General features: G+C 62.4%; 57 protein-coding genes and 1 other RNA gene (2 of these 58 cut by a window edge). 35 read left to right on the top strand and 23 right to left on the bottom strand.

The window, feature by feature from the left end; genetic code table 11:
* Positions 1 to 106, top strand: partial view of a hypothetical protein gene (locus tag BLQ92_RS11920; RefSeq protein ID WP_090684860.1) — the end only. Its footprint begins 161 nt before the window's first position; only the last 106 of its 267 coding nucleotides appear in the window; its start codon lies beyond the left edge, outside the window; it ends in the stop codon at positions 104 to 106.
* Positions 107 to 176: 70 nt separating this feature from the next.
* Here BLQ92_RS11920 and BLQ92_RS11915 read toward each other — a convergent pair whose 3' ends face one another.
* From BLQ92_RS11915 to ompA, 9 genes are all read right to left on the bottom strand, one after another.
* The gene (locus BLQ92_RS11915) at positions 177 to 959 is read right to left on the bottom strand and encodes a substrate-binding domain-containing protein (RefSeq protein ID WP_090684558.1); all 783 of its coding nucleotides are present in this window, start codon (positions 957 to 959) and stop codon (positions 177 to 179) included.
* Positions 960 to 1,157: 198 nt separating this feature from the next.
* Positions 1,158 to 1,547: a DUF7079 family protein gene (locus BLQ92_RS41390; RefSeq protein WP_090684557.1), complete on the bottom strand. Its 390-nt coding sequence runs from the start codon at positions 1,545 to 1,547 to the stop codon at positions 1,158 to 1,160.
* Positions 1,532 to 2,329 carry a hypothetical protein gene (locus BLQ92_RS11905; RefSeq protein WP_143016562.1) on the bottom strand — a complete coding sequence of 266 codons (798 nt, stop codon included), beginning with the start codon at positions 2,327 to 2,329 and terminating at the stop codon, positions 1,532 to 1,534. The genes BLQ92_RS41390 and BLQ92_RS11905 overlap by 16 nt, the downstream gene beginning before the upstream one ends.
* Positions 2,330 to 2,332: 3 nt before the next feature.
* Positions 2,333 to 2,902 (bottom strand): PAAR domain-containing protein, encoded by a 570-nt coding sequence (locus BLQ92_RS39945; RefSeq protein WP_175772270.1) that lies wholly within the window; start codon positions 2,900 to 2,902, stop codon positions 2,333 to 2,335.
* Positions 2,874 to 3,275, bottom strand: a complete 402-nt coding sequence (locus BLQ92_RS39940; RefSeq protein ID WP_175772271.1) for a PAAR domain-containing protein — start codon at positions 3,273 to 3,275, stop codon at positions 2,874 to 2,876. Before BLQ92_RS39940 ends, BLQ92_RS39945 begins: the two co-directional genes overlap by 29 nt.
* 584 nt (positions 3,276 to 3,859) lie before the next feature.
* Positions 3,860 to 4,229, bottom strand: a transfer-messenger RNA (tmRNA) gene (gene ssrA, locus BLQ92_RS11890).
* Between the two features lie 62 nt (positions 4,230 to 4,291).
* A complete protein-coding gene (locus BLQ92_RS11885; protein ID WP_090684552.1) occupies positions 4,292 to 5,005 on the bottom strand; it encodes an HAD-IA family hydrolase in 714 nt (237 codons plus the stop codon).
* 32 nt (positions 5,006 to 5,037) lie between these two features.
* The gene (ubiG, locus tag BLQ92_RS11880; RefSeq protein ID WP_090684550.1) at positions 5,038 to 5,736 is read right to left on the bottom strand and encodes a bifunctional 2-polyprenyl-6-hydroxyphenol methylase/3-demethylubiquinol 3-O-methyltransferase UbiG; all 699 of its coding nucleotides are present in this window, start codon (positions 5,734 to 5,736) and stop codon (positions 5,038 to 5,040) included.
* A gap of 227 nt (positions 5,737 to 5,963) precedes the next feature.
* Complete coding sequence (gene ompA, locus BLQ92_RS11875; protein ID WP_090684547.1) at positions 5,964 to 6,611, bottom strand: outer membrane protein OmpA; 648 nt, start codon at positions 6,609 to 6,611, stop codon at positions 5,964 to 5,966.
* A gap of 493 nt (positions 6,612 to 7,104) precedes the next feature.
* Here ompA and gyrA point away from each other — a divergent pair, with 493 nt between their 5' ends.
* From gyrA to cysM, 17 genes are all read left to right on the top strand, one after another.
* Positions 7,105 to 9,741, top strand: a complete 2,637-nt coding sequence (gyrA, locus tag BLQ92_RS11870; RefSeq protein WP_090684545.1) for a DNA gyrase subunit A — start codon at positions 7,105 to 7,107, stop codon at positions 9,739 to 9,741.
* 118 nt (positions 9,742 to 9,859) lie between these two features.
* On the top strand, positions 9,860 to 10,468 hold the full coding sequence (locus BLQ92_RS11865) for a DUF2059 domain-containing protein (protein WP_090684542.1): 609 nt from the start codon (positions 9,860 to 9,862) through the stop codon (positions 10,466 to 10,468).
* 222 nt (positions 10,469 to 10,690) lie between these two features.
* Positions 10,691 to 11,773, top strand: a complete 1,083-nt coding sequence (gene serC, locus BLQ92_RS11860) for a 3-phosphoserine/phosphohydroxythreonine transaminase (protein ID WP_090684859.1) — start codon at positions 10,691 to 10,693, stop codon at positions 11,771 to 11,773.
* 58 nt (positions 11,774 to 11,831) lie between these two features.
* Entirely contained in the window at positions 11,832 to 12,914 is a 1,083-nt protein-coding gene (gene pheA / locus BLQ92_RS11855) for a prephenate dehydratase (RefSeq protein WP_090684540.1), read from the top strand.
* 64 nt (positions 12,915 to 12,978) lie between these two features.
* Positions 12,979 to 14,091: a histidinol-phosphate transaminase gene (hisC, locus tag BLQ92_RS11850; RefSeq protein WP_090684538.1), complete on the top strand. Its 1,113-nt coding sequence runs from the start codon at positions 12,979 to 12,981 to the stop codon at positions 14,089 to 14,091.
* Positions 14,092 to 14,171: 80 nt separating this feature from the next.
* Positions 14,172 to 15,113 carry a prephenate dehydrogenase gene (locus BLQ92_RS40635; RefSeq protein WP_175772272.1) on the top strand — a complete coding sequence of 314 codons (942 nt, stop codon included), beginning with the start codon at positions 14,172 to 14,174 and terminating at the stop codon, positions 15,111 to 15,113.
* Between the two features lie 18 nt (positions 15,114 to 15,131).
* Positions 15,132 to 16,436, top strand: coding sequence for a 3-phosphoshikimate 1-carboxyvinyltransferase (aroA, locus tag BLQ92_RS40630; RefSeq protein WP_175772273.1), 1,305 nt, complete (start codon positions 15,132 to 15,134; stop codon positions 16,434 to 16,436).
* Positions 16,437 to 16,470: 34 nt separating this feature from the next.
* Positions 16,471 to 17,157: a (d)CMP kinase gene (gene cmk / locus BLQ92_RS11840; RefSeq protein WP_090684536.1), complete on the top strand. Its 687-nt coding sequence runs from the start codon at positions 16,471 to 16,473 to the stop codon at positions 17,155 to 17,157.
* Positions 17,158 to 17,330: 173 nt separating this feature from the next.
* Positions 17,331 to 19,064, top strand: coding sequence for a 30S ribosomal protein S1 (gene rpsA, locus BLQ92_RS11835; RefSeq protein ID WP_042321879.1), 1,734 nt, complete (start codon positions 17,331 to 17,333; stop codon positions 19,062 to 19,064).
* Between the two features lie 32 nt (positions 19,065 to 19,096).
* Positions 19,097 to 19,423, top strand: a complete 327-nt coding sequence (locus tag BLQ92_RS11830; protein WP_074300394.1) for an integration host factor subunit beta — start codon at positions 19,097 to 19,099, stop codon at positions 19,421 to 19,423.
* A gap of 303 nt (positions 19,424 to 19,726) precedes the next feature.
* On the top strand, positions 19,727 to 20,020 hold the full coding sequence (locus tag BLQ92_RS11825) for a LapA family protein (RefSeq protein ID WP_090684534.1): 294 nt from the start codon (positions 19,727 to 19,729) through the stop codon (positions 20,018 to 20,020).
* A gap of 61 nt (positions 20,021 to 20,081) precedes the next feature.
* The gene (gene lapB, locus BLQ92_RS11820) at positions 20,082 to 21,257 is read left to right on the top strand and encodes a lipopolysaccharide assembly protein LapB (protein WP_090684532.1); all 1,176 of its coding nucleotides are present in this window, start codon (positions 20,082 to 20,084) and stop codon (positions 21,255 to 21,257) included.
* A 38-nt stretch (positions 21,258 to 21,295) separates the two neighbouring features.
* Complete coding sequence (locus BLQ92_RS11815; protein WP_090684529.1) at positions 21,296 to 22,699, top strand: UDP-glucose dehydrogenase family protein; 1,404 nt, start codon at positions 21,296 to 21,298, stop codon at positions 22,697 to 22,699.
* Positions 22,665 to 23,666 (top strand): D-glycero-beta-D-manno-heptose-7-phosphate kinase, encoded by a 1,002-nt coding sequence (rfaE1, locus tag BLQ92_RS11810; RefSeq protein ID WP_090684526.1) that lies wholly within the window; start codon positions 22,665 to 22,667, stop codon positions 23,664 to 23,666. Before BLQ92_RS11815 ends, rfaE1 begins: the two co-directional genes overlap by 35 nt.
* An 87-nt stretch (positions 23,667 to 23,753) precedes the next feature.
* Positions 23,754 to 24,746 (top strand): ADP-glyceromanno-heptose 6-epimerase, encoded by a 993-nt coding sequence (gene rfaD, locus BLQ92_RS11805; protein ID WP_090684524.1) that lies wholly within the window; start codon positions 23,754 to 23,756, stop codon positions 24,744 to 24,746.
* A gap of 78 nt (positions 24,747 to 24,824) precedes the next feature.
* A complete protein-coding gene (locus BLQ92_RS11800; RefSeq protein ID WP_090684522.1) occupies positions 24,825 to 25,208 on the top strand; it encodes a ComEA family DNA-binding protein in 384 nt (127 codons plus the stop codon).
* Positions 25,209 to 25,551: 343 nt separating this feature from the next.
* Positions 25,552 to 26,454: a cysteine synthase CysM gene (gene cysM, locus BLQ92_RS11795; protein ID WP_090684520.1), complete on the top strand. Its 903-nt coding sequence runs from the start codon at positions 25,552 to 25,554 to the stop codon at positions 26,452 to 26,454.
* Between the two features lie 126 nt (positions 26,455 to 26,580).
* Here the strand turns inward: cysM and mltB are convergent, their stop codons facing one another.
* Positions 26,581 to 27,936 carry a lytic murein transglycosylase B gene (gene mltB, locus BLQ92_RS11790; protein WP_090684518.1) on the bottom strand — a complete coding sequence of 452 codons (1,356 nt, stop codon included), beginning with the start codon at positions 27,934 to 27,936 and terminating at the stop codon, positions 26,581 to 26,583.
* Between the two features lie 226 nt (positions 27,937 to 28,162).
* On the opposite strand from mltB, the gene BLQ92_RS11785 reads away from it, so the two are divergent.
* On the top strand, positions 28,163 to 29,086 hold the full coding sequence (locus BLQ92_RS11785) for a histone deacetylase family protein (RefSeq protein WP_090684858.1): 924 nt from the start codon (positions 28,163 to 28,165) through the stop codon (positions 29,084 to 29,086).
* 95 nt (positions 29,087 to 29,181) lie between these two features.
* Here BLQ92_RS11785 and BLQ92_RS11780 read toward each other — a convergent pair whose 3' ends face one another.
* Complete coding sequence (locus tag BLQ92_RS11780) at positions 29,182 to 30,138, bottom strand: alpha/beta hydrolase (protein WP_090684516.1); 957 nt, start codon at positions 30,136 to 30,138, stop codon at positions 29,182 to 29,184.
* Between the two features lie 237 nt (positions 30,139 to 30,375).
* Between BLQ92_RS11780 and BLQ92_RS11775 the strand changes: the two genes are divergently transcribed.
* From BLQ92_RS11775 to BLQ92_RS11750, 6 genes are all read left to right on the top strand, one after another.
* Positions 30,376 to 31,410 carry a methionine ABC transporter ATP-binding protein gene (locus BLQ92_RS11775; RefSeq protein WP_090684513.1) on the top strand — a complete coding sequence of 345 codons (1,035 nt, stop codon included), beginning with the start codon at positions 30,376 to 30,378 and terminating at the stop codon, positions 31,408 to 31,410.
* The gene (locus tag BLQ92_RS11770; protein WP_090684511.1) at positions 31,400 to 32,053 is read left to right on the top strand and encodes a methionine ABC transporter permease; all 654 of its coding nucleotides are present in this window, start codon (positions 31,400 to 31,402) and stop codon (positions 32,051 to 32,053) included. The genes BLQ92_RS11775 and BLQ92_RS11770 overlap by 11 nt, the downstream gene beginning before the upstream one ends.
* A gap of 67 nt (positions 32,054 to 32,120) precedes the next feature.
* A complete protein-coding gene (locus tag BLQ92_RS11765; protein ID WP_090684509.1) occupies positions 32,121 to 32,921 on the top strand; it encodes a MetQ/NlpA family ABC transporter substrate-binding protein in 801 nt (266 codons plus the stop codon).
* A 241-nt stretch (positions 32,922 to 33,162) separates the two neighbouring features.
* Complete coding sequence (locus BLQ92_RS11760; protein WP_090684507.1) at positions 33,163 to 33,912, top strand: electron transfer flavoprotein subunit beta/FixA family protein; 750 nt, start codon at positions 33,163 to 33,165, stop codon at positions 33,910 to 33,912.
* Between the two features lie 78 nt (positions 33,913 to 33,990).
* Positions 33,991 to 34,926, top strand: coding sequence for an electron transfer flavoprotein subunit alpha/FixB family protein (locus BLQ92_RS11755; protein ID WP_090684857.1), 936 nt, complete (start codon positions 33,991 to 33,993; stop codon positions 34,924 to 34,926).
* Between the two features lie 108 nt (positions 34,927 to 35,034).
* Entirely contained in the window at positions 35,035 to 36,825 is a 1,791-nt protein-coding gene (locus tag BLQ92_RS11750) for an acyl-CoA dehydrogenase (protein ID WP_090684505.1), read from the top strand.
* A 13-nt stretch (positions 36,826 to 36,838) separates the two neighbouring features.
* Here the strand turns inward: BLQ92_RS11750 and BLQ92_RS11745 are convergent, their stop codons facing one another.
* The 3 genes from BLQ92_RS11745 to BLQ92_RS11735 form a co-directional block, all read right to left on the bottom strand.
* Positions 36,839 to 37,156 (bottom strand): type II toxin-antitoxin system RelE family toxin, encoded by a 318-nt coding sequence (locus tag BLQ92_RS11745; RefSeq protein WP_090684503.1) that lies wholly within the window; start codon positions 37,154 to 37,156, stop codon positions 36,839 to 36,841.
* Positions 37,156 to 37,407 (bottom strand): type II toxin-antitoxin system Phd/YefM family antitoxin, encoded by a 252-nt coding sequence (locus BLQ92_RS11740; RefSeq protein ID WP_090684502.1) that lies wholly within the window; start codon positions 37,405 to 37,407, stop codon positions 37,156 to 37,158. The genes BLQ92_RS11745 and BLQ92_RS11740 overlap by 1 nt, the downstream gene beginning before the upstream one ends.
* A gap of 128 nt (positions 37,408 to 37,535) precedes the next feature.
* Positions 37,536 to 38,822, bottom strand: a complete 1,287-nt coding sequence (locus BLQ92_RS11735) for a D-amino acid dehydrogenase (RefSeq protein ID WP_090684500.1) — start codon at positions 38,820 to 38,822, stop codon at positions 37,536 to 37,538.
* Between the two features lie 169 nt (positions 38,823 to 38,991).
* On the opposite strand from BLQ92_RS11735, the gene BLQ92_RS11730 reads away from it, so the two are divergent.
* Both BLQ92_RS11730 and BLQ92_RS11725 read left to right on the top strand, forming a co-directional pair.
* The gene (locus BLQ92_RS11730; protein ID WP_074300378.1) at positions 38,992 to 39,480 is read left to right on the top strand and encodes an Lrp/AsnC ligand binding domain-containing protein; all 489 of its coding nucleotides are present in this window, start codon (positions 38,992 to 38,994) and stop codon (positions 39,478 to 39,480) included.
* Positions 39,481 to 39,604: 124 nt separating this feature from the next.
* Entirely contained in the window at positions 39,605 to 40,729 is a 1,125-nt protein-coding gene (locus tag BLQ92_RS11725; RefSeq protein ID WP_090684856.1) for a PA0069 family radical SAM protein, read from the top strand.
* Between the two features lie 82 nt (positions 40,730 to 40,811).
* On the opposite strand, the gene BLQ92_RS11720 is transcribed toward BLQ92_RS11725, so the two are convergent.
* Positions 40,812 to 41,279 (bottom strand): TM2 domain-containing protein, encoded by a 468-nt coding sequence (locus BLQ92_RS11720; protein ID WP_090684498.1) that lies wholly within the window; start codon positions 41,277 to 41,279, stop codon positions 40,812 to 40,814.
* Between the two features lie 341 nt (positions 41,280 to 41,620).
* On the opposite strand from BLQ92_RS11720, the gene rpsP reads away from it, so the two are divergent.
* The 6 genes from rpsP to BLQ92_RS11690 all read left to right on the top strand — a co-directional run bounded on the left by rpsP (position 41,621) and on the right by BLQ92_RS11690 (position 45,891).
* On the top strand, positions 41,621 to 41,875 hold the full coding sequence (gene rpsP, locus BLQ92_RS11715) for a 30S ribosomal protein S16 (RefSeq protein ID WP_006050280.1): 255 nt from the start codon (positions 41,621 to 41,623) through the stop codon (positions 41,873 to 41,875).
* A gap of 144 nt (positions 41,876 to 42,019) precedes the next feature.
* Positions 42,020 to 42,736 (top strand): ribosome maturation factor RimM, encoded by a 717-nt coding sequence (rimM, locus tag BLQ92_RS11710; RefSeq protein ID WP_090684496.1) that lies wholly within the window; start codon positions 42,020 to 42,022, stop codon positions 42,734 to 42,736.
* A gap of 25 nt (positions 42,737 to 42,761) precedes the next feature.
* On the top strand, positions 42,762 to 43,529 hold the full coding sequence (gene trmD, locus BLQ92_RS11705) for a tRNA (guanosine(37)-N1)-methyltransferase TrmD (RefSeq protein WP_090684494.1): 768 nt from the start codon (positions 42,762 to 42,764) through the stop codon (positions 43,527 to 43,529).
* A 141-nt stretch (positions 43,530 to 43,670) separates the two neighbouring features.
* Positions 43,671 to 44,057 (top strand): 50S ribosomal protein L19, encoded by a 387-nt coding sequence (rplS, locus tag BLQ92_RS11700; RefSeq protein ID WP_020069334.1) that lies wholly within the window; start codon positions 43,671 to 43,673, stop codon positions 44,055 to 44,057.
* Positions 44,058 to 44,150: 93 nt separating this feature from the next.
* Complete coding sequence (locus BLQ92_RS11695) at positions 44,151 to 44,834, top strand: CoA pyrophosphatase (protein WP_090684492.1); 684 nt, start codon at positions 44,151 to 44,153, stop codon at positions 44,832 to 44,834.
* Between the two features lie 118 nt (positions 44,835 to 44,952).
* A complete protein-coding gene (locus BLQ92_RS11690; RefSeq protein ID WP_090684490.1) occupies positions 44,953 to 45,891 on the top strand; it encodes a CobD/CbiB family protein in 939 nt (312 codons plus the stop codon).
* 59 nt (positions 45,892 to 45,950) lie between these two features.
* Here the strand turns inward: BLQ92_RS11690 and BLQ92_RS11685 are convergent, their stop codons facing one another.
* From BLQ92_RS11685 to BLQ92_RS11675, 3 genes are all read right to left on the bottom strand, one after another.
* On the bottom strand, positions 45,951 to 46,271 hold the full coding sequence (locus BLQ92_RS11685; protein ID WP_090684855.1) for a putative signal transducing protein: 321 nt from the start codon (positions 46,269 to 46,271) through the stop codon (positions 45,951 to 45,953).
* Positions 46,272 to 46,339: 68 nt separating this feature from the next.
* Positions 46,340 to 47,275 (bottom strand): ribosome small subunit-dependent GTPase A, encoded by a 936-nt coding sequence (gene rsgA / locus BLQ92_RS11680; protein WP_090684487.1) that lies wholly within the window; start codon positions 47,273 to 47,275, stop codon positions 46,340 to 46,342.
* Positions 47,272 to 48,531, bottom strand: coding sequence for a M48 family metallopeptidase (locus BLQ92_RS11675; protein WP_090684485.1), 1,260 nt, complete (start codon positions 48,529 to 48,531; stop codon positions 47,272 to 47,274). Before BLQ92_RS11675 ends, rsgA begins: the two co-directional genes overlap by 4 nt.
* A gap of 138 nt (positions 48,532 to 48,669) precedes the next feature.
* Between BLQ92_RS11675 and orn the strand changes: the two genes are divergently transcribed.
* The gene (gene orn, locus BLQ92_RS11670) at positions 48,670 to 49,278 is read left to right on the top strand and encodes an oligoribonuclease (protein ID WP_090684854.1); all 609 of its coding nucleotides are present in this window, start codon (positions 48,670 to 48,672) and stop codon (positions 49,276 to 49,278) included.
* Between the two features lie 14 nt (positions 49,279 to 49,292).
* Here the strand turns inward: orn and mog are convergent, their stop codons facing one another.
* Positions 49,293 to 49,919, bottom strand: a complete 627-nt coding sequence (gene mog, locus BLQ92_RS11665) for a molybdopterin adenylyltransferase (RefSeq protein WP_090684483.1) — start codon at positions 49,917 to 49,919, stop codon at positions 49,293 to 49,295.
* The gene (yjgA, locus tag BLQ92_RS11660) at positions 49,900 to 50,511 is read right to left on the bottom strand and encodes a ribosome biogenesis factor YjgA (protein WP_090684481.1); all 612 of its coding nucleotides are present in this window, start codon (positions 50,509 to 50,511) and stop codon (positions 49,900 to 49,902) included. The genes mog and yjgA overlap by 20 nt, the downstream gene beginning before the upstream one ends.
* Before the next feature lie 139 nt (positions 50,512 to 50,650).
* Here yjgA and pmbA point away from each other — a divergent pair, with 139 nt between their 5' ends.
* A complete protein-coding gene (pmbA, locus tag BLQ92_RS11655) occupies positions 50,651 to 52,024 on the top strand; it encodes a metalloprotease PmbA (RefSeq protein ID WP_175772276.1) in 1,374 nt (457 codons plus the stop codon).
* 158 nt (positions 52,025 to 52,182) lie between these two features.
* On the opposite strand, the gene BLQ92_RS11650 is transcribed toward pmbA, so the two are convergent.
* The 3 genes from BLQ92_RS11650 to BLQ92_RS11640 form a co-directional block, all read right to left on the bottom strand.
* Positions 52,183 to 52,710, bottom strand: a complete 528-nt coding sequence (locus BLQ92_RS11650; RefSeq protein ID WP_090684479.1) for a dihydrofolate reductase — start codon at positions 52,708 to 52,710, stop codon at positions 52,183 to 52,185.
* 111 nt (positions 52,711 to 52,821) lie between these two features.
* A complete protein-coding gene (locus BLQ92_RS11645) occupies positions 52,822 to 54,444 on the bottom strand; it encodes a sigma-54 dependent transcriptional regulator (RefSeq protein ID WP_090684852.1) in 1,623 nt (540 codons plus the stop codon).
* A gap of 24 nt (positions 54,445 to 54,468) precedes the next feature.
* A protein-coding gene (locus BLQ92_RS11640; RefSeq protein ID WP_090684851.1) for a DNA-binding protein crosses the window boundary here: on the bottom strand, positions 54,469 to 54,640 show its 3' portion. 1,268 nt of this gene lie beyond the right edge of the window; only the last 172 of its 1,440 coding nucleotides appear in the window; its start codon lies off the right edge, out of view — the gene reads right to left on this strand; it ends in the stop codon at positions 54,469 to 54,471.

The raw sequence follows: 54,640 nt of genomic DNA, 5'->3' as shown, positions 1-54,640 counted from the left end.
GGCGCCGTCGAACAAGTATCAGTCCGACAAGAAGTCGGCGATGCGCCGCAAGGGCGACCTCGGTGATCCGGACGGCTGCAATCTGCAGTGCCCGCAAGGCCAATAGTCAGACGCGGTGCCTCGTGCCGCTGATCCTGGCCGCGCGGGCGGGCAACGCCGCTGAGCGCGATAGGCCGCTATTTCCCGGCGAGCGGATCGAGACCGGTGCTGGCCACATCCGGCGCGGCCTCGGGGGACGCCAGGAAGTCGAGGAACCGCTTGGCCTCGCGCGGATGCGCTGCGCTGACTGGAATCCCCGCCGCGAAACGAGTCACCGATTGCAGCGACTCAGGAATCTTGCCGACGAACTCGACACCGGGCACCGGTAGCAGTTCGCTCACCTGCTGGAAACCCAGTTGATAATCGCCCTTGGCCACGACGGAGGCCACCGGAATCTTGGGGATCATCGTGGCTTTCGGCTTCATCTGAGCTTCGATACCCATTTTCTCGAAGAGCTCGTTCTGAATATAGACGCCGCTGGCGCTGTCCGAATAGGCCACTGATTTCGCTTCCAGCAAGGTCTTCCTGAACGCCTCGACGCTGCCGATGTCCGGCTTGGGTTCGCCCGCCCGGACCACCATGCCGATGCGCGAGTCGGCCAACTCGACTCTCGAGCCCGGGATTACCTTGCCCTCGGCGATCAGCTTGTCGAGCGCGTAACCCACCATGATCACCACGTCCGCAGGCTCGTTACGCGCGAGGCGGTTCGGAATCGCTTCGGGCGAATTGCCCATCGACGGGCCATAGGCGATGTTCAGCGTGTCTCCTGACTTTGCCTCGTACTTCGGCGCCAGTAACTTGTAGGCGGCAGTGAAACCGCCGGAATTCATCACGTGAAGGTCGACCGCGTGGGCGCTTGGAGCGAATAACGAGACGCACAGCAAGGCGGCGCTCAGCAGTTTCGGGAAGGCTGATTTCATAAGCGATCTTGAGTGGAAGGGGGGAGCGGCCATATTCGACGATGCGCCGTGGCCGCGCAACCTTTGCGCGCAGGACATGGAAGTATGGGCAAAGCACGTCGGCAACGAGTGAAACATGCCCGAGAAACAGTAGGCGGCACCACAATTCGTTCAACGTGCCGCCTACGCCCTACATTGACAAGACTAGCGCGAAGATCATCAGCTACTCCCAGCTTGCCCCGCATGCTCTCGCTTTGTGGCATCTTCGACCTCACCCCATACATCGGCAAGTCGGAGTCGATAGTACAGGACGCTCGCCTCGTAGCTAACCCTGGAAATGAGCGATGCCTCTTTGGTTGACAGCAAAGAGTTTATTTGGCTGATAACCCAATCCGAATCGAAGCCCGCCCAGACGGGGGGGGCAGGCGTCAACATGTTGGGACCACAAACCGGGGCAACCTCTCGGAAAAATATTTCCTTTAGGAAATTTATCGGAAAGCGACTGATTTGCGCGGCTTCGCGCTCGTAGTCTATTTCGTTGTCTACGAAAAACTCCGACATGACAGCCCATATGAATTCTCGCTCAGCTTTTCCTACCGGATTCTCCATGCCTGAAATTCCCTTACCTCATCCATGTAGACGTCGTAAGCAGCGCCAGTAATCGTTGCTCCTGCCGCTGACCCGATGAGGAGCACGGCGATAGCACAGAGCGGCGCTCCAGGGCCACAAACAGAGGACACAGCCAGGCCAGCCAAAGCCCCTCCTATCATGCCACCTCCAATGACTGTTCCTTGCCTTGCTGCTTCACTGACCTTATCGTCTGCCTTCACAATTTCGTATCCTGCAAGCGCCGCCGTCACCAATATGCCGACTTTGCCTGCAACCCTCAGCCTCGCGGTTTTCGCAGTTACTTTTACGTTGTTTCGCCCGGCAGCCTCGATGACTGCATAGTGCGCTCGGTCCTTTTCAGCATCGGTCAGGTTGCGAAAGGGCTTAGAAAAGAGCCTTTCCGAGTATCTGTCTAGAAGTGTATCTAGATGAAGTCCCTCAGCCTTCTTCGCCTGTGCAAATGGCAACCCTTGAGGCGGCGTTACCTTTCGCGTCTCCACCATGATTTGATTTCGCATGGTTTGACAAAACGCGGCGCCATCTGCGGCGGACATCCTGCCTGAATCAACTTCTTCTTGGACCAATTTGCTCACCCGACGAATGCCGTCCGCATAACGGGCGCGAACATTCGCGTCGCTGATTGCGTTGCTAGAAAAATATAGTCCTGCGGATTCGAACGAATCTCTGGCAGATTGGAGAATGTTACTGTTTAGGGAGTGCTCTTGCTTTGTCTGATACGGCCCGCTGTACACCGTGTTTGAATTCGTTTGATTGTCCGGCATCGTTCACCCTTTGATTGCTGACAGAAGAGCATCGGTTACAGCGTCATCGCTCTCGGATTCGCCCCCAAGCAGCACTTCAACTCTGCTGCATGCGCTGGCGCTTATCCGATCAAAACGGACGGTGTTGTTGTAATCGAAGACTCCGTATTCAATAGAACCGTCGGCAAAGTGCGCGGCGCAACGCAAACCCTCGAAACGGGCAGGGTCACGCAATACAAACTTGATCCAGTGTCTGGAATCGCTTGCAACTGTAGAGTAACTGGCGCCAGCGCTGCTAGCACCTGCCCCCTCGTTTCTAGTGTTAAGAAAAATTCCCGGATTGCTGCCAACGATCACCCGGTTTTTCTTGCACGGGCACAGCACCTGGTCACCGTCAACAACTACAACGCGCCCCTTTTCTGACATGCCCTGACCCGTGCCGAATATCTTGAATACGCCCTTGCAGTTGCCGCAGGTTGCTTCGTCGCCACTCAGTGCAACCTTTTTTCCATCGTCGTGAATCGCGGACGAATAAGCCATGAAAAAACCGCGCGTCGTCGTCGGGTCACCGTGCCGCACCGCCGCCTTGCGCATGGGCGTTTCCTCCGTCCGTGATGGAACTCGACGGCAACATATAGACCGGATCAAACAGACCGGGGACCTCTTCGCCGTCGCGAATCGTGATTCCCCATCCTTCCTGTAACGTTTCCGTGATCGTGTCTCCGTTGCTGAGGTGGGAGCCGACGAGCGCTAGCAGCTTGTCACCCCAGACGGCGGCAAAGCCCGCGCCGTCAATGATGATGGCTACGCTACCGTCGTCGTATGTGACGATGTCGCCGACTCGGGCCAGCGCCATTCCTTGATATTCAGCGCTGGTCGATACTCGGGTGACTAGCCCGCCGCGCTCAGTGCGCGAGCCGACGGTGACAAAAAGGTACGTGGTTTCGTTGTTCTTTTGTTCCAACATGTATTGAGAAGCGTCAATCGGTCGTGCGGACGGTCCGGCTGTGCTCCAAACAAAAAGCCGACCCTTGCGAGGTCGGTTTTCATATCAGTCTGTCCTGTCCTGTCTGTCAATTTGTCGGGCGTTGCGCCGTGATACGTCTTCGCGTCGGTTCTATTTCGAATGAATTTCGGGCTCCCCTTCGTGCGTGGCTTATTTTCGTCTGTGCGAGTCGTGCTTTACGTGGCTCTTCGATGAGCGATACATGCGCATACTTCCTTTGCACGCCACGCGGAGATTCCTGCGTACAGGAAGACGACGAGCGGAGGCATCCTGGAAGCGGCAGGGAACAGCTGCACGCAATGAATTCTGTTTGACGTTGAACAACGAGGGCGGCGCGCTGGCCGTTGTCGGAGGAAACGGGGGCGCTTAGTCCGATAAGAGGAATAGCGAAAGGGGGTAACTCACCGAGTGTGCACACGACGCTCAGGCTCGAGGCTTCCCTGTCGATGGGCACAGACTATTCCGCGACGTTAGCAATAAAAAACCCCGAAAGCCTTACGCTGTCGGGGTTTCTTGTCAAACTTTACTGCCACTTGCAGGGTGTTTGGTGGAGGCGGCGGGAATCGAACCCGCGTCCAGAAGCACTCTACGACCAGTTCTACATACTTAGTTCTGTCATTTGATTTAACCGCCAGGACGCGGACGAACACGCTGCATGACGGCGATTCACTAGATTTTCGACCCGGACGTCGTGACACCGCCAAGGCTTAACTGACGTATATGACCTCTGTCGGTATTGCTACCGGTCTTGCGACACTAGCCCGTCAGTGAACTAGGCAGAGGACGGCGGCCCTTAGGCTGCCAGTGCGAACGTATCGTCGTTTGCAGTTACGTTTTTCCCATTGATTAACGAGGTGACGGGTCCTCGGTATGCCCTAGCCGCTTTGCAACCCCTGTCGAAACCAGGTCGCCCCCGCGGTTCGTTGCCCCAAAATTCTGGGCCAAGGTAGATTTTACAATAGATTGACAGCGCGCGCCTAGCTGATGTCGCGCAGCAGCTTCTGCAACTCGGCCGGCGACTGCACCACATGTTGCGCGTGCCAGTGGGTTGGCGGAATGTCGTTGCCGCAGTAGCCGTAGGCGGCGGCCACCGTCACCATGCCGGCGGCGAAACCCGCCTGAATGTCGCGCAAGTCGTCACCTACATAGACGAGCCGCTCCGGCGCCAGATCCAGTTCACGCGCCGCATGCAACAACGGCGCCGGGTGCGGCTTCGAGTGCGGCGTGGTATCGCCGCTCACCACACAGCCTGCCCGCAGATCGAGACCGAGCAGCGCAACCAGCGGATCGGTCAGGCGCGCAGCCTTATTCGTGACGATGCCCCAGCGTACACCGCGCGCATCGAGATCATCGAGCAACGCGTCGATGCCGGGAAACAGCGTCGTTTCGATGCACAGGTCCGCTTCGTAATTGGCCAGAAACTCCGCGCGCATCGCAGAGAATTCATGATGCTCGGGCCCGATGCCGAAGGCGCCGCCGATCAGTCCGCGCGCGCCGGCCGATGCCAGCGGCCGCAGGTCGTCAAGCGGCACCATCTCGAGCCCGCGCTCGTGACGCATCTTGTTGACAGCAGCGGCGAGATCAGGGGCGGTGTCGGCGAGGGTGCCGTCGAGGTCGAACAGGACCGCCTGGCACAGGCCGATCGCGGCGTCTTCGTCTTCGCGCTGAGGCAGGGGAGTAGGGTCGCTCATGTATACAGATGTTCAGTAGGAGCCGGCGCGCGTCAGGCGTCGCGGCGGCAGGCGAGCATGTAGTTGATGCTCGTGTCGTCCGACAGCGCGAAGTGCTTGCTGAGCGGGTGATAGACGATGCCCTTGATGTCGGCGGTGCGCAGCTCGGCCGCGCGAACGAAGGCGGCCAGTTCCGAGGGGCGGATAAAGCGCGCGTAGTCGTGGGTGCCCTTGGGCAGCATCCGTGCAATATATTCGGCGCCGATCACCGCGAACAGATACGACTTCACATTCCGGTTGAGCGTGGAGAAGAACACCCAGCCGCCCGGCTTGACCAGGGTCTTGCAGGCCGCGACGATGGCGGCCGGTTCGGGCACGTGTTCGAGCATTTCCATGCAGGTCACGACGTCGTAGGTGCCCGGTTCGCGGGCCGCGAGAGCCTCCGCGGCGATTTCTTCGTAACTTACGGTTACACCACTTTCAAGGCTGTGAAGATCTGCGACCCCCAAAGCCTGGTGCGAGAGGTCGATTCCCTTCACATCGGCCCCTAATCCGGCCATCGACTCAGTCAAAATGCCGCCGCCGCAGCCGATATCGAGCACCCGCTTGCCGGCAAGATGCGCGTGAGCGTCGATCCAGCTCAGCCGGACCGGATTCAGTTCGTGCAGCGGTTTGAATTCGGCGTTCGGGTCCCACCAGCGATGGGCGAGATCGCTGAATTTCTGCAGTTCGTGGGGATCGGCATTAGTCATGGCGGATGCGGCCTTGAGGAGAGCGGGTGAGCGGGTGTCGAGGATAAACCCTGAGTATATAGGCCGGTGGACAGGGCGGCAAAATGCCACGGTCTGCGCGGCCTGCCTGCAGCGTGTCTGCGGGCACGCCGCTACAGTGTGCCTGCCGGTCGGGTGTGGGGAAACCCATCCAGGACATAAAAAAAGCCCCGCCGAAGCGGGGCTTTGATACTGCGGTAATTTCGAGCTTACTGCTTCGAAGTACCCACAACTTCGACTTCCACGCGACGATCCGGTGCGAGGCAGGCGATAAGTTGCTTGCGGTTCTTCTGGTTGCAACCGGTCGTGACCGGGTTGCGCTTGCCCTTGCCTTCCGTGTAGATACGGTTGGCTTCGATGCCCTTGCTGACCAGGTATGCCTTGACAGCTTGTGCACGACGCAGCGACAGACGGTCGTTGTACTTGTCCGAACCGATGCGGTCCGTGTAACCCGTAGCAACCACGACTTCCAGGTTCAGCGCGCCGATCTTCGATGCCAGATCGTCCAGCTTTTCCTTGCCGCCCGGCTTCAGGATAGCCTTGTCGAAGTCGAACAGAGCGTCAGCTTGATACGTAATCTTCTGGCTCGAGATAACCGGAGCCGGTGCCGGCGGTGCCGGCGGAGTCGGTGCCTGAGCAACCAGTGCACCATCGCACTTTGCGTTAGCGGTTGCCGGCGTCCAGAACGCATCGCGCCAGCAGAGTTCGTTCGTGCCGTTCATCCACACGTATTCGCCCGTACCGTTCACCCAGTTGTCGTTCGTAGCTTGTCGCGACGCCGGCACCGATTGTGCCGAAGCGGATGCAGCCATAACTGCGGTAGCTGCAATGAACGCGAGCTTTGAAAGTTTATTCATATTTCTCCTCTCGAAATTGAGATTACCGCAGGTTTACTGCGAGCTTGTTGACGATGACAAGTCATACATTGCTCGAAGTATAACATTGGTGCGGAACAAAAAACGCGCTGTGTAGACTTCGAGCAGTGTCTAACTCTTTGTGCGTTGGCATTTTGCCATATCGTTCCCTTCCCACGATAAAAAAGTTCCCGCCCTTTTCATACCCCTGTCCGATTGTGGTGCGTCCGCAACAGAAGCCTCGAGGGAGCGGTTCGCACCGCCAGTCATGGCTGAGAAGCGATTGAGGGACAGCACAAATCGGGCCTGCTCCCACTTGTTCCCGCTTATGCCAAACGGGCTCCCTGGAGCCGTTCGCCGGCTTCCCACTAATAGGTATACGTACCCCAGCCGGGGATGGATGCCTCGCGTGTTAGAATCGCGTGATGCGTTGCGCCTGCAGCGCTTACGCGAAGGCGCTGTCCGCCAACGTCTTCGCACGTAAAAGATACGGATAATGGATCAATTCGCCAAAGAGACTCTGCCAATCTCCCTAGAGGAGGAAATGCGCCGTTCGTATCTCGATTACGCGATGAGCGTGATCGTGGGGCGTGCGCTTCCCGATGTCCGCGATGGCCTGAAGCCGGTGCACCGGCGCGTGCTGTACGCGATGCACGAGCTGAACAACGACTGGAACCGAGCTTACAAGAAGTCGGCGCGTATTGTCGGCGACGTGATCGGTAAATATCACCCGCACGGCGACACGGCTGTCTACGACACGATTGTCCGGATGGCGCAAGACTTCTCCTTGCGCTATATGCTGGTGGACGGTCAGGGCAACTTCGGTTCGGTCGACGGCGACAACGCCGCGGCGATGCGGTACACCGAAATCCGCATGTCCAAGATCGGCCATGAGCTGCTCGCCGACATCGACAAGGAAACGGTCGATTTCACGCCGAACTACGACGGCAGCGAAAACGAGCCGGCTATCCTTCCGGCGCGCATTCCCAATCTGCTGATCAATGGCTCGTCCGGGATCGCGGTAGGGATGGCAACGAACATCCCGCCGCACAACCTGAACGAAATCGTCGACGCCTGTCAGCATCTTCTGAAGAATCCGGAAGCGACAGTCGATGAGCTGATCGAGATCGTCCCGGCGCCGGACTTCCCGACGGCCGGCATCATCTACGGCGTGGCCGGCGTGCGCGACGGCTATCACACCGGCCGCGGCCGCGTGGTGATGCGCGCGCTCACGCACTTCGAGGAAATCGACCGCGGCCAGCGCATGTCGATCATCGTCGACGAGCTGCCGTATCAGGTGAACAAGCGTTCGCTGCTCGAGCGCATCGCCGAACTCGTCAACGAGAAGAAGCTGGAAGGCATTTCCGATATCCGCGACGAGTCCGACAAGAGCGGCATGCGCGTGGTGATCGAGTTGAAGCGTGGCGAAGTGCCCGAGGTCATCCTCAACAATCTGTATAAGGCGACCCAGCTTCAGGATACGTTCGGCATGAACATGGTCGCGCTGGTCGACGGCCAGCCGAAGCTGCTGAACCTGAAGGAGATGTTGAGCTGCTTCCTGTCGCACCGGCGGGAAGTGCTGACGCGGCGCACTGTATACGAACTGCGCAAGGCGCGCGAACGCGGTCACGTGCTGGAAGGCCTGGCCGTTGCGCTGGCGAACATCGACGAATTCATCGCCATCATCAAGGCAGCGCCGACTCCGCCGATTGCGAAGCAGGACTTGATGTCGCGCCCGTGGGATTCGTCGCTGGTGCGCGAAATGTTGTCGCGCGCCGAGACGGAAAATTCCGCGGCTGGTGGTCGCGAGGCGTATCGCCCGGAAGGCCTGAACCCCGCGTTCGGCATGCAGTCCGACGGCCTCTACCGTCTGTCCGACACGCAGGCTCAGGAAATCTTGCAGATGCGTCTGCAACGCCTGACTGGTCTGGAGCAGGACAAGATCATCGGCGAGTACCGCGAAGTGATGGCGCAAATTGCCGACCTGCTGGACATCCTGGCTCGCCCGGAGCGTATTACGGCGATCATCGTCGACGAACTCACCTCGATCAAGGCCGAATTCGGCGACGCACGCCGCTCGAAGATCGAGCTGAACGCGACCGAGCTGAACACCGAAGACCTGATCACGCCGCAGGATATGGTCGTCACCATGTCGCATGCCGGTTATGTGAAATCGCAGCCGTTGTCCGAATATCGCGCCCAGAAGCGCGGAGGTCGCGGCAAACAGGCGACTTCCATGAAGGAAGACGACTGGATCGACACGCTCTTTATCGCCAACACGCACGACCACATCCTGTGCTTCTCGAACCGCGGCCGCGTCTACTGGGTCAAGGTCTATGAAGTGCCGCAGGGCTCGCGCAATTCGCGCGGCCGCCCGATTGTGAACATGTTCCCGCTGCTCGACGGCGAGAAGATCACGGTGGTGCTGCCGGTCAAGGAATTCTCGGCCGACAAGTTCGTGTTCATGGCCACCGCGTTAGGAACGGTAAAAAAGACGCCGCTAGAAGCCTTTAGCCGGCCGCTGCGCAAGGGTATTATTGCGGTCGGTCTGGATGATGGTGATTACCTGATTGGCGCGGCGATCACCGACGGTCAGCACGACGTCATGCTGTTCTCGGATTCGGGCAAGGCAGTTCGCTTCGACGAGAACGACGTGCGTCCGATGGGCCGGGAAGCGCGCGGTGTTCGTGGCATGCAGCTGGATGACGGGCAGCAGGTGATTGCGCTGCTGGTCGCGGGCGACGAGCAGCAGTCAGTGCTCACTGCCACGGAAAACGGCTTCGGCAAGCGCACCCCGATCACCGAGTACACCCGCCACGGACGTGGTACGAAGGGGATGATCGCGATCCAGACGTCGGAGCGCAACGGCCGTGTGGTTGCTGCAACATTGGTGGATCAAGAAGCGCAGATCATGCTGATTACCAATACGGGCGTGCTGATCCGCACGCGCGTGTCGGAAATTCGTGAAATGGGCCGCGCAACCCAAGGTGTTACACTCATCAGTCTTGATGAAGGGACGAAGCTGTCGGGTCTGCAGCAGGTTGCCGAGGCCGAAGCCGATGTAGATGTGGATGGCGACGCCGAGGGTCCCGCTGAAGGTGACGAAAGCGGTGAAGAGGGCGGAGCTGCCTGATTCGCGTCGGCAAGTCTCATATATTGGGTGAACGCTGCGTGGACGCAGACAAGCGTATCGGGCCGATACGCAGTCCGCGCGGCAAGCAGTTAGACTAAATTTCTCTTAGGGAGTAATGATGCAAAAACGATTCAAACAGTTGATGTTGCTGGCTGCTTTCGTGCCGACTTTCGCGATGGCGCAAGCACTTCAGAATCAGACGGCAGCTCCTGCTGACAGCACCGCTGCTGCAGCGCCGGTTGATCCGGCCAAGCAAGCCGCCATCAAGGATCTGCTGGACGCGATCGACGCGCAAAAGCTCGTCGGCGCAATCGGTAACAGCGCGCAAATGCAAGCCAAGCAACTGGTCCCGGCTATCCTGTCGGACGCTCTGAGCGAAAACAAGACGATGACGGACAAGCAAAAGCAAGCTTCCGTCCCGACGCTGCAGAAGAACGCTGTGCCGAAGCTGGTTGACTCGGCAGGCCAGGTCTTCGCAACGGATTCGTTCCGTCAAGACGCGATGCAAGCTCAGTACGACGCTTACGCGAAGTACTACTCGACGTCGGAAATCAAGGATCTGACGGCGTTCTACAAGAGCCCGACGGGCCGCAAGTTCATCCAGGTTCAAGACCAGGTTGGCCGCGACGTCGTGAACGGTCTGATGCAGAAGTACATGCCGCAATCGATCAAGGCTACGCGCGCTCAGGCTGACCAGGAAGTCGCTTCGGTCAAGCCGGCTAAGTAAGCAGGTCGCGGCTGCCGCCGCCGGTGCCCGCAGCACCGGTATCCAGTTAGTATCCGGCCGGTCTTGGGCGCCTCACGGCGCCGGGGTTTCGCGGCCGGGTTTGGCGGGGTAGCGGCGTCAATGCGATAATGGCCGTTTGCGCACACGCGCAGACGGCCATTTTCTTTTCAGGCGCGAATTCGCATGGCTTATTGGCCACGCGCCTGCTTCAGGGACTTCACGATGCGCGTCTTTAATTTCTCGGCCGGACCTGCGGCCATGCCCGAAGAAGTGCTGCGCCTCGCAGCCGACGAGATGCTCAACTGGCACGGCAGTGGCATGAGCGTGATGGAAATGAGCCATCGCGGTAAAGAATTCATGTCGATCCACGAGGAAGCGCTGACCGATCTGCGCGACCTGCTCGAGGTGCCTGCCAGCCACCGCATCCTGTTCCTGCAAGGCGGCGGTCTGGGCGAAAACGCCATCGTGCCGATGAACCTGTTCGGTTCGAAGCCGCGCGCCGACTTCGTGGTGACGGGCTCCTGGTCACAGAAGTCGTTCAAGGAAGCGCAGAAGTACGGTACGGTCCATCTCGCCGCTACCGGCGAGACCGCAGACGGTTTTACCCGTGCCCCGGCGCGCGCCGAGTGGCAATTGTCTGACGATCCGGCGTACGTGCATCTGTGCACGAACGAGACGATTCACGGCGTCGAAACCTTCGAAATTCCCGATCTTGGCGACATCCCGCTAGTCGCGGATGCGTCCTCGCATATCCTCTCGCGTCCCATGGACATCGCCAAATATGGCGTACTGTACGGTGGAGCGCAGAAGAATATCGGCATGGCGGGCGTTACCGTGGTGATCGTGCGCGAAGACATGCTGGACCGCGCGATGACCGTTTGTCCGTCGGCTTTCGAATGGAAAACGGTCGCCGCCAACAATTCCATGTACAACACGCCGCCCACGTATGCGATCTATATCGCCGGGCTGGTGTTCAAGTGGCTGAAAAAGCAGGGCGGCCTCGTCGCCATGGAAGCGCGCAACATCGAGAAGTCGAAGCTCCTCTACGACACCATCGATGCAAGCAGCTTCTATCTGAACAAGATTGAACGCGCTTCGCGCTCGCGGATGAACGTACCGTTCTTTCTCGCGGACGAAACGCGCAACGAAGATTTCCTGGCCGGCGCGAAAGCGCGCGGACTGGTGCAGCTGAAGGGCCACAAGTCCGTCGGCGGCATGCGGGCGTCGATTTACAACGCGGTGCCGCTCGAAGGCGTTAAAGCGCTAGTCGAGTACATGAAGGAATTCGAACAGCGCAGCGCTTAAGCGTGGCTTCAGGCGCGCGCATCCCTTCACGCAGTTTCCCGGCAGAGCCGTTTTACGCATGGACGACGAACTTAATACCCGACTCAAACCGCTGCGCGAACGCATTGATGTGATCGACGCGCAACTGATCGCCCTGCTCAACCAGCGGGCCGCGATCGCGCTCGAAGTCGGCGAGGTCAAGAAGCATTTCAACGCGCCGGTGTTCCGGCCGGAGCGCGAACAGCAGGTGATCGCGCGTCTGCAGGACATGAGCGACGGGCCGCTTGCCAGCGACCACATCAGCGCGATCTGGCGCGAAATCATGGCGGCGAGCCGTGCGCTCGAAAAGACCATCAAGGCCGCCTATCTCGGCCCGGTGGGCACCTATAGCGAACAGGCGATGCACGAGTACTTCGGGCAGTCGATCGAAGGCTTGCCGTGCCCGTCGATCGACGAAGTGTTCCGTTCGGTCGAAGCCGGCGCCGCCGAATTTGGCGTCGTGCCGGTGGAGAATTCGACCGAAGGCGCCGTGTCGCGCACGCTCGATCTGCTGTTGCAAACGCAACTGCTGATCGGCGGCGAACTCGCTTTGCCGATCCATCACAATCTTCTGACCCTGAACGGCGACCTGGCCGGCGTGACGCGCGTGTGCGCGCATCCGCAGGCGCTTGCGCAATGCCAGGGCTGGCTCGCGTCGAACGCGCCGCATCTGGAGCGTCAGGCGGTGTCGAGCAACGCCGAGGGCGCGCGGCTTGCCGCCAGCGATCCAACCGTGGCGGCGATTGCCGGCGATCGCGCCGCAGCCCATTACGGTCTGCAGGTCGCGCATGCACTGATCCAGGACGATCCGCACAACCGCACGCGCTTCGTGATGATCGGCAAGGAGCCGGCCGGCGTGAGCGGTAACGACCAGACCTCGTTGATCGTGTCGGTCGCCAACCAGCCGGGCGCAGTGTTCAAGCTGCTCGAACCGCTGGCGCGCCACAGTGTGTCGATGACGCGCTTCGAGTCGCGGCCGGCACGGGTCGGCACGTGGGAGTACTACTTCTATATTGATGTCGAAGGCCATCGGGACGATGCCCCGGTCGCGGCGGCGCTGGCCGAGCTCGCCGAAAAGGCGGAGTTTATGAAGATTCTCGGCTCTTACCCGCGGGCGCGCTGACACCCAGGCCCTGTCCTTTGCCGAACCTCATCCATTACTTCAATTAGTCGATCCGGAGATATTCATGACAACGCCTTTCGGTCCTTCCTATGTGCGCGCGATCGCGCCTTATATCGCTGGCAAGCCGATTTCAGAAGTGGCCCGCGAATTTGGCCTCGATGAGGCGAACATCGTGAAGCTCGCGTCGAACGAGAATCCGCTGGGTATGCCGGAGTCGGCGCAGCGCGCCATGGCAAAGGCCGCCAGCGAACTGGGCCGCTATCCGGACGCGAACGCGTTTGAACTGAAGGCAGCGTTGAGCAGCCGCTACGATGTCCCGGCTGACTGGATCACGCTCGGCAACGGCAGCAACGACATCCTCGAAATCGCCGCGCACGCGCTGGTGGAGAAGGGCCAGTCGATCGTCTATGCGCAGTACTCGTTCGCGGTGTACGCGCTCGCCACCCAGGGTCTGGGCGCGCGCGCCATCGTGGTGCCGGCGGTCAAGCACGGCCACGACCTCGACGCGATGCTGGCCGCGATCACCGACGACACCCGCCTGATCTTCGTCGCCAATCCGAACAACCCGACCGGCACGTTCATCGAAGGCCCGGCGCTCGAAGCGTTCCTCGCCAAGGTGCCGAGCAACGTCGTCGTGGTGCTCGACGAGGCCTACACGGAATATCTGGCGCCGGAAAAGCGCTACGACTCGATCGCCTGGGTGCGCCGTTTTCCGAACCTGCTGGTCTCGCGCACATTCTCGAAGGCATACGGCCTGGCGGGCCTGCGCGTCGGCTTCGCGATTGCGCAGCCGGCCCTGACCGATCTGCTGAACCGTCTGCGCCAGCCGTTCAACGTCAACACGCTGGCTCAGGCTGCGGCAATCGCGGCCTTGAACGACGCGGCGTTCCTCGAAAAGAGCGCGGCGCTGAATGCGCAAGGCTATCACCGTCTGACTGAAGCGTTCGACAAGCTCGGTCTCGAGTATGTGCCGTCGTCCGGTAACTTCGTTCTGGTGCGCGTCGGCAATGACGATGACGCCGGCAACCGCGTCAACCTTGCGTTGCTCAAGCAGGGCGTGATCGTGCGTCCGGTCGGCAATTACGGCTTGCCGCAGTGGCTGCGTGTCACGATCGGCCTGCCGGAAGAAAACGAAGCGTTCCTCGTTGCGCTCGAAAAGACGCTCGCACCGGCCTGATTGGCCGAGCCGGGCGTTCGAACCGAGCGCCAGATTTTGACCCGCGCGCCAGCGTTTCTTGCGATGGCGCGCTTTTCTCTGTGACCGACGTGGCCGGGTTTTCTTTTAACAAGTTGGTGATTTTCGGTGTCGGCCTGATCGGCGGCTCGCTCGCACGCGCGCTGCGCGAGCGCGGCGCCACCTCCGGGGCACGCACGGTGATCGGGGTGGGCCGCTCGCCGGCTTCGACGGCGCGCGCGCTCGAACTGGGCGTGATCGACGCCAGCGCCGCGCTCACGGACGACGAAGCGCTGCGCGCTGCGCTGTCCGGCGCGGATTTCGTGCTGCTGGCAGCTCCTGTGGCGCAGACCCAGCCGCTGCTCGAGCGGATCGCACCGTTTCTCGACCCGGACACCATCGTCACCGACGCGGGCAGCACCAAGTCCGACGTCGTCGCAGCAGCGCGGGCCGCGCTGGGCGAACGGGTTGGCCAATTCGTACCGGGCCATCCAATTGCCGGGCGGGAATCGAGCGGGGTGGATGCCGCGTTGCCGGACCTGTACGTCGGCCGCAACGTTGTGCTGTGTGCCTTGCCCGAGAATCCGCCGGCAGCCGTTGAGCGCGTCGCCGCGCTGTGGCGTGCCACCGGCGCAGCGGTGCATGAGATGAGCCCCGAACAGCACGATCGCGTGTTTGCGTCGGTGAGCCATTTGCCGCATCTGCTGTCGTTTGCGCTGGTCGAACAGATTCTCAATTCGCCCGACGCAGCACTGAAATTTTCCTTCGCCGCAGGTGGCTTCCGCGATTTCACGCGGATCGCCGCATCGAGCCCCGAAATGTGGCGCGATGTCTGCGTGGCGAACCGCGCGGCGCTGCTCGACGAACTGGATGCCTATACGGCGGTGCTGACGCGCTTGCGCGCCGCCATCGAGGCAGCGGACGGCGCCGCGCTCGAAACCGTCTTCGCCCGCTCGCGCGTGGCGCGTACCGAATGGCAGGAACAGCGCGCGGCGCTTGCCGCCGCGGCTGACCCCGCGAAATAACCGGAACTGGAACCAATCATGGAATACCTCGATCTCGGACCGTTTGCCCGTGCCTCAGGCACGATTCGCTTGCCAGGCTCGAAGAGCATTTCGAACCGCGTGCTGCTGCTCGCAGCGCTGGCCGAGGGCGAAACCACGATTACCAATCTGCTCGATTCCGACGACACGCGCGTGATGCTCGACGCGCTCGAAAAGCTCGGCGTGAAACTCAAGCGCGAAGGCGACGAGTGCGTCGTGACCGGCACACGTGGCGCGTTCACCGCCAAGACCGCCGACCTCTTCCTTGGCAATGCCGGCACGGCGGTGCGCCCGCTGACGGCGGCGCTGGCGGTCAACGGCGGCGACTATCGCGTGTATGGCGTGCCGCGTATGCACGAGCGGCCGATCGGCGACCTCGTCGACGGGCTGCGGCAGATCGGCGCGCGCATCGACTACGAGGAGAACGAAGGCTATCCGCCGCTGCGCATTCGCGCGGGCCAGATCGCCGTCGAGGCGCCGATCCGCGTGAAAGGCGACGTGTCGAGTCAGTTTCTCACCGCGTTGCTGATGACGCTGCCGCTGCTGCGCACCGAGAGCGGTGCGACGGTGGTGCAGGTAGAAGGCGAGCTGATTTCCAAGCCCTATATCGAGATCACGATCAAATTGATGGCGCGCTTCGGCATCCAGGTCGAGCGCCATGGCTGGCACCAGTTCACCGTGCCGTCCGGCCAGCGCTATCAGTCGCCGGGCAAGATCATGGTGGAGGGCGATGCGTCGTCCGCCTCGTATTTTCTCGCGGCGGGCGCCCTTGGTGGCGGTCCGTTGCGCGTGGAAGGGGTGGGCCGAGCCAGCATCCAGGGCGACGTCGGCTTTGCCGATGCGCTGATCCGCATGGGCGCGAACGTATCGATGGGCGACGACTGGATCGAGGTGCGCGGCGTCGGCCACGATCACGGCAAGCTGGAACCGATCGACATGGATTGCAACCTGATTCCGGACGCGGCCATGACGATTGCAGTCGCCGCGCTGTTCGCGGACGGCACGACCACGCTGCGCAATATCGCGAGCTGGCGCGTCAAGGAAACCGACCGGCTGGCGGCGATGGCGACCGAACTGCGCAAGGTCGGCGCCAAGGTGGTGGAGGGCGAGGACTACATTGCCGTGACGCCGCCAGAGAGCCTGACGCCGAACGCCGCCATCGACACCTACGACGACCACCGCATGGCGATGTGTTTCTCGCTCGTGAGCCTCGGCGGGGTGCCGGTGCGGATCAACGACCCGAAGTGCGTCGCCAAGACCTTCCCTGACTATTTCGAGCGCTTCATCGCGCTGGCCCAACCTTGATTCGACCGAATCGACCTGACGTGCGACTTTTTCGATGAAACCGACCCGTCCCTTTCACCAGACGCCCGTCATTACGATCGACGGCCCGACCGCCTCCGGCAAAGGCACCGTGGCCGCGCTGGTTGCCGCCAATCTCGGCTTCCACCTGCTGGATAGCGGCGCCCTGTACCGGCTCGCTGCGCTGGCCAGCATCCGTTACAACATTGCGCCGGACGATGCCGACGCCCTTGCCAAACTGATCGACGATCTCCATATCACCTTCCGCGAGGGGCTCGCGCAGCTCGACGGCGTCGACGTGTCGAGCGAGATCCGCGCCGAGGAAATCGGCAAGCGGGCTTCGTCGATCGCCGTCCACGCACCTGTGCGAGCCGCGCTGGTGGCCCGTCAGCGGGCTTTTCGCAAGGAGCCGGGGCTGGTCGCGGACGGCCGCGACATGGGCACGGTGATCTTCCAGGACGCCGCGCTCAAGGTGTTTTTGACGGCCAGCGCCGAGGCGCGCGCCGCCCGGCGGCATAAGCAATTGATCCAAAAAGGTTTTTCTGCTAATATAGATGACTTGCTCCGGGATTTGCGTGAACGCGACGAGCGCGACAGTCAGCGCACAGCCGCGCCACTCAAGCCTGCAGCGGATGCAAAGTTGCTGGATACCTCCGCATTGTCGGTCGACCAGGCGGTCGATCAGGTCGTGCAGTGGTACCAGGCGCTTCTCCCCGCCGTGTGAAATGCAGTGATGCAGTGTAAATGCGGAAGGGAAATTAGCTTTAAAAGCAGTATGTTGTCGTGTAGGTGCTCCGCGTAGGTGCGTGGAGCGTGTTTTAACCCCTTAACCCCGCTTGGCATTCGCACTCCAGCCGTCATTGCTGGCCATCCGGTCAGCCGGGCACCGCGAAAACCATGCAAATTTTGATTTTTATGTCCGACCTGCAAACCTCTACCCCGAATACCGAATCTTTTGCGGCTCTGTTCGAAGAGTCGCTGACCAAGCAAGACATGCGCGCTGGCGAGGTTATCTCCGCCGAAGTCGTGCGTGTTGACCACAACTTCGTGGTTGTCAACGCTGGTCTCAAGTCCGAAGCCTACATCCCGCTCGAAGAGTTCCTGAACGACGCGGGCGAGGTAGAAGTGCAGGCGGGCGACTTCGTTTCCGTCGCGATCGACGCGCTGGAAAACGGCTATGGCGACACCATCCTGTCGCGCGACAAGGCGAAGCGCCTGGCTTCGTGGCTGTCGCTGGAAAAGGCTCTCGACAACAACGAACTCGTGACCGGCACGATCACGGGCAAGGTCAAGGGCGGCATGACCGTCATGGTCAACGGCATCCGCGCATTCCTGCCGGGTTCGCTGGTCGACACGCGTCCGGTCAAGGACACGACCCCGTACGAAGGCAAGACGCTGGAATTCCGCGTCATCAAGCTCGACCGCAAGCGTAACAACGTCGTGCTGTCGCGCCGTGCCGTGATCGAAGCAACCCAAGGCGAAGAGCGCGCAAAGCTGCTCGAAACGCTGAAGGAAGGCGCGATCGTGGAAGGCGTGGTGAAGAACATCACCGATTACGGCGCATTCGTGGACCTCGGCGGTATCGACGGCCTGCTGCACATCACCGACATCGCATGGCGTCGTGTGCGTCACCCGAGCGAAGTGCTGTCGGTTGGCCAGGAAGTCACTGCGAAGATCCTCAAGTTCGACCAAGAGAAGAACCGCGTTTCGCTCGGCATCAAGCAACTGGGCGACGATCCGTGGGAAGGCATTTCCCGCCGTTACCCGTCGGGCACGCGCCTGTTCGGTAAGGTCACCAACATCACCGACTACGGCGCATTCGTCGAAGTGGAATCGGGCATCGAAGGCCTCGTCCACGTGTCGGAAATGGACTGGACGAACAAGAACGTTGCACCGTCGAAGGTTGTGCAACTGGGCGACGAAGTCGAAGTCATGGTTCTGGAAATCGACGAAGACCGCCGCCGTATCAGCCTCGGCATGAAGCAATGCAAGCCGAACCCGTGGGATGACTTCAGCCGCAACTTCAAGAAGGGCGACAAGCTGCAAGGCGCAATCAAGTCGATTACCGATTTCGGCGTCTTCATCGGTCTGCCGGGCGGCATCGACGGTCTGGTTCACCTGTCGGACCTGTCGTGGAGCGAAACGGGCGAAGAAGCAGTTCGCAAGTACAAGAAGGGCGACGAGGTGGAAGCGATCGTTCTCGGCATCGACGTCGAGAAGGAACGCATTTCGCTGGGCATCAAGCAGCTCGAAGGCGACCCGTTCAGCAACTTCGTTGCAATGAACGACAAGGGTTCGATCGTCGACGGCGTGGTCAAGACGGTAGACGCGAAGGGTGCAGTGGTTCAGCTGTCGGCGGAAGTCGAAGGCTACCTGCGTGCTTCGGAAATCGCACAAGACCGCGTGGAAGATGCTCGCAACGTGCTGAAGGAAGGCGACAAGGTCAACGCGATGATCATCAACATCGATCGCAAGTCGCGTGGCATCAACCTGTCGATCAAGGCCAAGGACTCGGCTGAGCAACAGGAAGCGATCCGCGGCCTGGCTTCGTCGGATTCGAGCTCGGCTGCTACCGGCACGACGAACCTCGGCGCGCTGCTGAAGGCCAAGCTTGACGGCCAAAACCAGTAAGCCTTGAGTTTTCTTGAGAGGTCTGCTGCAGTATGACCAAATCGGAATTGGTCGCCCAGCTGGCTACGCGATTTCCGCAACTTGTTCTTAAAGATGCGGATTTCGCGGTGAAGACGATGCTTGATGCGATGTCGGAGGCTCTGGCCAACGGCCATCGCATCGAAATTCGCGGCTTCGGCAGCTTCGGCCTCAATCGTCGCCCCTCCCGCGTCGGGCGCAATCCGAAGTCGGGTGAAAAAGTACTGGTACCTGAGAAGTACGTACCGCACTTCAAGCCGGGCAAGGAGTTGCGTGAGCGGGTAGATCGACGTTCGGGCGAGCCACTGAAGGCTGAAGAGCCGGATGACGACGACCTGTAAATGCTCCGCTGTGCGGTTGGCAGCGTGGCATTGGTAGCGTCAGCGGCCAAAGCCAGACGGCAAAAGACCAGAAAAAGCGCCTTCGGGCGCTTTTTTTTCGCCTGTGGTTTCGAGCGCTGAACAGGCGCCACGCCGCTCATGCGCCAGATAAACCGCGCGTAAGCGCAGGCAAATGGCTTGTTGCTGCCCACTGGCGGGGCCATCCATTACAATACGGGTCACTTCGGCGCGGGCGACAGCGTGGCGCGACGCGCGTCATCAAGCCGGCGTCTTACCCGCAACTGCCGTCAAGAGACCTTATTCATGAAATTTATCGTCTGGTTGATCCGCGTTCTGGTGTTCGTGCTCCTGCTGGTGCTCGCACTGTCCAACACGCAAACCGCTACGCTGAATTTCCTCGCTGGCTACGCCTGGTCCGCACCGCTGATCCTGATCGGTCTTGCGTTCTTTGTGGTCGGCCTGCTGGCCGGGCTGGTTTCAGCAGCACCGGCGGTGTTCCGGTTGCGGCTCGAGAACGGGCGCCTCAAGCGTGAGTTGCGTGTAGCGCGCGAAACCCCGGTGGTGGTCGAAACGCCGCCGCTGCCGCCGCTGATCTAGGTTTTCCCCTGCCGTGTGCCCGAGGCGCGCGGCTTTCGTTTCTGCACTCCCGATCAATCGCATGGATCTAGACTTCTGGTGGCTGCTCGTCGTACCCGTCGCTTTCGCGTTCGGCTGGATGGCCGCGCGTTACGACCTCAAGACGCTGCTGTCCGAGAGCGCCAACCTGCCGCGTTCGTATTTCCGCGGCCTCAATTTTCTGCTTAACGAACAGCCGGATCAGGCAATCGATGCGTTTATCGAGGTCGTCAAGCTCGACCCGGAAACCATCGAACTGCACTTCGCCCTCGGCAATTTGTTCCGCCGCCGCGGCGAGACCGACCGCGCGATTCGCGTGCACCAGAACCTGCTGAGCCGCGCCGATCTGCCCGTCACGGAGCGCGACCACGCCGCCTATGAACTGGGTCAGGACTTCCTGAAGGCGGGTCTGCTCGACCGCGCCGAAGAAACGTTCCGCGCGCTCGAAAGCGGCGATTACGCGCTGGGCGCCCAGCGTGCGCTGCTGACCATCTACGAAATCGAGAAAGACTGGAACAAGTCGATCGACACGGCGCGCCATCTCGAAACGATGGGGGCCGAATCTCTGGACAAGGAAATTGCCCAGTTCCATTGCGAGCTGGCACAGGAAGCGCTGCAGCAGAAGAAGCCGGACGAGGCCCGCCGCCAGTTGCATCTGGCGTTGAAGGCCAATCCGCATAGTGTCCGCGCCACCATTCTGTTCGGTGACGTGGATATGGTGGGCGGCGCGCCGGAGGCGGCGATCGCCCAATGGCTGCGGGTCGAGGAGCAGAATTCCTCGTATCTGCCGCTCGTCGCGGAAAAGCTGATGAAGGCCTACGCGGCGCTTGGCAGGCCGGAAGACGGCGCGGATCTGCTGACCACCTGGGTGGACCGCTATCCTTCGAACGATCTGCTGGATGTCGCCTACCAGCACGTCTCGGCCCTGCGGGGCCTGGACGCAGCGCATGCGCTGGCGCGCTCGCAGATGCAGAAGTCGCCCAATCTAGCCGGCATGACACGCCTGCTCGAGGCTCAGGAGGCCACCGCGGAAGAACCGCGGCGCAGCGAACTGGAGCTGATGCGCACGCTGATCAAGCAGCGCACCAAAAATCTGCCACGGTATACGTGCCAGAATTGCGGTTTCCGGGCACGCCTTTTCTACTGGCAGTGTCCGGGTTGCAGTGGGTGGGAAACCTATGCCCCGCGCCGGGTCGAGCCGATCACGGCATCGAGCTGACCCGGAAACCATTACCGGAACCCATTACCGGAACGCGTATGAAAATTACCATCATCGGCACGGGCTATGTTGGCCTGGTCACTGGCGCGTGCCTGGCCGAAATCGGTCACGACGTTTTCTGTCTGGACGTCGACCCGCGCAAGATCGAAATCCTCAACAACGGCGGCGTTCCGATTCACGAGCCGGGCTTGCAGGAAATCATTGCGCGGACCCGGGCGGCACGGCGCATCACGTTTTCGACGGATGTCGAAGCCAGCGTCGCTCACGGCGACGTGCAGTTCATCGCGGTCGGCACTCCGCCCGACGAAGACGGCTCGGCTGACCTTCAGTACGTTCTCGAAGCGGCGCGCAATATCGGCCGTACCATGACCGGCTTCAAGGTGATCGTCGACAAGTCCACGGTCCCCGTGGGCACGGCGCAGCGTGTGCGCGCGGTCGTCGAGGAGGAGCTGGCGAAGCGCGGTCTCGCCGATAGCGAACAGCATCGTTTCTCGGTCGTCTCGAACCCCGAGTTCCTGAAAGAGGGCGCGGCGGTCGACGACTTCATGCGCCCCGATCGCATTGTGCTCGGCCTTGACGAGGACGATGCGGGCCAGCGCGCTCGCGAACTGATGAAGCGCTTGTACGCGCCGTTTAACCGCAATCACGAACGCACGCTCTACATGGATGTGCGCTCGGCGGAATTCACGAAGTACGCGGCCAACGCGATGCTTGCCACGCGCATTTCCTTCATGAACGAGATGGCGAACCTGGCCGACCGCGTCGGCGCCGATATCGAATCGGTGCGCCGCGGCATTGGTTCGGATCCGCGCATTGGCTATCACTTCCTGTATGCCGGTTGTGGCTACGGCGGTTCGTGCTTCCCGAAGGACGTGCAGGCGCTGGTGCGTACCGCCAGCGAAAGCGGCCACAATCTGCGCATCCTCGAAGCCGTCGAAGCGGTGAACCACGAGCAGAAGGAAGTGCTCGTGCGCAAGATCACCGGCTCGCTCGGCGAGGATCTGAGCGGTCGCACCTTCGCCGTTTGGGGCCTCGCGTTCAAGCCGAATACCGACGACATGCGTGAAGCGCCGAGCCGGCGCATCATCGCGGAGCTTCTGGCGCGCGGCGCCAACGTCCAGGCGTACGATCCGGTTGCCATCGCCGAAGCGCGCCGTGTGTTCGCGATCGACCTGCATGACGCACCGGAGCAGATGGCGCGTCTGCACTTCACCAGCACGCAGAACGAGACCCTCACCGGTGCCGACGCCCTCGTGGTCGTCACCGAATGGAAGGAGTTCAAGAGCCCGGACTTCCTGCACCTGAAATCGGTGCTGAAGACGCCGCTCATTTTCGACGGCCGCAACCTCTACGAACCGGAAGCGATGACAGAACTGGGCATCGATTACCACTCGATTGGACGTCCCTATGCTCAACCCTCCGAACTCCCAGCCGATGCCTGAGTCCATGACCGAAGCCACGGTGTCCGCGCCCACCGCCGCCGCCGTGCCGCGCGCACGGCTCGCCGGCGCCCGTGTGCTGGTGGTGGGCGACGTGATGCTTGACCGTTACTGGTTCGGCGACGTCAATCGTATTTCGCCGGAAGCGCCGGTGCCGGTCGTGCATGTGCAAAAGCAGGAAGACCGCCTGGGCGGCGCTGCGAACGTGGCGCGCAACGCGGTGGCACTCGGCGCGCAAGCAGGCCTCCTGTGCGTGGTCGGGCACGACGAGCCCGGCGAGCGCATCATCACGTTGCTTGACGAAAGCGGCGTGGTGCCGCATCTCGAGCGCGACCCGGATCTGCTGACCACCATCAAGCTGCGCGTGCTGTCGCGTCAGCAGCAGTTGCTGCGGGTCGACTTCGAGAACACGCCTGCGCACGAGGTGCTGCTGGCGAGCCTCGCCCGCTTCGACGAACTGCTGCCCGCGCACGACGTGATCCTGATGTCGGACTATGCCAAAGGCGGCCTGACCCATGTCACGAAGATGATCGCCAAGGCGCACGCCGCTGGCAAGCCGGTACTGGTCGATCCGAAAGGCGACGATTGGGAGCGCTATCGCGGCGCCACGTTGATCACGCCGAACCGCGCCGAGTTGCGCGAGGTGGTCGGACAGTGGAAGTCGGAAGAAGACCTGACTGCCCGTGTGACCAAGCTGCGCGCCGAGCTCGAATTCAAGGCGCTGCTGTTGACGCGCTCGGAAGAGGGCATGACGCTCTTCTCCGACGATGGCATCCTGCACGCCTCGGCCGTAGCACGCGAAGTGTATGATGTCTCGGGTGCGGGCGACACCGTGATCGCCACGCTGGCCGTGATGCTCGGCGCGGGCCTGTCGCTCGTCGATGCCGTGGCGCTGGCGAACCGCGCCGCCGGCATCGTGGTCGGCAAGCTGGGCACCGCCACCGTCAACTACGACGAACTCTTTCTCTAATGCCGCACGCCGTTTTGCGCCTGCAAGCGCTCGCTTGCGGCGCGTGCGGCTGGCGCTAGTCGAACCCAATTTCGGGACAGTACGACCATGATCCTCATCGTCACCGGCGCGGCCGGTTTTATCGGCAGCAATCTCGTGAAGGCGCTCAACGAGCGCGGTGAACAACGCATCATCGCCGTTGACAATCTCACGCGCGCGGACAAGTTCAAGAACCTGGTCGATTGCGAGATCGACGATTATCTCGACAAGACCGAATTCGTTGAACGCTTTGCGCGTGGCGATTTCGGCAAGGTGCGCGCGGTATTCCATGAAGGCGCCTGTTCGGACACGATGGAACACGACGGCCGCTACATGATGGACAACAACTTCCGCTACAGCCGCGCGGTGCTCGACGCGTGCCTCGCGCAGGGCACGCAGTTTCTGTATGCGTCCTCCGCTGCGACCTATGGCGGCTCGAGCCGCTTCGTGGAAGAGCGCGAAGTGGAGCAGCCGCTCAACGTCTACGGCTATTCGAAGTTCCTGTTCGATCAGGTGATCCGCCGCGTGCTGCCCACTGCGAAAAGCCAGATCGCCGGCTTTCGCTACTTCAACGTCTACGGCCAGCGCGAGACGCACAAGGCGCGCATGGCGTCGGTGGCGTTTCACAACTTCAACCAGTTCCGCGCCGAGGGCAAGGTCAAGCTGTTCGGCGAATACAACGGCTATGCCGCCGGCGAGCAGACGCGCGATTTCGTCTCCGTCGAAGACGTGACGAAGGTCAATCTGCACTTCTTCGATCATCCGGAGAAGTCGGGCATCTTCAATCTCGGCAGCGGCCGGGCGCAGCCGTTCAACGACATCGCGACGACCGTCGTCAACACGTTGCGCGCGCTGAATAACGAAGCGCCGCTCTCGCTCGCCGAGCAGGTGCAGCGCGGGCTGATCGAGTACATTCCGTTTCCGGATGCGCTGCGCGGCAAGTATCAGTGTTTCACGCAAGCCGATCTCACGAAACTGCGCGCGGCGGGTTACGACGCGCCTTTCCTGAGCGTGCAGGAAGGCGTCGACCGCTACGTACGTTGGCTATTCGGCCAGGTGTAAATCTTTCGCAGACCTCTCTAAACTGGAATCTCCTCGCCGGTGGTCGTCACCGGTGAGGTTGTACGAGGGAGATTCCATATGTTGCGAAAAATCATGGTTACCGCGGCAATGCTCGCCGCGTTCGGTCACGCCTACGCGGCGGTCGACGTCAATACGGCTAACGAAGCAGCGCTGCGTGGCATCAAGGGCATTGGTCCCGCCAAAGCGAAAGCGATTCTCGAAGAACGCGACGCGCACGGCCCGTATAAAGATCCCACGGATCTCAGCAAGCGCGTCAAGGGCATGGGCGGGCATACCGTCGAGCGCCTGCAGGCGGAGGGTCTCGCTGTCGGTCCGGCTGGTGCTGCTGCTGGCGCACAGGTTGCAGCGCCTGCACAGGGCAAGGCCGCGACCTCTGCGGCACAGTCCGCCCCAGCGGCTGGCGCTCACAAGGGCGACGCCGCAGTGGTGGTGAAGAAATAGCCGTATGCCGTAGCCCCAGGCGAGCGGCCTATGCGTTAGGGCACGCGTGGGGCTATACGGCGGCACGGGCGCGCAATTGCACTCGCGCCGCCGTCTCGCAGGCTTTCTTTCTGGTTGGAGTCGGCACATGACACTCCTTCAGCCGTCACTCAGATGACTGGCTCCCGCGGTACTCGGCCGCGGGCTTTTTGCGTGGCACGCCGTCTTATATCGCCACGTTATATCCCCATGCCGCGCGAGCGTTGCATCCATGCCGCCAACAGGGCCGCACGGCAGGCCGGCGCATGGTGGTTTAGAATCGTTCAATTGACGACATCGCACAGCGACAGCCCCGCACTCCAATATGGCTTACAAAACGATTGAAGATACGATCGGCAATACGCCGCTCGTCCAGCTCGTCCGCCTGCCTGACGACGAGATCCGCAGCCGCAATAACGTGATTCTCGGCAAGCTCGAGGGTAACAATCCGGCAGGTTCGGTGAAGGATCGTCCGGCACTGTCGATGATCAAGAAGGCGGAAGCGCGCGGCCGCATCAAGCCGGGCGACACGCTGGTCGAAGCCACTAGCGGCAATACCGGTATCGCGCTCGCCATGGCGGCCGCTATTCGTGGCTACAAGATGGTGCTGATCATGCCGGAAGACCTGTCCGTCGAGCGCCGCCAGAGCATGGCTGCGTACGGCGCGCAGATCGTGCTGACGCCGGTTACGGGCGGCATGGAATACGCCCGTGATCTGGCCGAGCAGATGCAGCGCGAAGGCAAGGGCATCATCCTCGATCAGTTTGCGAACCCGGATAACCCGATCGCACACTACGAGACGACTGGCCCGGAAATCTGGCAGGAAACCGAAGGGCGCATCACGCACTTCGTCTCGGCCATGGGCACCACTGGCACGATCATGGGCGTGTCGCAGTATCTGAAGGAACAGAGTCCGGCTATCGAGATTATCGGTGCGCAGCCAGAAGAAGGCTCGCGCATTCCGGGCATCCGCAAGTGGCCGGAAGCGTATCTGCCGAAGATTTTCGACCGCAGCCGGGTCGATCGGGTCGAGAACGTGAGCCAGGCGGCGTCGGAAGCAATGGCGCGCAAAATGGCCGCTGTCGAAGGAATCTTCTGCGGTATTTCCTCTGCCGGCGCGTGCGAAGTGGCATTGCGAATCGCACGGCAAGTCGAGAACGCCACCATCGTGTTCGTCGTGTGCGATCGCGGCGACCGGTATCTGTCGACGGGTGTGTTCCCGGCTTGATCGATCAGGGGCGGAAGCGCGCCTCGGGACTTCGCCAAACAAAAAAAGCGCTGGCTACAAACCAGCGCTTTTTTCATGCGTTTTTCATTCAGGCAGTCCGAACGGATCGAACTGCTTGGACGGCGCTTATTGCGAGTCCTGCGCGGGAGCTGGCATCGGAGCCGGGATGCCCATCGGTGCAGGAACCGGGCTGTTCGACGGGGCGGGCACGGCCATCGGCGCAGGCGCCGTAGGCAGAGGCAGCGAAGCCGGCGGCGCTGACATAGGCGGCGCGGTGCTCGGCGCCCCGTTGCTGTCCAGATCGCCCGACGCCTCCAGTTGCGCCTTGATCTTCTCGCCCAACTGATACACCGCTAATGCGTAGAAGAAGCTGCGGTTATAGCGCGTCAGCACGTAGAAATTCTTCAGCCCCAGCTTGTACTCGGTCGGCAGTCCCGGCGAGGGCAGATCGATGATCGTCACCGGCGTGCCGGCCTCGGCCGCCATATCGAGACCCTGCTCGTTCACCACGAGACCCGCACGCAGCAGTTGGTCGAGCGGCCAGTGCGGTTCGGGCTTGCCGTCGGCGCCGGCTTGCGCGATGCCCTGGCTGCCGGCGTCCGAGCCGATGTCCCACACCACCGGCCGGCCGTTTTCCCAGCCATTCTGTTTCAGGTAATTCGCCACGCTGCCAATCGCGTCGGCCTGGCTGGTGCGCAGGTCGATCTGCTTGTTGCCGTCATACGAGATCGCGTACTGCACGATGCTGCTCGGCAGGAATTGAGGAATACCGATCGCCCCGGTGTACGAGCCGAGCACTGTGCTCGGGTCGATTTGCGAGTCGCGGGTCCAGACCAGATAGTCTTCGAGGTTCTTGCGGAAGGTCTGCTCGCGTTCGGCGCGATTCGGGGTGTTCGGGTAATCGAAGGCGAGGGTGGTCAGCGCGTCGAGCACGCGGAAGTTACCCATGAAGCGCCCATAGATCGTCTCCACGCCGATGATGCCGACGATCACTTCCGGCGGCACGCCGAATTCCTCATAGGCGCGCTGCAGCGTCGCCTGGTTGTTGCGCCAGAAGCGCATGCCCGCCTGGATGCGGACCGGGTCGAGGAAGCGCGACTGATACACGCGCCAGTTCTTGATGGACGGTGTGGGCGAGGGCGTGACGAGCTTGACCGCGGTCGCCGAGTAGCTGACGCCGGCAAACAGCGTGTGCAACGCGGCCGGATCGAAGTCGTAGCGCGCCGCCATGTCGTTGATGAAGCCGTCGACATCCGGGTTGTTCGCGTAGCGCTGCGGAATGATTTCTTCTTCGAACGTCTGTCCTTGCGGCACGGGCTGTTGCGGTTGCCCCTGCGTGACCAGCAGCGGCGCTTTGGGCGCGCGGGTCTGTGCCTCGGCCGGACTGGCTGCCGCAAACACGCACCATGCGATAGACAGTGCAGCAGCTACGTTCTGGGTGCGTAGCCGGTTTTGTGCGGACAGAGCAAGCTTGACGATCATAGTGAACTGGGAGCGTGGTGCGAGGGAGCCGGAAGGCGGTAGAAGCTGACTGAAGGATAGCGGGCAGTATACCCGACGCCCATGGCGGAACTATGCAGAACCGTTGCTACGGCGCGTCCCGGGCGCATGGTGTGGTAACTTGACGGTGTTGGGCGCGCCTTACGCGCGCGCCTTTGGACGGAGACACGCCGTGCGCGCTTCGCGCGACGCGCCGCAGAAGAGAATCATGGCAACAGCCTTTTATTCCCACCCAGACTGCCTGCTTCACGAGATGGGCGAGTGGCATCCCGAATGCCCGGCACGCCTGCAGGCAATCGAAGATCAGCTGATCGCAAGCCGCATCGACGCGCTGATCGAACGCGAGTCGCCACCGCTTGTGGAGGAAGCTGCGCTCCTGCGCGTGCATACCCAGGCGCACGTCGACTACATTCGCGGCCGCTCGCCGCAGACGGGCTACGCAGAGATCGATCCGGACACCTCGATGAATCCGCACACCTGGCAAGCCGCGCTGCGCGCGGCAGGCGCCGCGGTGGCCGCCACCGATGCCGTCATCGAAGGCCGTTACGACAATGCGTTTTGCAGCGTGCGCCCGCCTGGCCACCATGCTGAACCGGCTCGCGCCATGGGCTTCTGTTTCTTTAACAACGTCGCGGTTGCCGCGCGCCACGCACTGGAGGCGCATGGTCTGCAACGGGTGGCGATTGTCGACTTCGACGTCCATCACGGCAACGGCACGGAAGCCGCGTTCTCCGGCGACTCGCGGGTGCTGATGTGCAGCTTCTTCCAGCATCCGTTCTATCCGTTCACCGGGGCCGACAATCACGCGGCCAATATGGTCAACGTGCCGATGCCGGCCCGCTCGAAGGGCATGGAAGTGCGCGAGGCGGTCGACATGCTGTGGCTGCCGCGCTTGCATGCGTTCAAGCCGGAAATGATCTTCGTGTCGGCGGGCTTCGATGCACATCGTGAGGACGACCTGGGCAACATGGGGCTCGTCGAGGCCGATTATGCGTGGCTGACCGATCAGGTTCGCGAAATCGCCAACCGCTATGCGCGCGGGCGGATCGTGAGCTGTCTGGAAGGCGGCTACAACCTGTCGGCGCTCGGGCGCAGCGTGGTTGCGCATATCCGGGCGCTAGCGGGGATCTGAGCCGCATTGGGTGGGGCAGCGAGCGAGTGGTGTTGAGCCGCGCGAGGGCGGATCATGAATGCGAACGGGCGGACCTCCAGCACACGCCCCCTCGCTTAACCACACCGCGCCTGAATCCACGCGATCAACTCGCCTATCACCCGTTCGCGGTCGAGGTCGTTTATCGTCTCGTGATAGCTCGCTTCATGCATCGTGAGCGTCTTGTCCGGCGAGCCGGCATGCTGGCCGAAGGCGCGACTGCCGTCGGGTTCCGTGAGCTTGTCTGCCGTGCCGTGATACACCAGCAAGGGCACCCGCAAACCGGCGCGGCCGCGTTCGATACGCGCCATCGCCAGCAGAATCTCCGCGCCAGTGCGCGCCGGAACCGAACCGTGATGCACCAAGGGATCGTTGCGATTCGCTTCGACGATCGCCGGGTTGCGCGACAACAGCGCCGCGTCGATCTTCATGGCGGGAAAACCCGGCCAGATGCGGCTGATGATCTGACTCATGGTCAGCATCCAGCGCGGCACGTCGCGGCCCGGCGCAAGTGCGGGACTCGACAGGATCAAGCCCGCCAGCCGGTGACCGCTGCTAGGTAGGCGTTCGATGGCGTACAGCGCTGCAATTGCGCCGCCCATGCTGTGGCCCATCAGGAACAACGGAGCGCCGTCATCCGCCGCGATGCTAAGCAGGGCCTCGGCATCGAGCAGATAGTCGTCGAAGCGCTCGACGCGCACCCGTTTGCCGGGCGCGTTGCCGTGGCCGCGCAGATCGATGGCGAGCAGTTCGATGCCCACTGCGTTGAGCCGCTCGGCGAGCGGCGCGTAGCGTCCGGCATGCTCGGCAAGGCCGTGGATGAGAGCAACCGTCGCCCGGCGGGGGCCGGAGGCAGGCCACCGGTATAGCGGTAATTCAAGGCCGTCGCGGGTCGTAATCAGCGAGCGCGCCGCACCGCCATCGCGCCCCGTACCCGTTGTGCTGGCTGCGCCCTCTGCCTCGACACCCGTGGCTGCCGCGCCTGCCACCACCGCCGGGTGTGGCCGGGCATTGTTATACCGGCTAGTCTCCATGTCCGCCCTCGTTATGGTTTTGCTTGGCCCGATCATAGTCGCACGCCCGTGACGCGCGCGAGTGCGGCATGCGGGACTCGCCTCTAATTCCTCTCGGTTATGAAAAGATCGGAATTGATTATTAAAGGGTATGTCGATGCTGCGGTAGAATCGCGGCTCAAATCCCAATAAAAGTAACGGCGGCCGCTTGCCGGGAGCGCAGTACGCTCACGGGCAGTTCCGCCGTTTCGTTTTTTCATGATCGAAATACGAAATATTTCCCAGCGTTTCGCTGGACCCCGGGGCTGGGTCGAGGCGTTGCACAACGTCAACCTGTCGATTCCGGCGGGCGAGGTGTTTGGCATCATCGGCCGCAGCGGCGCGGGCAAGAGTACGCTCGTGCGCACCATCAACCTGCTGACGCGTCCCACCGAAGGCAATATCGTCGTCAACGGCCGCGATCTCACGACGCTGTCCGCCGCGCAACTGCGCGAGGCGCGCCGCGAAATCGGCATGATCTTCCAGCATTTCAACCTGCTGTCGTCGCGCACCGTGTACGAAAACGTCGCACTGCCGCTCGAGCTGGCCGGCATGAAGCGCGCCGAGATCGAGGCGCACGTGTTGCCGCTGCTCGAACTGGTGGGCCTTTCCGCGCAGAAAGACCGTTACCCGGCGCAGATCAGCGGTGGCCAGAAACAGCGCGTGGGGATTGCCCGGGCGCTGGCGAGCAAGCCGAAGGTGCTGCTCTCCGACGAGGCGACTTCTGCGCTCGACCCGGAAACCACCCGCTCGATTCTCGAATTGTTGAAGCGCATCAATCGCGAACTCGGCCTGACCATCGTGCTGATCACGCACCAGATGGACGTGATCAAGCAGGTCTGCGACCGCGTCGCGGTGCTGGATGCGGGCCGGGTCGTCGAACACGGCAAGGTCATCGACGTGTTCCTGCAGCCGCACCACGAAGTGACGCGCGCGCTGATCGGCGATGTGATTGCCCAGGAACTGCCGCCCGCGCTGAAGGCACGCGTGGCCGAGCGCCTGAAGACCGGCAGCGGCCATCTGCTGCGCCTCGCCTTCACCGGCTCGGGCGTCGATCAGCCGATCCTGTCCGAAACGATTCGCCGTTACGAGCTCGACTTCAACATCCTGCATGGCCAGATCGACGAGATTCAGGGACAGGCGTTCGGCTCGCTCGCGGTGCTCGCGGGCGGCGAACCGGTGAAGGTGGCGCAGGCGCTGACGTATCTGCGCGAACAGGGTGTGGTGGTGGAGGAGATGTCCTATGTTGAGTGAAATGTTCGATATGTTCGTCCAGTCGTTCTGGGAAACGCTCATCATGGTGGGCATCTCAGGTCTGGTGGGCGCGCTGGTCGGCTTGCCGCTCGGCGTATTGCTGTATCTGACGGACCGTCAGGGCGTGTTGCAGAACGTCGCGTTGAACCGCTCGATGGGCGTGGTCATCAATGCGGTGCGTTCGACGCCGTTCATCATCTTGCTGGTCGCGGTGATTCCGTTCACGCGCCTGGTGGTTGGCTCGTCGATCGGTACTGCAGCAGCGGTGGTGCCGCTGACGATCGCCGCCGCGCCGTTCATTGCGCGTCTGGTCGAAACGGCGCTGCGTGAAGTGGACCGCGGCCTGATCGAAGCCGCTCAGGCGATGGGCGCCACCACCAGCCAGATCGTCTTCAAGGTGCTGTTGCCCGAGTCGTGGCCCGGTGTGGTCGCCGGTCTGACGATTACGTTCGTGTCGCTAGTCGGTTACTCGGCGATGGCCGGCGCAATCGGCGGCGGCGGTCTCGGCGATCTGGGCATCCGTTACGGCTACCAGCGCTACGAGCCGGACGTCATGTGGACGGTCGTCGCGATCCTGATCGTGTTCGTGCAGCTGGTGCAGTCTTTCGGGGATTGGCTCGTGCGTCGCCTCAGCCACAAATGAGCCACACATAAAACAAAGGTCGTAGGAACCCGCGGAACCCGTTTAAGCGATTTGGAGAAGATCAGTCATGCAACGCCGTCTCATTCTGAAACTCGCCGCCGTGCTCGGCGCCGCCACGCTGTTCGCTGCCAACACCGCGGCTTATGCCGACGACACGATCAAGGTCGGTGTGACCGGCGGCCCGCACGCGGAGTTGATGGAAGTCGTGAAGCAGGTCGCGGCGAAGAACGGTCTGAACATCAAGATCGTCGAATTCGCGGACTACGTGCAGCCGAACGCGGCGCTCGCGAGCGGCGATCTGGACGCCAACAGCTACCAGCACGACCCCTACCTCGAAGCGCAAGTGAAGGACCGCGGCTACAAGCTGATCCGCGTCGCCGATACGGTGACCTTCCCGATGGGCATCTACTCGAAGAAGATCAAGTCGCTCGCCGAACTGCAGCCGGGCGCGAAGATCGCGGTGCCGAACGATCCGACCAATGGCGGCCGTGCGCTGTTGCTGCTGCAAAAACAGGGATTGATCAAGCTGCGCGCCGACGCCGGCCTGAAGGCCACGCCGCTCGATATTGTCGACAATCCGAAAAAGCTGAAGATCGTCGAACTCGATGCGGCGCAGATTCCGCGCTCGCTCGGCGACGTGGATGCAGCCGCGATCAACACCAACTACGCGATGCAAGCGGGCCTGAAGCCGAAACAGGACGCGATCGCGATCGAGGATCCGAAGGGCCCGTATGTGAATATCATCGCGATCCGCGAAGCTGACCGGAACAAGCCGTGGGTCGCAAAGCTGGTCGCGGCGTACCATTCGCCGGAAGTGAAGCAGTACATTGACGCGAAGTACGGTGGCGCGGTGGTCGCCGGCTGGTGAGCCGCACCGCCAGGTACAAAAGTGTCACTGATGGCAAATGAAGAATTAGAGTCGTAGGTCTTAACCCGGGGTTGTCGCCCGGGTTTTTTCGGGATTAAAATAGAACGACCGTTCGTTATTGCTGTCACGCCGCTGAGGAGCGCTATCCTCGATGTAAACCAGCCTGCGACACGGCTGCCGCAAAGGCGCAGTCGCTATAATGTCCGCTGGGTTGACGTATTCGTAACTTTGGAGCGTGTGCATGAAAATCCTGGTGCCAGTCAAGAGAGTGGTCGATTACAACGTGAAAGTCCGGGTGAAGTCGGACGGCACGGGCGTCGACATCGCGAATGTAAAGATGTCGATGAACCCCTTCGACGAAATCGCCGTGGAAGAGGCGGTGCGTCTGAAGGAAGCGGGCGTGGCGACGGAAGTGATCGCCGTGTCGGCAGGCGTGACGCAGGCGCAGGAAACGCTGCGTACGGCGCTGGCCATCGGCGCAGATCGCGCCATCCTGATCGAGTCGAACGAAGATCTGCAGCCGCTGGCCGTCGCCAAGCTGCTGAAGGCGCTGGTCGACAAGGAACAGCCGTCGCTGGTCATTCTCGGCAAGCAGGCTATCGACGACGATTCGAACCAGACCGGCCAGATGCTGGCTGCGCTGGCGAACCTGCCGCAGGCGACGTTCGCCTCGAAGGTTGTCGTGGCGGACGGCAAGGCAACGGTGTCGCGCGAAGTGGATGGCGGAGCGGAAACGCTGGCGCTGACGCTGCCGGCCGTGATCACCACCGACCTGCGCCTGAACGAGCCGCGTTATGTGACGCTGCCGAACATCATGAAGGCGAAGAAGAAGCCGCTGGAAACGCTCAAGCCCGAAGACCTGGGTGTCGATGTGAGCCCGCGCCTGAAGACGCTGAAAGTCGTCGAGCCGGCCAAGCGCAGCGCCGGTGTGAAGGTTGCCGACGTGAAGACGCTGGTCGAGAAGCTGAAGACCGAAGCCAAGGTGCTCTAAGGACAACTGCAACAAGCTTGCATGGGACCGGAGTAAGCGCTAAAGCGCCAACTCCGGTCGACACAGGAGATGGACGAAATGACGATTCTGGTAATCGCGGAACACGACAACGCGTCGCTGAAAGCGGCGACGCTGAACACGGTCGCAGCAGCGGCGAAGATTGGTGGCGATGTGCACGTGCTGGTTGCCGGCCACAACGCGCAAGGCGCAGCAGCGGCAGCTGCCAAGGTGGCAGGCGTTGCCAAAGTGTTGCTGGCCGATGCGCCGCAACTCGAAGCAGGCCTCGCAGAAAACGTCGAAGCTACGGTGCTGAACATTGCGAAGGACTACTCGCACATCCTCGCGCCGGCTACCGCTTACGGCAAGAACATCGCACCGCGTATCGCGGCGAAGCTCGATGTCGCGCAGATCAGCGACATCACCGCAGTGGACAGCGCCGATACGTTCGAGCGCCCGATCTACGCGGGTAACGCCATCGCCACGGTGCAGTCGAGCGATCCGATCAAGGTCATCACGGTGCGTACCACCGGCTTCGATCCGGTCGCAGCAGAAGGCGGCAGCGCTGCAGTCGAAACGATCCAGGCAGCAGCCGACAGCGGTCTCTCGCAGTTCGTGAGCCGTGAAGTGACGAAGCTGGATCGTCCGGAACTGACCTCGGCATCGATCATCGTTTCCGGTGGCCGCGGTCTGGGCAGCGGCGAGAACTACACCAAGGTGCTCGAGCCGCTGGCCGACAAGCTGGGCGCGGCACTGGGCGCCTCGCGCGCGGCAGTGGACGCAGGCTTCGTGCCGAACGACTACCAGGTGGGCCAGACCGGCAAGATCGTCGCACCGCAACTGTACGTCGCGGTCGGCATCTCGGGTGCGATCCAGCATCTGGCCGGCATGAAAGACTCGAAGGTCATCGTGGCGATCAACAAGGACCCGGAAGCGCCGATTTTCAGCGTGGCCGATTATGGTCTGGTGGGCGATCTGTTCACGGTGGTGCCGGAGCTGGTGAGCGAGCTCGGCTAACCCTGACGACGCCATAAGACGGCGTCCGGCAGCAAACGAAGGGACGCAGGGACCGTTAGTCCAGCGTCCCTTTTTTATATCGCAATCGCAGGCAGGAGGAGAACTGAAATGAGCTATACGGCGCCCGTCAAGGACATGCTGTTCGTGATGAAAGAACTGGCCGCACTCGAAGAGATCGCGACGCTGCCGGGCTTTGAAGATGCCAACCTCGACACGGCCCAGGCCGTGCTCGAAGAATCGGCCAAGCTGTGCGGCGAGGTGCTGGCGCCGTTGAACGTTGAAGGCGACCGCAATCCGAGTAGCTGGAAGGACGGCAAGGTCACGGCCACGCCGGGTTTTGCCGACGCGTTCCGCCAGTTCGCCGAGGGCGGCTGGCAAGGCGTGCAGCATCCTTTGGACTACGAAGGCCAGGGGCTGCCGAAGCTGATCGCCACGGCCTGTATCGAGATGCTGAACGCGTCGAATCTGTCCTTTGCCTTGTGCCCGCTGCTCACGGATGGCGCGATCGAGGCGCTGCTCACGGCCGGCACCGACGAGCAGAAGCAAACCTATGTGCCCAAGCTGATCTCTGGCGATTGGACCGGCACGATGAACCTCACCGAGCCGCAGGCCGGCTCGGATCTGGCGCTGGTGCGCACCCGCGCCGAACCGCAGGGCGACGGCTCGTTCAAGCTGTTCGGCACCAAGATTTTCATCACATGGGGCGAGCACGACATGGCGAAGAATATCGCCCATCTCGTGCTGGCGCGGACCCCGAACGCACCGGAAGGCGTGAAGGGCATTTCGCTCTTTATCGTGCCGAAGTTCCTAGTCAACGCAAACGGCTCGCTCGGCGAGCGCAACGATGTGCATTGCGTGTCGATTGAGCACAAGCTCGGCATCAAGGCGAGCCCGACAGCCGTGCTGCAGTTCGGCGATCACGGCGGCGCGATCGGTCATCTGATCGGCGAAGAGAATCGCGGTCTCGAGTACATGTTCATCATGATGAACGCCGCGCGTTTTGCGGTGGGCATGCAAGGTGTCGGCGTGTCGGATCGTGCCTATCAGAAGGCGGTGGCGTATGCGAAGGACCGCGTGCAAAGCCGTCCGGTCGATGGCTCGGCTAAACAGTCGGTGTCGATCATTCACCACCCGGACGTGCGCCGCATGCTGGCGACGATGCGCGCCTTGACCGAGGGCTCGCGCTCGCTCGCTTATGTGGCCGCTGCGCATTGCGATATCGCGCATCGTCACCCGGACGAAGCGAAGCGCAATGAGCATCAGGCGATCTACGAATTTCTCGTGCCGATCGTGAAGGGCTGGAGCACGGAGCTGTCCATCGACGTGACGAGTCTCGGCGTACAGGTGCACGGCGGCATGGGCTTTATCGAAGAAACGGGCGCCGCACAGTACTACCGCGACGCGCGGATTCTGCCGATCTACGAAGGCACCACCGCGATTCAGGCGAACGATCTGATCGGCCGCAAGACCTTGCGTGACGGCGGTGCGGTGGCAAAGTCGCTGCTGGCCGGTATTGCCGAGACTGTCGAGACGCTTGGCGCGCAGCAAGGCGCGGCGTTCAAGTCGATGCAGCAGCAGCTTGCGCAGGGGCATCGTGCGCTGGCAGCGGCGGTGGAGTTCGTGCTCGCCAATACGAAGCGCGATCCGAATGCGGTGTTTGCCGGCAGCGTGCCGTATCTGAAGCTGGCGGGTATCGTGCTGGGCGGCTGGCAGATGGCGCGGGCCTTGCTGGCCGCCGCCGAGAAGCGTGCTGAAGATCCGTCGTTCTATGGCGCGAAGATCGCGACTGCGCAGTTCTATGCAGAGCATGTGCTGCCGCAGGCGTCGGCGCTGGAAGCGTCGATTGTCAGCGCGAAGGGGGATGAGGGGGTGCTGGCGTTGTCGGAAGATCAGTTCTGAACGCCGAGGCGCGTCAATCTTCTTCCAGGGTTCGCGCCTCGTCCCACGCGGCAGCGGCGGCCTCGTAGATGCCGCCGTCGCGACGGCCCGCCGCGAGTACGACGATGTCTGGCGGGTCCCTGCTATCACGGACCAGGTAAGCGAGCCGGTAGCCGACTCCTCGCAGCTTGATCTTGTAGCAATCGATGAGCGGTGAGCGAAGTTCTGCGCCTGGTACCCGCGGGGTTTCCAGACGTTTCTTCAGCGCCGTCTTGAAAAGAGCTTTGACCGAACCATCGAGACCTGCCCAGTCTTCGAGTGCTTCAGGGATGAATCGGAGTTCGTGCGGCATTAAAGGTCGTCGAGGTTGACCTTGATCGCGCGGCCGACCGACTTGATACGGGATTGCACGAGAGTGGCCAGTTGACGCTCGTCGTACAGATCGGCCATTTGAGCCATCAATTCTGGCGATACCGTATAGAAGGCTGGGCGGTTGTGGTTGAGCACGGCAACAGGTTGACCGTGTGCTTCTTCAACCACTTTCCCCGGGTTCTGCTTGAACTCCGAGATGCTGACGCTGAGCAGGCTGTGGATATTTTCCATGTTGACACCAAATAGGTCAAAATTTAGACCTATTTTACGCCACATTGGCGGCGTGTGCTCGTTAGAACTAGCTATGCACGGCGGCACTTGGGTCAAAACACGCCCAGCGCCACCACGCCGTCATCCTATCAAGCGTACGCCGGCCGGCTGGCGCCGCCCGTTTCGCCGAGATAGCGGTGCACCGACAGATCGTCCGCCTGGATCGCAGGCTGTTTGCCCGACATCAGGTCGGCGAGCAACTGGCCTGAGCCGCACGACATGGTCCAGCCAAGCGTGCCGTGGCCGGTATTCAGGAACAGATTCGACACGGGCGTGCGGCCGACAATCGGCGTGCCGTCCGGCGTCATCGGACGCAGTCCGGTCCAGAAGCTGGCCTTGGCGGTATCGCCGCCGCCCGGGAACAGGTCGTTCACGCACAGTTCGAGCGTTTCGCGGCGCGCCTGGCGCAGCGACTTGTCGAAGCCGACGATCTCCGCCATGCCGCCCACGCGAATCCGGTCGTCGAAACGCGTGATGGCGATCTTGTAGGTTTCGTCGAGCACCGTCGAGACCGGCGCAGCCGCCGCGTTGACGATAGGCGCCGTGATCGAATAGCCCTTGAGCGGATAGACCGGAATCTTGACGATGTCCGTGAGGAATTTCGTGGAGTACGAACCGAGCGCCACGACAAATGCGTCGGCACGCACCAACTCGCTGCCGCACTGCACGCCGGCGATCCGGCCGCCCGACATGCCGAGTGCGTCGATCGGCGTGTTGTAGCGGAACTTCACGCCGAGCTCTTCGGCGAGCGCGGCAAGGCGCGTGGTGAACAACTGGCAATCGCCGGTTTCGTCGCCCGGCAGACGCAGCCCGCCGGTCAGCTTGTGCGCGGTTGCGGCGAGTGCCGGTTCGGCGCGCGCCACTTCGGCCGACGACAGCAGTTCGTACGGCACATTGGCGTCTTTCAGCACAGCGATGTCTTTTGCCGCACCATCGAATTGCTGCTGGGTGCGGAACACCTGCAGCGTGCCGCCAGTGCGCCCTTCGTACTGGATGCCGGTGTCGGCGCGCAGCGCTTGCAGGCAGTCGCGGCTGTATTCGGCGAGGCGCACCATGCGGCCCTTGTTCACCGCGTAGCGCGAGGAGGTGCAGTTTTGCAGCATTTGCCACATCCACTGCAACTGGAATTGCGTGCCATCAAGCCGGATGGCGAGCGGCGCGTGCTTCTGGAACATCCATTTGACGGCCTTCAGCGGCACGCCCGGTGCGGCCCACGGCGATGCGTAGCCCGGCGAAATCTGGCCGGCGTTGGCAAAGCTCGTTTCGAGCGCCGGGCCGGCTTCGCGATCGATCACGGTCACTTCGTGACCCGCGCGCGCAAGATAATAAGCGCTCGTCACCCCGACGACGCCACTGCCCAAAACGACGACTCGCATAGCTGCTCCAGAAGGTTCTTTGGGGCTTGCGCGCCCGCCGGTGACTCACCTCGTTTGTAGATAGTTCGATTAACGAGGTGATACGCGTTAAGCCCAGTGTTAACCGCTATACTATTGAGTGTCTTGTAGGTTTTGTTATCGTATTTTTCAGATTTTCAGTAAAAAGACCATGCGAACCCAGCGTCAACCGATCCGCGCGCTCGACAAGCTCGATCACAAGATTCTCAGGCTGCTGCAACAGGACGGCCGGATGGCGATGAAGGATCTCGCCGAGCAGGTCGGGCTGTCGGTCACGCCGTGCATCGAACGGGTCAAGCGCATGGAGCGCGACGGCGTAATTACCGGCTACCACGCGCGCGTCAATCCGGCTGAACTGGGCGCGGCGCTGCTGGTGTTCGTCGAGATCACGCTCGACCACAAAAGCGGCAATATGTTCGACCAGTTCCGCCGCGAAGTGCAGAAGATCCCCGAGGTGCTGGAATGCCACCTGGTGTCGGGCGACTTCGACTATCTGATCAAGGCGCGGATCGGCGAGATGGCCGATTACCGGAAACTGCTCGGCGATATCTTGCTGCAATTGCCGGGCGCGGTGCAGTCGAAGAGCTATGTCGTGATGGAAGAAATCAAGGAAACCTTGACGATCGCGGTCGGCGAGTAAGGCGCCGCGGTCGCGCTGCAATCACCTCGCGACGGGACTCGACAAACGGCTCAAACACTGTATATTTGTACAGTATTGTTTGAGCCTTTTTCGTTTCCGCTTTTCGCTTGCGTTGGACCGCGCCGTGACCGATTCCGTCCCCGAATATCCGATCGCCCCGCCCACGCCCCGCAAGGGGCGCGGCGCCGTGACGAACCTGCAGGGCCGCTATGAAGTCGACCAGCGTGAAGCGGTGGACGACGGCTGGGTGCAGCACGAGGAAGAAGAGGGCGGGCCGCCCGCGTTGCGCACGCAGGTTTTCGACGAACGGGCGAAAACCATTTTGACTCGTAACGCGTCGCCAGACATTCCATTTAGCGTGTCGCTCAACCCGTATCGGGGGTGCGAACACGGCTGCATCTACTGCTTTGCGAGGCCCACGCATAGTTATCTAGGCTTGTCGCCGGGGCTCGATTTCGAAAGCCGGATCTACGCGAAGGTCAACGCGCCGGAATTGCTCGAGCGGGAGCTGGCGAAGAAGTCCTATGTGCCGGAGCCGATCGCCTTGGGCGTCAATACGGACGCCTGGCAGCCCGTCGAGCGTGATTTGCGTCTCACACGCCGGGTGATCGAAGTGTTGAGCGCCCACGGCCATCCGTTTGCGGCTATTACGAAATCGTCGCTGATCGAGCGCGATCTGGACCTGCTGGCGCCCATGGCCGCGCGCGGACAGTTCATGGCGGCGATTACAATCACCACTCTGGACGCCGACATCGCCCGCACGCTCGAACCTCGCGCAGCGACGCCAGCGAGGCGGTTGCGCACCATCCGTACGCTGAGCGAGGCCGGTATACCGGTTGGGGTGAGCATTGCGCCGGTGATTCCCTTCGTCACCGAGCCGGACATGGAGCGGGTCCTGGAGGCGTGTGCCGAAGCCGGGGCGAGCAACGCCAGCTATATCGTGCTGCGCCTGCCGTGGGAGGTTGCGCCGCTGTTCAAGGACTGGCTCGCGGCGCATTTTCCGGATCGCGCGGAGCGGGTGATGAGCCGGGTGCGCGACATGCGCGGCGGCAAGGATTACGACGCCAGCTTTGCAAGCCGCATGAAGGGCGAAGGCCCGTGGGCGGACCTATTGAAGCAGCGCTTTCATCAAGCCGTGCGCCGGCTCGGTCTGAATGAGCGGAAGCGAGGCATTCTCGATATGTCGCAGTTTATGCGTGCGCAGCCGCCTCGCGCCGGGCGCGACAATGGGCAAATGACGCTGTTCTAGCCAGGTTGCGTGCTACACAAGACCGCATGCGAACGGTCCAGGCGCCTACCGCAGGGGTGGGCGGTCGTGATAGATCTGCCTACTATTGAGACAGCGCCTTGGCCGCTTGAACCTGCGATTCGAAATACGTCTGAAACGACAGGGCGAGGCCGGTCATCAGCAGCATCGCGCCGATAAACAGCGAAAAGATCACCACGAAAATGACGGCCCAGCCCGAACGGCTACGCTGCTGGGTCTGCGCGTTGAATTGCGCGTCCCATTTTTCATCGGGGCGCAGGCCATAGACGATCGCCGAGAGGAACGCGGCAAACAGCGAGACCGCGCCCGGCACGGCCAACACCCAGCCGAGCGTCGAAGCGCGCTCGCTGGCGACCAGCAGCAGAACCCCGGGAATGCCGAGCAGCGTGCAGATCAGGTGAACCCAGCCGTAGATGTCGCGCTTTCCATATAGATAGAAGCGGTGCGCGCCGAGGCTGCCGAAGAAGAAGGCAAGTGCTGCGGTGATTGTCTTGGACCTGAAGCGTGGCGAATTCGAGACGCGGCTGGACATGTGGGCGAGAGTTCTGTGACGGGCGGTCGAAGCGACCGGCGCGCAGGTGTGCGCGGACCGAGGCGCATTCTACGCCGGGGGCGTGGTAGCAACCACGTTCCACGCTGATAGATTGAATTTGCCGGTTGCCAGGCGCCCGTCTGCCTTGGCGCCGGCGATGCCGGGCGCCGGGCTTCCCGTCAGGAAATTCGGGCCATTTGACGGGCTTCGGCCCACCGGCCTGGATCGCTTGCGCAGCCTCGTGTGCGACTTTATCCCGGTCAGTGTTTGTTATGGCTTCAGTTTCCCGCTATAATCGCGTGTTTCAGTGGTTCCGAACCCCGGTTTTCAAGGATTCTAGTATGGTCATCATCCGCTTGGCTCGTGGCGGCTCCAAGAAGCGCCCGTTCTACAACATCGTCGCAACCGATTCGCGTAACCGTCGTGACGGCCGCTTCATCGAACGCGTTGGCTTCTACAACCCGGTCGCTACGAAGGGTGAGTCGCTGCGTATCGCTCAAGACCGCCTGACGTACTGGCAAGGTGTTGGCGCACAACTGTCGCCGACGGTCGAGCGTCTCGTGAAGGAAGCGCAAAAGGCGCAGCCGGCTGCTTAATGGTAGCTAGCATGTGCATCGCCGGCGGCTCGCGCAGCTTGCGCGAGGTGTCCGATGCGCGCGTTTTGCTGCAGGTTTCAGCAAAAGCGCAGGCAGCGAGGTTGAACCCGCGGTTGAACCTGATGCGCGCTATGAGGCTCACTCATGTCTGAGCGTGATTCAGGAAGTTCACGTCGCACCAAGGCCGCTCAGGTATCCGGGCAGGCACCGTTCGGCGCATTCGTCCGCAAGCCGGTCGAGCGCGCCCCGGGCAAGGCCAAACCGGATGCCGCCAGTACCGCTCCGGCTGCCGCAGCAATGCGTGCCGAAACGGCCGAAAGCTGGCCGGACGACGCGGTCGAAGTGGGTGCGATTGTCGACGCTTACGGCCTTAAGGGCTGGGTCAAGGTAGCCGCGCATGCGGATGCCGGACGTGGCGGCGACGCGTTGCTGAGCGCGAAACGCTGGTGGCTGATGAAAGGCCGCGAGCGCAGTTCGGCACCGGCGCTGCAGGCAAAGATACATAGCGACAGCATTGTGGCCCATCTGGGCGGCACGGCTGACCGCGACGAGGCGCTCGCGCTGCGTGGCACTCGTGTGTACATCTGCCGTAGCGATTTCCCGGCGCTCGAAGCTGACGAATTCTACTGGGTCGATTTGCTCGGCCTGGATGTCGTGAACCTCACCGGGGTGTCCCTCGGCAAGGTGGCCGACATGATCGACAACGGTGCGCACTCGGTGTTGCGCATCGAATACCCGGCTACCGGCAAAGACGGCCAGCCGGCAACTGGCGAACGCTTGATCCCGTTCGTCGGTGTCTATGTCAAAACGGTTGACCAGAAGGCGAAGCAGATCACCGTCGACTGGGAAGCTGACTATTAAACGAGCTCGTTGACCGGAGAGAGCGATGCAGTTCGATGTCGTCACGCTCTTTCCTGAGATGTTTCGTGCGCTGACCGACTGGGGTATCACCAGTCGCGCGGCGAAGCAGGAGCGCTACGGTTTGCGTACGTGGAATCCGCGCGATTTCACAACCGACAACTATCGTACGATCGACGATCGCCCGTACGGCGGTGGCCCAGGCATGGTGATGCTGGGCAGGCCGCTGGAAGACGCGATCGGTGCGGCGAAAGCCGCGCAGGCGGAGCAGGGCATTACTGGCTCGCGCGTCGTGATGATGTCCCCGCAAGGTGCGACGCTCAATCACGAACGGGTGATGCGGTTTGCCGCCGAACCTGGCCTGATCGTGCTGTGCGGTCGTTATGAAGCGATCGACCAGCGCCTGATCGATCGTTGCGTCGACGAAGAAGTGAGCCTCGGCGATTTCGTGCTGTCGGGCGGCGAATTGCCGGCCATGGCGCTGATGGATGCCGTGGTACGTCAGTTACCCGGCGTGCTGAACGACTCGCAATCGGCGGTGCAGGATAGTTTCGTCGACGTGCTGCTGGATTGTCCGCATTACACGCGCCCTGAGGAATACGAAGGCGTGCGGGTGCCCGATGTGCTGCTCGGCGGCCATCATGCGGAGATCGAGCTGTGGCGCCGGCGCGAAGCGCTGCGCAACACGTGGCACAAGCGGCCCGATCTGATCGAGAAGGCCAGAAAGAACAAGATGTTGAGCCGTGCCGATGAGGCATGGCTTGCAAGTCTCGCGAAGGAAGCATCGAAGGCGTAAAGCCCCGGTGTCACTAGCGAATAGGCGGCGCCGCACATGCGTGTACGGTGCCTGATGTGAACCCATCCTCTATCGGGGCCGTAGCCAAGTGTTTTCACGAGGCAGGTACGAACGCCGACAAGATGGCATTAGGAGTCAGTGATGAATCTGATTGCAAAACTCGAGCAGGAAGAAATCGCGCGCGCCCTCGGCGAGAAGACCATCCCCGAATTCGCCCCCGGCGACACGGTGATCGTCAGCGTGAACGTGGTTGAAGGTACGCGTAAGCGTGTTCAGGCTTACGAAGGCGTCGTTATCGCCAAGCGTAACCGTGGTCTGAATTCGTCGTTCATCGTCCGTAAGATTTCGTCGGGCGAAGGCGTCGAGCGTACGTTCCAGACGTACTCGCCGCTGCTGGCAAGCATCGTCGTGAAGCGTCGTGGCGATGTGCGTCGTGCCAAGCTGTACTACCTGCGCGACCGGTCGGGCAAGTCGGCCCGGATCAAGGAAAAGCTGGTCTCGAAAGACCGCGCTGCTTCCCAGGCGTAAAAGCTGTAAGAAAAAGCACCCTTCACGGGTGCTTTTTTGTTTGTTGGGTCAAAATAGCGGCATGCCCTATAAAAGCTCGTTCCGAGAGTCCCGTTGACCCGCCCCGTCCTCCAGCCCGAAACCCTGCCTGTCGAATCGACGGGCGACGATCTGCCACTGGTTGCTCCCGCACGTCTGACGCCTGACGGCTTGCGCGCCCGCTTCGAGCAGCGTCTCTCGTGGACGCCCGAACAACCGGGCGACGCACGCTGGAAGGAGTTCGGCGATCCGCGGGTCGCAGCGGTGCTGGTGCCGCTCGTGGTGCGGGACGAGGGCCTCACGGTGTTGCTGACGCAGCGCGCCGACCATCTTAATGATCATGCCGGCCAGGTGAGTTTTCCCGGCGGCCGTCACGAACCGTTCGACGCCAACGCAACGGCCACGGCCTTGCGCGAGGCGCAGGAGGAGGTCGGTCTCGATCCCGCGCGCGTGGAAGTCCTCGGTTGCTTGCCGGACTATCTGACCGGCACCGGGTTTCGCGTTACGCCTGTGGTTGGGCTGGTGCATCCGCCGTTTACCGTCGAAGCCGACTCACTTGAAGTGGCGGAAGTCTTCGAGGTGCCGCTGCGTTTTCTGATGGACCCGTCTCATCATGAAGTGCGGGTGTTTCGCTGGGAAGGCGGCGAACGGCGTTTTTTTACAATGCCTTATCCCCGTCACGACGCGGCCGGAGATTACTTCATCTGGGGTGCAACGGCCGGCATGCTACGCAATTTTTATCGCTTCCTGGCCGCATGAACGGCGCGCAAGCGGCCCGGGTGTCGCGGCTTTGCAACCCTCGCTGCGCTCAGTCTCATCCGACCCTGTGCTATCGTTATAAAACAATCGTAAAAACTCGAAAAGCACGGCGCATCGCATGACTTTTTTCTCCGTATTGCTGGCTCTGATTATTGAACAGGTCCGCGCGCTATCGCCGAATAATCCGGTGTCTGCGTTGCTTCAATATCATGCGGAGTCGGCGGCGCACGGGTTCGATGCCGGCAAGCCCAAGCACGGGCTGCTCGCGTGGCTCGTGGTGGTGGTGCCCTGGACGCTGGCCGTCGCGCTCGTCTACTACGTGCTCTATCACATCAACTTTGTGCTGGCGTTCCTGTGGAACGTCGTGATCGTGTATTTCACGCTCGGCTTTCGCCAGTTCAGCCATTACTTTACGGACATTCACCTCGCGCTCAACAACGACGACGTGCCGCGCGCGCGCGAAATCCTCACGGAATGGACCGGCCTCGATACGGTCGACATGCCCGTCAGTGAGATCGTGCGCCATACGCTGATTCATGCGGTGGTGGCGTCGCACCGCCATGTGTTCGGCGTGTTCTTCTGGTTCCTTGTGCCGGTCGGGCCGGCGGGCGCGGTGCTGTACCGGATCGCGGAATACCTTGCACGCGCCTGGTCGCGTCCGGCAGATGACCGTACCGTGGCGTTTTCGAGTTTCGCGCAACGCGCGTTCTTCGTGATCGACTGGGTGCCGGCGCGGCTCACCTCGTTGGGCTTTGCGATTGTCGGCAATTTCGAAGACGCGATCTACGCCTGGCGCAACCATGCGCGCCAATGGCCCGATGCGAATGACGGCGTGTTGCTCGCGGCCGGCAGCGGTGCGTTGGGCGCGCGCCTGAGCGGGCCGCTCGCCGAGCCGTCGAGCCTTGACGCGCTGGCGACCGGCGATGGCGACGCGCTGCCGGTCGGCGACGACTGCACGCCGCGCACGCTGCAATCGGCCGTGGGCCTCGTGTGGCGTGCCGTGATCCTGTGGATGATTTTGCTGCTGATGCTGACGATCGCAGTCTGGCTCGCCTGAGGCTAGCGGGTGGCTAGACCGGCCGCCCCAGCGGCGCGCCGTTAGCGTCGTCCCGAGCCTTAACCGTCAAGCGGATCGCGCGCGGTCCCGCACTGCCAGCACACCGTGAATTGCGCTTCGAGCGTCTCGCCGCACTGGGCGCAACGCCATGACGGGGCGCCCGCGCCCGGTCCATGCGCGGCCACATCAATCAGCTTGCGCGCCATCGCTTCATCGCGTTCGTCGACGAGCCACAGCTCAGGCGCACACTGATCCGCCGGAATCTCCCCAAGCGCGCCGTTCAGGTAGCGGTTATGCAACTCGCATGCAATCCCCGCCGTCGCCAGCACATTGATCCAATGCTGTCCGATCAGCAGATTCGGCGCGCGCATCAGTTTCATCATGGCTGGACATCCGTAGCGGCGGGGTGAGGCGGGTTAAGCGAGGTGCGTTAAGGGAACCGCAGCGCTCAGCGAACGATCTGGCTCGCCTCATGAACCAGTTGCGCATACAACGCATGCCGCGCAGGCATAATGCGCCCGTCGGCGACCGCTTCGAGAATCGCACACCCCGGTTCCTGCAGATGATGGCAGTTGTAGAAGCGGCAATTGGGCAGCAGTGGCCGGAACTCGGGGAACGCGCGCTCGAGCTTGCCTTCGGTCAGATGGTGCAGGCCGAACTCCTGAAACCCCGGCGAATCGATCAGCGCGCCACCATCCGGCAGCGGATACAAGCGCGTGAACGTGGTCGTATGGCGTCCGCTATTCAAGGCGGTCGAGATCTCGCGCGTCGCCACCTCGGCATTGGGCACCACCAGGTTCACCAGTGTCGACTTGCCCATCCCCGATTGCCCAAGCAGCAGCGTCGCATGACCGCGCAGGTGCTCGTCGAGCGCGGCCCGAGCGGCCTCCGGCTGAGTCTTGATCGACAGCTCGACCACGGTATAGCCGAGCGCCTGATAGCGGGCGAGCCGCGTGCGGGCGCCGGCCAACTCGGCCGCGACGTCGGTCTTGTTCAGCACGATCAGCGGCTTCAGCTCGTTCGCCTCGGCGGCCACCAGTGCACGGCCGAGCAGATCCTCGCTGAAGTGCGGCTCGGTGGCGAGCACGATCAGCAGTTGATCGAGATTGGCCGCGAACAGCTTCGATTTGTACTGGTCGGAGCGGTAGAGCAGGTTGCGCCGCTCACCGATCTCGACGATCACACCTTGATCGGCCGAGGTCGGTTCGTAGATCACGCGATCGCCGACCGCCACTTCGCTGCGTTTGCCGCGCGGGAAGCACTGCAGCATGGCGCTGCCGTCTTCCGGCGCGACCAGGTAGTGACGCCCATGGGCCGCGATGACGATGCCGCCCACGCGCGTCGTGGACGGCGCGCGGGCCGCTTTCGGGGAACGGGCGCTCATGCGTGCCGCAGCAGGCGGTCGATCCGCTGCGACGCCGGCGGATGCGAGTAATAGAACGCGGTGTAGAGCGGGTCGGGGGTGAGGGTCGAGGCGTTGTCCTCGTACAGCTTCACGAGCGCGTTGACCAGATCCTGCGCATCGGTCTGGGTGGCGGCGAACGCATCGGCTTCGAACTCGTGCTTGCGCGAGGTGAGGCTGCTAAGCGGTGTGACGAAGAACAGGAACACTGGCAATGCGAGGAAGAACAGCACCAGCGCGAGCCCGCTGTTGCCGCCCAGCAGCGATGGCCGCACGCCGAGCCCCTCGTAGAACCACACGCATTGCATGAGCCAGCCGAGCAGCGCGAGCATCACGAGGCTGACGGCGAAAATCACAATCATTCGCTTGATTACATGGCGGCGCTTGAAGTGGCCGAGTTCGTGGGCGAGCACGGCTTCGATCTCGCTGCCCGACAGGCGCGCGAGCAGGGTGTCGAAGAACACGATGCGCTTGGCGGCGCCGAAGCCCGTGAAGTACGCATTGCCGTGCGCGGAGCGGCGGCTGCCGTCCATTACGAACAAACCCTTGGCGGCAAAACCGCAGCGCTTCATCAGCGCTTCGATGCGGTTTTTCAGCGCTTCGTCCTTGAGCGGTTCGAACTTGTTGAAGAGCGGCGCGATGAACGACGGATACAGCACCAGCACCAGCAACTGGAACACCACCCACACCACCCAGGTCCACAGCCACCACAGGCTGCCGGCCTGGTTCATCAGCCACAGCACGACGAACAGCAGCGGCAGGCCGAAGGCTGCGCCGAGCAGCAGGCCCTTGATGCGGTCGGCGAAAAAGATGCCCTTGCCCATGCGGTTAAAGCCAAAGCGCTCTTCGATCACGAACTGCCGGTAGTAGTCGAAGGGCAGGTCGATCACGCCGGTGATCGCAACCACCGCTGCGATCAGCCCGATCTGGCCGAGGTAGCCGCGGCCGAGCCAGTCGGAAATCGCCAGGTCGAGCGCCTGCACGCCGCCCAGCAGCGTGAGTCCGATCAGCACGCCCGCGCTGACGACAATCTCGAGCATCGTGAGGCGGGTGCGTTCGATCGTGTAGTCGGCGGCACGCTGGTGCGCGGTGAGCGCGATGGTCGCCGCAAACTGGCCCGGCACCTGCTCGCGATGGGCCGCGACGAAGCGGATTTGCCGCGACGCAAGCCAGAGCTTGATGCCGACCATCGCCAAGACGGCGATGGCGAACAGAACGGAGAAGTACAGGGTAGGCATCCGGGGAATCCGTGGTATCTATGCGAGAATTATATGTTTCTTCCCGCCGGCTGGCGGGGCCACGCTCAAACGAACTGTTTCAACGGTGCTATGGCGCGTCCTGCCGGGCCGCGCGGCGCTGTTCACAAGGCTGCCTTCATGACTGACATCCTCGAATCCGCTGGCGAGCCCACGCTCGTGCGCAGCGACATGAACCTGATCTGGCTGGACATGGAAATGACCGGGCTCGAACCGGATACCGACCGCATCATCGAGATCGCCGTGGTCGTGACCAATTCCACGCTCGACAAGGTGGTCGAAGGCCCGGTGCTCGCCATCCACCAGAGCGACGAAACGCTCGCCAAGATGGATCAGTGGAACCAGAACACCCATGGCCGCTCGGGGCTGATCGACCGGGTGCGCGCCTCGACGGTCAGCGAAGCGGACGCCACCGTGCAGATTCGCGAATTCCTCGGTCAGTACGTGCCGCCGGGCAAGTCGCCAATGTGCGGCAACTCCATTTGCCAGGACCGCCGTTTCATGGCGCGCTGGATGCCGGATCTGGAAACCTTCTTCCATTACCGCAATCTCGACGTGAGCACGCTGAAGGAATTGTGCCGCCGCTGGCAGCCGGCCATCTACAAAGGCTTCCAGAAGCGCGCCATGCATACGGCGCTGGCCGACATTCACGAATCGATCGACGAGCTCAAGTACTACCGTGAGCATTTTCTGATCCCGGCGGCCAGCGCGCCGGTTGCCGAAGCCTGAAAGAAGCGCGCCGCTCAGTCCTGACGCGGCGCACGCACGGCGTTCTTGGGCCGGAACGCCTTCGCCACGGCGTCGTTGGTTTCGATATACGGACCGCCGATCAGATCGATACAGTACGGTACCGCGGCAAAAATGCCCGGTACCTTCACTGCACCCGCCTCGTCGCGCAAACCTTCCAGCGTTTCCCGAATCGATTTGGGCTGCCCCGGCAGATTCACGATCAGCGCCGCATGTTCGGGCGTTTCACGGATTACCGCGACCTGGCGCGACAAAATGGCCGTCGGCACGAAGTTCAGGCTGATCTGGCGCATCTGCTCGCCGAAGCCCGGCATTTCCTTGGTCCCCACCGCGAGCGTCGCCTCTGGCGTCACGTCGCGGCGTGACGGCCCGGTGCCGCCCGTGGTCAGCACCAGATCGCAGCCGGCTTCGTCCACCAGTTCGGTGAGCGTCGCGGAGATGGTCGGCGCGTCATCCTGAATCAGCCGGGTCGTGGCCTGCCACGGCGATGTCAGCGCCGCGCCCAGCCATTCCTGCAGGGCGGGGATCCCTTTGTCCTCGTAGACGCCCGTGCTGGCGCGGTCGCTGATCGAGACCAGCCCGATCACAAGCTCGTCGGGATGGTTACGCGCGATCTTCGTCATCGTCGTCTTCCGGGGCGTCGTGCGCGTCGTCCGCGGCTGCTGCCGGGCCGTCAGCGTTCTTGATCCACTGGAACAACTCGCGGAAATAGCGCGGCGGCTTGCTCTGCTGCGCTTCCTTACGAGCGTTGCGGATCAGCGTACGGCCGGTCTGCGGGTCGGCCGCCGGGTGCTGGCGGATGAATTCGGTCAGCGCGGCGTCGTCGGCGAGCAGCTTTTCGCGGGTGCGCTCGATCCAATGCATGCGCGCCGTTTCGGCCTTGTTGACGCCGTTGTACGAATCCAGCGCGGTGCGCAGCGCGGCCGTTTCGTCGTCGTGCAGCGAGCGCATGACGCGGCCCACGTACTGGACCTGGCGGCGTTTGCCCTCGTGATCGGTGATGCGGCGGGCTTCGCGCACGGCGTCGTCGAGCTTTTCGGGCATCGGCATGCGCTTCAAGGCGTCTTTCGGCAGCGCGATCAGCGCCTCCCCTAGCTCCTGCAGCGCGTGCATTTCGCGCTTGAGCTGGGACTTGCTGGGACGGTCATACCCGTTCTCGTCGATCTCTGGCTCGGCGGCGGGTTCCATCGGTTGAATGCGGGTTTTACGTGTCATACCGTTATTGTAGCGTGCCGCACGCTGGCGAATGCCAGGTACGGCGGCGCGGACCTTGCTATGATCGCGGGATACGTAGCGACGTACTTGAGAACACACCGGAGGGCCGCTCGCGGCCTCGAACAGGACGGCAACGAATATGGCAGCAGAAGACATGGACGTCAGACAGCGCTTTTTCCCGCATACCCAGGATGAACTGAAGGAAATCGCCTCGGACATCCTGCGTCACGCAAAGTCGCTCGGCGGCACCGACGCGGCGACCGAAATCTCCGAGGGCGACGGCCTGTCCGTCTCCGTGCGGCGTGGCGAGGTCGAGACGATCGAACACAACCGCGACAAGATGGTCGGCGTGACGGTGTTTATAGGCAACAAGCGCGGCAACGCGAGCACTTCCGACTTTTCTTCGCAGGCTTTGAAGGATACGGTCGCTGCCGCCTACAACATCGCCCGCTTCACGGCGGAAGACGATTGTGCGGGCCTCGCGGAAACCGAACTGCTCGAAACCGCGCCGCGCGACCTCGATTTGTATCATCCGTGGAATCTCACAGCCGACGAAGCGGTTGAGATCGCCCGCCGCGCCGAAGATGCGGCGTTCGCCACCGACCCGCAAATCCGCAATTCGGAAGGCGCGAGCGTCTCGGCGCAGCATTCGCAGTTCGTGCTGGCCACCTCGCGCGGTTTCCTCGCCGGCTACCCGTATTCGCGCCACTACGTGGCGTGCGCGCCGATCGCAGGCAGCGGCCGCAACATGCAGCGCGACGACTGGTACACCTCGCAGCGCAGCGCGGCCGAGCTGGCCGACCCGGAAGCGATTGGCCGTTACGCGGCGCAACGGGCGCTGGCGCGCATCGGCGCGCGCGGCCTCGACACCCGCAAGGTGCCGGTGCTGTTCGAAGCGCCGCTGGCAGCGGGCCTGCTCGGTGCATTCGTGCAGGCGGTGAGCGGCGGTGCGCTGTACCGCAAGACCTCGTTCCTTGTCGACAGTCTCGGCAAGCCGGTGTTCGCACCGCACGTGCAGGTGGTTGAAGACCCGCACGTGGCCCGCGCCATGGGCAGCGCGCCGTTCGACGAAGAAGGCGTGCGCACGAAACAGCGCTCGGTGGTGAAGGACGGCGTGGTCGAAGGCTATTTCCTGTCTACCTATTCGGCGCGCAAGCTTGGCATGCAGACCACCGGCAACGCCGGCGGCTCGCACAACCTGTCGTTGCTGAGCTCGAAGACGCGTCCCGAGGACGATTTCGAGGCGATGCTGAAGAAACTCGGCACGGGCTTGCTGCTGACCGAACTGATGGGGCAGGGCGTCAACTACGTGACGGGCGACTATTCGCGCGGCGCGTCGGGCTTCTGGGTGGAGAACGGCAAGATTCAGTACCCGGTGGAAGAGATCACCGTGGCGAGCACGCTGCAGGAGATGTTCCACCATATCGTCGCAATCGGCGCGGATACGCTGGTGCGCGGCACCAAGCAAACCGGCTCGGTGCTGATCGAACGGATGACGATTGCCGGTCAGTAAGGCCGCTTAAGGCCATCCAAGGTCAGGTAAGGCTGGCGGTAATCCAGCTAATCCAGCTAAAGCTGGTAATGCCGCCGAGTCGACCGTCAACGCCGCAAACAAAAACGCCAGGAAAGCAGGCTTCCCTGGCGTTTTTTATTGCGGCAGCCTGCGCGCGGTCAGGCCGGCTGGCGTTGCTCGCCTGCCGCCGCCGGTGTGCGGCGGTACGTCACGAATGCATAATCGAACTCGTTGGGCGCGTGGGCCCGATGCGTCTCGTGGGCGACTTCCTCCCATTCTTGCGGGTCGAGCGCGGCAAAGTAGGCGTCGCCTTCGAAGTCGATCGAAATTTCCGTGATGATCAGCTTGTCGGCGTGGCGCAGCCCTTCGGCGTACAACTCGGCGCCGCCGATCAGGAAGGCCTCCGGCGCCTGGTCCTGGGCCGCGAGCTGGAGGGCGTCGTCGAGGTTGGTGGCGGTGTCGCAGCCGGCAAAGCGGCGCTTCGCATCGCGCGTGACGACGATATTGCGCCGTCCGGGCAGCGGCCGGCCGATCGATTCATGGGTTTTGCGGCCCATGATGATGGGGGCGCCCATCGTCGTGCGCTTGAAGAACGCAAGATCTTCGGGCAGGCGCCAGGGTAACTGGTTGTCGCGGCCGATCACGCCATTGCGGGCGCGAGCGACGATCAGGGTCAGCGTCGTCATCGAGTGAACACGGGAACTTAATCGCTCCGATTCTACCTGACGCCTACGCCGCCCCGGCGAGAACGCTGTGGACGAGGGTGGCGCAGGGCGCGCGGCCCCGCCGCCACGCGCTCATTCGCGCGCCTCGGCCGCGTCGTCGTGCACCCCGTCTTCATCCGCGCTGATCATGTCGCGCAGCCCGTGCGTACCCATCAAGCGGTACAGCGTCACGCGCGAGATGCCCAGATCCACCGCTGCCTCGTTCAAGCGGTGCCGGTGGCGCAGCAAGGCCGCTTCGATGGCGCGCTTCTCAGCGGCCTCGCGGGCCTGCGCGAGACTCATGCTCTGTTGCGCGGTGTAGTGGGCCAGATCGAGGTCTTCCGCCGAAATCAGCTTGTTTTCAGCCATCACGATGGCCCGGCGCACCCGGTTGATCATCTCGCGCACGTTGCCGGGCCAGTTGTAGTTGTACATGGCCTCGATCGCCGACGGCGTGAAGCCGCGGATCTTGCGCGCGCTGTCGGTCTTGAACTTGTGCATGATGTGATGGGCGAGGATCTCGATGTCCTTGCCGCGCGCGCGCAGTGGCGGTTCGTCGACGCGCAGCACGCACAGGCGGTGGAACAGGTCGGCGCGAAAACGCCCGTCGCGCATCGCGACTTCGAGATCGACGTGGGTGGCCGAAATGATCCGCACGTCGATCGGAATCGACTCGCGCCCGCCCAGCCGTTCGATCTTGCCTTCCTGCAGGAAGCGCAGCAGGCTCGCCTGGCTCTCGAGCGGCAGATCGCCGATTTCATCGAGCAGCAGCGTGCCGCCGTCGGCCGCTTCGACCCGGCCGATCTTGCGCTGGTTGGCGCCGGTGAACGCGCCGCGTTCGTAGCCGAACAGTTCGGACTGCAGCAGATGATGCGGAATCGCCCCGCAGTTGATTGCGATGAACGGCGCTTTGCGGCGCCGCGAGCGTTCATGGATGGCGAGCGCGGTGAGCTCCTTGCCGGTGCCCGACTCGCCGGAGATGAATACGCTCGCATCCGTGTTGGCGACCTTGCGGATGGTGCGGAACAGTTGCTGCATGGCCTCGCAGGTGCCGACCATCTCGTCTTCGTCGCCAGGCGTGGCGCTGGCGCCGACTTCATCGGGATCGCACAGCGTGACCATGCCGAACGCGTGGCTGACGAGATAATCGATGGTGGCGTTGGCTACCGGCGTCTTCACATAGTCGAAACAGTAGTGGCGGATCAGGCGGCGCACTTCCGGATCGGTCAGGCGCTCGGAAGTGGAGAGCGCGATCCAGCCGATCTGCTGTTGCCGCAAGCCCGCTTCGAGGCCACCCAGGTCGCGCAGCGCGAAGCTCGCCAGATCGACGACGCCCGCACACACCACGTCGGGTTTGAGCAGACGCGCGACCTCATGCGCCGAGCGCGCGACCAGCACGTTCCAGCCGCGGCTCTTCAGATGGGCGGAGAGCGTCTCGTCCGGCGTGCGCGCGACGTAGAGGAGCGTGCGCTCGACCTGCGCATGCGGCGTTCCGGATGCGTGGTGAGCGCTGGTGGATAGGTCTTGCGTTCGTCCCGCCGCGGCGTCCTGGGGACGCGCTGCAAGGACTTCCGCCGGGCGTGCCAGAACGACTTCTGGCGGGCGCACCACAGGCAGGTCCTGCGCTCGCGCCACGGCAACTTCCTTCGGCCGGGCTAACGACAGGTGCGTGCCTGAGGGCGGCGTAACACTAGACAGATGGGGTGATTCGCGCACGATCAACCTCGTATCGTTGGCACGTCAAAAAGTGTAGGGAAAGCGCACACCGACCACGAAGTTCGGCGTGTCGGGCGTGAGGCCGACCGAAACCGAACCGTTGATCGTCAGGTGCTTGTTCACTACGTGATTCAAGCCGAACGTCAGCGCGGCGGCAGTGGTCTCGCTGCCCGGCACCTTCGAATAGGAACCGCCC

It is taken from the genome of Paraburkholderia phenazinium, assembly GCF_900100735.1.
Taxonomy (GTDB): domain Bacteria; phylum Pseudomonadota; class Gammaproteobacteria; order Burkholderiales; family Burkholderiaceae; genus Paraburkholderia; species Paraburkholderia phenazinia.
This window is presented reverse-complemented; position numbering and strand designations above follow the sequence as displayed.

What these genes read in the sequence shown, in the direction of transcription:
- BLQ92_RS11915 (WP_090684558.1), bottom strand. Translation starts at nt 959, where the DNA reads ATGAAATCAGCCTTCCCGAAACTGCTGAGCGCCGCCTTGCTGTGCGTC.
- BLQ92_RS41390 (WP_090684557.1), bottom strand. Translation starts at nt 1,547, where the DNA reads ATGGAGAATCCGGTAGGAAAAGCTGAGCGAGAATTCATATGGGCTGTC.
- BLQ92_RS11905 (WP_143016562.1), bottom strand. Translation starts at nt 2,329, where the DNA reads ATGCCGGACAATCAAACGAATTCAAACACGGTGTACAGCGGGCCGTAT.
- BLQ92_RS39945 (WP_175772270.1), bottom strand. Translation starts at nt 2,902, where the DNA reads ATGCGCAAGGCGGCGGTGCGGCACGGTGACCCGACGACGACGCGCGGT.
- BLQ92_RS39940 (WP_175772271.1), bottom strand. Translation starts at nt 3,275, where the DNA reads ATGTTGGAACAAAAGAACAACGAAACCACGTACCTTTTTGTCACCGTC.
- BLQ92_RS11885 (WP_090684552.1), bottom strand. Translation starts at nt 5,005, where the DNA reads ATGAGCGACCCTACTCCCCTGCCTCAGCGCGAAGACGAAGACGCCGCG.
- ubiG (WP_090684550.1), bottom strand. Translation starts at nt 5,736, where the DNA reads ATGACTAATGCCGATCCCCACGAACTGCAGAAATTCAGCGATCTCGCC.
- ompA (WP_090684547.1), bottom strand. Translation starts at nt 6,611, where the DNA reads ATGAATAAACTTTCAAAGCTCGCGTTCATTGCAGCTACCGCAGTTATG.
- gyrA (WP_090684545.1), top strand. Translation starts at nt 7,105, where the DNA reads ATGGATCAATTCGCCAAAGAGACTCTGCCAATCTCCCTAGAGGAGGAA.
- BLQ92_RS11865 (WP_090684542.1), top strand. Translation starts at nt 9,860, where the DNA reads ATGCAAAAACGATTCAAACAGTTGATGTTGCTGGCTGCTTTCGTGCCG.
- serC (WP_090684859.1), top strand. Translation starts at nt 10,691, where the DNA reads ATGCGCGTCTTTAATTTCTCGGCCGGACCTGCGGCCATGCCCGAAGAA.
- pheA (WP_090684540.1), top strand. Translation starts at nt 11,832, where the DNA reads ATGGACGACGAACTTAATACCCGACTCAAACCGCTGCGCGAACGCATT.
- hisC (WP_090684538.1), top strand. Translation starts at nt 12,979, where the DNA reads ATGACAACGCCTTTCGGTCCTTCCTATGTGCGCGCGATCGCGCCTTAT.
- aroA (WP_175772273.1), top strand. Translation starts at nt 15,132, where the DNA reads ATGGAATACCTCGATCTCGGACCGTTTGCCCGTGCCTCAGGCACGATT.
- cmk (WP_090684536.1), top strand. Translation starts at nt 16,471, where the DNA reads ATGAAACCGACCCGTCCCTTTCACCAGACGCCCGTCATTACGATCGAC.
- rpsA (WP_042321879.1), top strand. Translation starts at nt 17,331, where the DNA reads ATGCAAATTTTGATTTTTATGTCCGACCTGCAAACCTCTACCCCGAAT.
- BLQ92_RS11830 (WP_074300394.1), top strand. Translation starts at nt 19,097, where the DNA reads ATGACCAAATCGGAATTGGTCGCCCAGCTGGCTACGCGATTTCCGCAA.
- BLQ92_RS11825 (WP_090684534.1), top strand. Translation starts at nt 19,727, where the DNA reads ATGAAATTTATCGTCTGGTTGATCCGCGTTCTGGTGTTCGTGCTCCTG.
- lapB (WP_090684532.1), top strand. Translation starts at nt 20,082, where the DNA reads ATGGATCTAGACTTCTGGTGGCTGCTCGTCGTACCCGTCGCTTTCGCG.
- BLQ92_RS11815 (WP_090684529.1), top strand. Translation starts at nt 21,296, where the DNA reads ATGAAAATTACCATCATCGGCACGGGCTATGTTGGCCTGGTCACTGGC.
- rfaE1 (WP_090684526.1), top strand. Translation starts at nt 22,665, where the DNA reads ATGCTCAACCCTCCGAACTCCCAGCCGATGCCTGAGTCCATGACCGAA.
- rfaD (WP_090684524.1), top strand. Translation starts at nt 23,754, where the DNA reads ATGATCCTCATCGTCACCGGCGCGGCCGGTTTTATCGGCAGCAATCTC.
- BLQ92_RS11800 (WP_090684522.1), top strand. Translation starts at nt 24,825, where the DNA reads ATGTTGCGAAAAATCATGGTTACCGCGGCAATGCTCGCCGCGTTCGGT.
- cysM (WP_090684520.1), top strand. Translation starts at nt 25,552, where the DNA reads ATGGCTTACAAAACGATTGAAGATACGATCGGCAATACGCCGCTCGTC.
- mltB (WP_090684518.1), bottom strand. Translation starts at nt 27,936, where the DNA reads ATGATCGTCAAGCTTGCTCTGTCCGCACAAAACCGGCTACGCACCCAG.
- BLQ92_RS11785 (WP_090684858.1), top strand. Translation starts at nt 28,163, where the DNA reads ATGGCAACAGCCTTTTATTCCCACCCAGACTGCCTGCTTCACGAGATG.
- BLQ92_RS11780 (WP_090684516.1), bottom strand. Translation starts at nt 30,138, where the DNA reads ATGGAGACTAGCCGGTATAACAATGCCCGGCCACACCCGGCGGTGGTG.
- BLQ92_RS11775 (WP_090684513.1), top strand. Translation starts at nt 30,376, where the DNA reads ATGATCGAAATACGAAATATTTCCCAGCGTTTCGCTGGACCCCGGGGC.
- BLQ92_RS11770 (WP_090684511.1), top strand. Translation starts at nt 31,400, where the DNA reads ATGTTGAGTGAAATGTTCGATATGTTCGTCCAGTCGTTCTGGGAAACG.
- BLQ92_RS11765 (WP_090684509.1), top strand. Translation starts at nt 32,121, where the DNA reads ATGCAACGCCGTCTCATTCTGAAACTCGCCGCCGTGCTCGGCGCCGCC.
- BLQ92_RS11760 (WP_090684507.1), top strand. Translation starts at nt 33,163, where the DNA reads ATGAAAATCCTGGTGCCAGTCAAGAGAGTGGTCGATTACAACGTGAAA.
- BLQ92_RS11755 (WP_090684857.1), top strand. Translation starts at nt 33,991, where the DNA reads ATGACGATTCTGGTAATCGCGGAACACGACAACGCGTCGCTGAAAGCG.
- BLQ92_RS11750 (WP_090684505.1), top strand. Translation starts at nt 35,035, where the DNA reads ATGAGCTATACGGCGCCCGTCAAGGACATGCTGTTCGTGATGAAAGAA.
- BLQ92_RS11745 (WP_090684503.1), bottom strand. Translation starts at nt 37,156, where the DNA reads ATGCCGCACGAACTCCGATTCATCCCTGAAGCACTCGAAGACTGGGCA.
- BLQ92_RS11740 (WP_090684502.1), bottom strand. Translation starts at nt 37,407, where the DNA reads ATGGAAAATATCCACAGCCTGCTCAGCGTCAGCATCTCGGAGTTCAAG.
- BLQ92_RS11735 (WP_090684500.1), bottom strand. Translation starts at nt 38,822, where the DNA reads ATGCGAGTCGTCGTTTTGGGCAGTGGCGTCGTCGGGGTGACGAGCGCT.
- BLQ92_RS11730 (WP_074300378.1), top strand. Translation starts at nt 38,992, where the DNA reads ATGCGAACCCAGCGTCAACCGATCCGCGCGCTCGACAAGCTCGATCAC.
- BLQ92_RS11720 (WP_090684498.1), bottom strand. Translation starts at nt 41,279, where the DNA reads ATGTCCAGCCGCGTCTCGAATTCGCCACGCTTCAGGTCCAAGACAATC.
- rpsP (WP_006050280.1), top strand. Translation starts at nt 41,621, where the DNA reads ATGGTCATCATCCGCTTGGCTCGTGGCGGCTCCAAGAAGCGCCCGTTC.
- rimM (WP_090684496.1), top strand. Translation starts at nt 42,020, where the DNA reads ATGTCTGAGCGTGATTCAGGAAGTTCACGTCGCACCAAGGCCGCTCAG.
- trmD (WP_090684494.1), top strand. Translation starts at nt 42,762, where the DNA reads ATGCAGTTCGATGTCGTCACGCTCTTTCCTGAGATGTTTCGTGCGCTG.
- rplS (WP_020069334.1), top strand. Translation starts at nt 43,671, where the DNA reads ATGAATCTGATTGCAAAACTCGAGCAGGAAGAAATCGCGCGCGCCCTC.
- BLQ92_RS11690 (WP_090684490.1), top strand. Translation starts at nt 44,953, where the DNA reads ATGACTTTTTTCTCCGTATTGCTGGCTCTGATTATTGAACAGGTCCGC.
- BLQ92_RS11685 (WP_090684855.1), bottom strand. Translation starts at nt 46,271, where the DNA reads ATGAAACTGATGCGCGCGCCGAATCTGCTGATCGGACAGCATTGGATC.
- rsgA (WP_090684487.1), bottom strand. Translation starts at nt 47,275, where the DNA reads ATGAGCGCCCGTTCCCCGAAAGCGGCCCGCGCGCCGTCCACGACGCGC.
- BLQ92_RS11675 (WP_090684485.1), bottom strand. Translation starts at nt 48,531, where the DNA reads ATGCCTACCCTGTACTTCTCCGTTCTGTTCGCCATCGCCGTCTTGGCG.
- orn (WP_090684854.1), top strand. Translation starts at nt 48,670, where the DNA reads ATGACTGACATCCTCGAATCCGCTGGCGAGCCCACGCTCGTGCGCAGC.
- mog (WP_090684483.1), bottom strand. Translation starts at nt 49,919, where the DNA reads ATGACGAAGATCGCGCGTAACCATCCCGACGAGCTTGTGATCGGGCTG.
- yjgA (WP_090684481.1), bottom strand. Translation starts at nt 50,511, where the DNA reads ATGACACGTAAAACCCGCATTCAACCGATGGAACCCGCCGCCGAGCCA.
- pmbA (WP_175772276.1), top strand. Translation starts at nt 50,651, where the DNA reads ATGGCAGCAGAAGACATGGACGTCAGACAGCGCTTTTTCCCGCATACC.
- BLQ92_RS11650 (WP_090684479.1), bottom strand. Translation starts at nt 52,710, where the DNA reads ATGACGACGCTGACCCTGATCGTCGCTCGCGCCCGCAATGGCGTGATC.